General features: G+C 75.5%; 53 protein-coding genes (2 of these 53 running past the window's edge). 23 read left to right on the top strand and 30 right to left on the bottom strand.

Features of this window, described 5'->3' with window-relative positions:
• From ACQP6G_RS09440 to ACQP6G_RS09410, 7 genes are all read right to left on the bottom strand, one after another.
• Positions 1-75, bottom strand: the beginning of a protein-coding gene (locus ACQP6G_RS09440; protein ID WP_429764030.1) for a glutamate-5-semialdehyde dehydrogenase. 1,254 nt of this gene lie to the left of the window's left edge; only the first 75 of its 1,329 coding nucleotides appear in the window; its start codon is at positions 73-75; its stop codon lies off the left edge, out of view.
• Between the two features lie 43 nt (positions 76-118).
• The gene (locus ACQP6G_RS09435; protein ID WP_429764029.1) at positions 119-1,603 is read right to left on the bottom strand and encodes an alpha/beta hydrolase family protein; all 1,485 of its coding nucleotides are present in this window, start codon (positions 1,601-1,603) and stop codon (positions 119-121) included.
• A gap of 72 nt (positions 1,604-1,675) precedes the next feature.
• Positions 1,676-2,806, bottom strand: a complete 1,131-nt coding sequence (gene proB, locus ACQP6G_RS09430; RefSeq protein ID WP_429764028.1) for a glutamate 5-kinase — start codon at positions 2,804-2,806, stop codon at positions 1,676-1,678.
• Between the two features lie 25 nt (positions 2,807-2,831).
• A complete protein-coding gene (obgE, locus tag ACQP6G_RS09425; protein WP_429764027.1) occupies positions 2,832-4,349 on the bottom strand; it encodes a GTPase ObgE in 1,518 nt (505 codons plus the stop codon).
• Between the two features lie 92 nt (positions 4,350-4,441).
• Positions 4,442-4,699: a 50S ribosomal protein L27 gene (gene rpmA, locus ACQP6G_RS09420; protein ID WP_429764026.1), complete on the bottom strand. Its 258-nt coding sequence runs from the start codon at positions 4,697-4,699 to the stop codon at positions 4,442-4,444.
• An 84-nt stretch (positions 4,700-4,783) separates the two neighbouring features.
• Positions 4,784-5,092 carry a 50S ribosomal protein L21 gene (gene rplU, locus ACQP6G_RS09415; RefSeq protein ID WP_429764291.1) on the bottom strand — a complete coding sequence of 103 codons (309 nt, stop codon included), beginning with the start codon at positions 5,090-5,092 and terminating at the stop codon, positions 4,784-4,786.
• A gap of 234 nt (positions 5,093-5,326) precedes the next feature.
• Positions 5,327-5,536 carry a dodecin family protein gene (locus tag ACQP6G_RS09410; protein WP_429732001.1) on the bottom strand — a complete coding sequence of 70 codons (210 nt, stop codon included), beginning with the start codon at positions 5,534-5,536 and terminating at the stop codon, positions 5,327-5,329.
• 126 nt (positions 5,537-5,662) lie between these two features.
• Between ACQP6G_RS09410 and ACQP6G_RS09405 the strand changes: the two genes are divergently transcribed.
• The 3 genes from ACQP6G_RS09405 to ACQP6G_RS09395 all read left to right on the top strand — a co-directional run bounded on the left by ACQP6G_RS09405 (position 5,663) and on the right by ACQP6G_RS09395 (position 8,343).
• Entirely contained in the window at positions 5,663-6,280 is a 618-nt protein-coding gene (locus ACQP6G_RS09405) for a protein-L-isoaspartate O-methyltransferase family protein (RefSeq protein WP_429764025.1), read from the top strand.
• Between the two features lie 34 nt (positions 6,281-6,314).
• Complete coding sequence (locus ACQP6G_RS09400) at positions 6,315-7,163, top strand: inositol monophosphatase family protein (RefSeq protein WP_429764024.1); 849 nt, start codon at positions 6,315-6,317, stop codon at positions 7,161-7,163.
• 76 nt (positions 7,164-7,239) lie between these two features.
• The gene (locus ACQP6G_RS09395) at positions 7,240-8,343 is read left to right on the top strand and encodes a fatty acid desaturase family protein (protein WP_429764023.1); all 1,104 of its coding nucleotides are present in this window, start codon (positions 7,240-7,242) and stop codon (positions 8,341-8,343) included.
• A gap of 29 nt (positions 8,344-8,372) precedes the next feature.
• On the opposite strand, the gene ACQP6G_RS09390 is transcribed toward ACQP6G_RS09395, so the two are convergent.
• A complete protein-coding gene (locus ACQP6G_RS09390) occupies positions 8,373-8,951 on the bottom strand; it encodes a thymidine kinase (protein WP_429764022.1) in 579 nt (192 codons plus the stop codon).
• A 164-nt stretch (positions 8,952-9,115) separates the two neighbouring features.
• Positions 9,116-12,631 carry an Rne/Rng family ribonuclease gene (locus ACQP6G_RS09385; protein ID WP_429764021.1) on the bottom strand — a complete coding sequence of 1,172 codons (3,516 nt, stop codon included), beginning with the start codon at positions 12,629-12,631 and terminating at the stop codon, positions 9,116-9,118.
• A 459-nt stretch (positions 12,632-13,090) separates the two neighbouring features.
• On the opposite strand from ACQP6G_RS09385, the gene ACQP6G_RS09380 reads away from it, so the two are divergent.
• From ACQP6G_RS09380 to ACQP6G_RS09355, 6 genes are all read left to right on the top strand, one after another.
• Positions 13,091-14,590, top strand: a complete 1,500-nt coding sequence (locus ACQP6G_RS09380) for a cytochrome ubiquinol oxidase subunit I (protein WP_429764020.1) — start codon at positions 13,091-13,093, stop codon at positions 14,588-14,590.
• Between the two features lie 43 nt (positions 14,591-14,633).
• Complete coding sequence (cydB, locus tag ACQP6G_RS09375) at positions 14,634-15,683, top strand: cytochrome d ubiquinol oxidase subunit II (RefSeq protein ID WP_429764019.1); 1,050 nt, start codon at positions 14,634-14,636, stop codon at positions 15,681-15,683.
• 52 nt (positions 15,684-15,735) lie between these two features.
• A complete protein-coding gene (cydD, locus tag ACQP6G_RS09370) occupies positions 15,736-17,520 on the top strand; it encodes a thiol reductant ABC exporter subunit CydD (RefSeq protein ID WP_429764018.1) in 1,785 nt (594 codons plus the stop codon).
• Between the two features lie 44 nt (positions 17,521-17,564).
• Complete coding sequence (cydC, locus tag ACQP6G_RS09365; RefSeq protein ID WP_429764290.1) at positions 17,565-19,286, top strand: thiol reductant ABC exporter subunit CydC; 1,722 nt, start codon at positions 17,565-17,567, stop codon at positions 19,284-19,286.
• Between the two features lie 66 nt (positions 19,287-19,352).
• A complete protein-coding gene (locus ACQP6G_RS09360; RefSeq protein ID WP_429764017.1) occupies positions 19,353-20,276 on the top strand; it encodes an ABC transporter ATP-binding protein in 924 nt (307 codons plus the stop codon).
• On the top strand, positions 20,273-21,088 hold the full coding sequence (locus ACQP6G_RS09355; RefSeq protein WP_429764016.1) for an ABC transporter permease: 816 nt from the start codon (positions 20,273-20,275) through the stop codon (positions 21,086-21,088). Before ACQP6G_RS09360 ends, ACQP6G_RS09355 begins: the two co-directional genes overlap by 4 nt.
• Here the strand turns inward: ACQP6G_RS09355 and ACQP6G_RS09350 are convergent.
• From ACQP6G_RS09350 to gadC, 4 genes are read right to left on the bottom strand one after another with little or no spacing between them, the layout of a single operon-like run.
• On the bottom strand, positions 21,085-22,710 hold the full coding sequence (locus ACQP6G_RS09350; RefSeq protein ID WP_429764015.1) for a phytoene desaturase family protein: 1,626 nt from the start codon (positions 22,708-22,710) through the stop codon (positions 21,085-21,087). The genes ACQP6G_RS09355 and ACQP6G_RS09350 overlap by 4 nt on opposite strands.
• Positions 22,707-24,071 (bottom strand): dipeptidase, encoded by a 1,365-nt coding sequence (locus ACQP6G_RS09345; RefSeq protein WP_429764014.1) that lies wholly within the window; start codon positions 24,069-24,071, stop codon positions 22,707-22,709. The genes ACQP6G_RS09350 and ACQP6G_RS09345 overlap by 4 nt, the downstream gene beginning before the upstream one ends.
• Positions 24,068-24,583 carry a hypothetical protein gene (locus tag ACQP6G_RS09340; protein ID WP_429764013.1) on the bottom strand — a complete coding sequence of 172 codons (516 nt, stop codon included), beginning with the start codon at positions 24,581-24,583 and terminating at the stop codon, positions 24,068-24,070. Before ACQP6G_RS09340 ends, ACQP6G_RS09345 begins: the two co-directional genes overlap by 4 nt.
• Before the next feature lies 1 nt (position 24,584).
• Complete coding sequence (gene gadC / locus ACQP6G_RS09335; RefSeq protein WP_429764012.1) at positions 24,585-26,066, bottom strand: glutamate/gamma-aminobutyrate antiporter GadC; 1,482 nt, start codon at positions 26,064-26,066, stop codon at positions 24,585-24,587.
• Between the two features lie 126 nt (positions 26,067-26,192).
• On the opposite strand from gadC, the gene ACQP6G_RS09330 reads away from it, so the two are divergent.
• Entirely contained in the window at positions 26,193-27,131 is a 939-nt protein-coding gene (locus tag ACQP6G_RS09330) for an NAD(P)-dependent oxidoreductase (protein WP_429764011.1), read from the top strand.
• A gap of 22 nt (positions 27,132-27,153) precedes the next feature.
• On the opposite strand, the gene ACQP6G_RS09325 is transcribed toward ACQP6G_RS09330, so the two are convergent.
• Positions 27,154-27,918, bottom strand: coding sequence for a DUF3995 domain-containing protein (locus ACQP6G_RS09325; protein WP_429764010.1), 765 nt, complete (start codon positions 27,916-27,918; stop codon positions 27,154-27,156).
• A 60-nt stretch (positions 27,919-27,978) separates the two neighbouring features.
• Here ACQP6G_RS09325 and ACQP6G_RS09320 point away from each other — a divergent pair, with 60 nt between their 5' ends.
• Positions 27,979-28,539 (top strand): TetR/AcrR family transcriptional regulator, encoded by a 561-nt coding sequence (locus ACQP6G_RS09320; RefSeq protein WP_429764009.1) that lies wholly within the window; start codon positions 27,979-27,981, stop codon positions 28,537-28,539.
• Between the two features lie 21 nt (positions 28,540-28,560).
• Here the strand turns inward: ACQP6G_RS09320 and mutM are convergent, their stop codons facing one another.
• The 6 genes from mutM to coaD all read right to left on the bottom strand — a co-directional run bounded on the left by mutM (position 28,561) and on the right by coaD (position 32,287).
• On the bottom strand, positions 28,561-29,505 hold the full coding sequence (gene mutM, locus ACQP6G_RS09315; RefSeq protein ID WP_429764008.1) for a bifunctional DNA-formamidopyrimidine glycosylase/DNA-(apurinic or apyrimidinic site) lyase: 945 nt from the start codon (positions 29,503-29,505) through the stop codon (positions 28,561-28,563).
• A complete protein-coding gene (gene rnc / locus ACQP6G_RS09310) occupies positions 29,498-30,253 on the bottom strand; it encodes a ribonuclease III (RefSeq protein ID WP_429764007.1) in 756 nt (251 codons plus the stop codon). The genes mutM and rnc overlap by 8 nt, the downstream gene beginning before the upstream one ends.
• 1 nt (position 30,254) lies before the next feature.
• On the bottom strand, positions 30,255-30,449 hold the full coding sequence (gene rpmF / locus ACQP6G_RS09305; protein ID WP_079574722.1) for a 50S ribosomal protein L32: 195 nt from the start codon (positions 30,447-30,449) through the stop codon (positions 30,255-30,257).
• 2 nt (positions 30,450-30,451) lie between these two features.
• Positions 30,452-31,003, bottom strand: a complete 552-nt coding sequence (locus tag ACQP6G_RS09300) for a YceD family protein (RefSeq protein WP_429764006.1) — start codon at positions 31,001-31,003, stop codon at positions 30,452-30,454.
• A 182-nt stretch (positions 31,004-31,185) separates the two neighbouring features.
• The gene (locus tag ACQP6G_RS09295) at positions 31,186-31,755 is read right to left on the bottom strand and encodes a hypothetical protein (RefSeq protein WP_429764005.1); all 570 of its coding nucleotides are present in this window, start codon (positions 31,753-31,755) and stop codon (positions 31,186-31,188) included.
• A gap of 46 nt (positions 31,756-31,801) precedes the next feature.
• Entirely contained in the window at positions 31,802-32,287 is a 486-nt protein-coding gene (gene coaD, locus ACQP6G_RS09290) for a pantetheine-phosphate adenylyltransferase (RefSeq protein WP_429764004.1), read from the bottom strand.
• Between the two features lie 84 nt (positions 32,288-32,371).
• Here coaD and ACQP6G_RS09285 point away from each other — a divergent pair, with 84 nt between their 5' ends.
• Positions 32,372-33,187, top strand: coding sequence for a GNAT family N-acetyltransferase (locus tag ACQP6G_RS09285; RefSeq protein WP_429764003.1), 816 nt, complete (start codon positions 32,372-32,374; stop codon positions 33,185-33,187).
• On the opposite strand, the gene rsmD is transcribed toward ACQP6G_RS09285, so the two are convergent.
• The 3 genes from rsmD to ACQP6G_RS09270 are packed head-to-tail and all read right to left on the bottom strand — an operon-like array spanning position 33,121 to position 37,801.
• Positions 33,121-33,747, bottom strand: coding sequence for a 16S rRNA (guanine(966)-N(2))-methyltransferase RsmD (gene rsmD / locus ACQP6G_RS09280; RefSeq protein WP_429764002.1), 627 nt, complete (start codon positions 33,745-33,747; stop codon positions 33,121-33,123). The genes ACQP6G_RS09285 and rsmD overlap by 67 nt on opposite strands.
• A gap of 26 nt (positions 33,748-33,773) precedes the next feature.
• Positions 33,774-36,029 carry an ATP-dependent DNA helicase RecG gene (locus ACQP6G_RS09275; protein ID WP_429764001.1) on the bottom strand — a complete coding sequence of 752 codons (2,256 nt, stop codon included), beginning with the start codon at positions 36,027-36,029 and terminating at the stop codon, positions 33,774-33,776.
• The gene (locus ACQP6G_RS09270; protein WP_429764000.1) at positions 36,026-37,801 is read right to left on the bottom strand and encodes a DAK2 domain-containing protein; all 1,776 of its coding nucleotides are present in this window, start codon (positions 37,799-37,801) and stop codon (positions 36,026-36,028) included. Before ACQP6G_RS09270 ends, ACQP6G_RS09275 begins: the two co-directional genes overlap by 4 nt.
• 107 nt (positions 37,802-37,908) lie before the next feature.
• On the opposite strand from ACQP6G_RS09270, the gene rpmB reads away from it, so the two are divergent.
• Together rpmB and ACQP6G_RS09260 are read left to right on the top strand one after the other, a co-directional pair.
• Positions 37,909-38,100: a 50S ribosomal protein L28 gene (gene rpmB / locus ACQP6G_RS09265; RefSeq protein WP_069984843.1), complete on the top strand. Its 192-nt coding sequence runs from the start codon at positions 37,909-37,911 to the stop codon at positions 38,098-38,100.
• Between the two features lie 199 nt (positions 38,101-38,299).
• A complete protein-coding gene (locus ACQP6G_RS09260; protein WP_429763999.1) occupies positions 38,300-38,818 on the top strand; it encodes a GNAT family N-acetyltransferase in 519 nt (172 codons plus the stop codon).
• Positions 38,819-38,835: 17 nt separating this feature from the next.
• Here ACQP6G_RS09260 and ACQP6G_RS09255 read toward each other — a convergent pair whose 3' ends face one another.
• A complete protein-coding gene (locus tag ACQP6G_RS09255; protein WP_429763998.1) occupies positions 38,836-39,858 on the bottom strand; it encodes a thiamine-phosphate kinase in 1,023 nt (340 codons plus the stop codon).
• A 53-nt stretch (positions 39,859-39,911) separates the two neighbouring features.
• On the opposite strand from ACQP6G_RS09255, the gene ACQP6G_RS09250 reads away from it, so the two are divergent.
• A complete protein-coding gene (locus ACQP6G_RS09250) occupies positions 39,912-40,412 on the top strand; it encodes a DUF3515 family protein (protein ID WP_429763997.1) in 501 nt (166 codons plus the stop codon).
• Positions 40,413-40,458: 46 nt separating this feature from the next.
• Complete coding sequence (locus tag ACQP6G_RS09245; protein ID WP_429763996.1) at positions 40,459-40,872, top strand: VOC family protein; 414 nt, start codon at positions 40,459-40,461, stop codon at positions 40,870-40,872.
• 19 nt (positions 40,873-40,891) lie between these two features.
• Here ACQP6G_RS09245 and ACQP6G_RS09240 read toward each other — a convergent pair whose 3' ends face one another.
• Together ACQP6G_RS09240 and ACQP6G_RS09235 are read right to left on the bottom strand one after the other, a co-directional pair.
• Positions 40,892-42,073, bottom strand: a complete 1,182-nt coding sequence (locus ACQP6G_RS09240) for a D-alanine--D-alanine ligase family protein (protein ID WP_429763995.1) — start codon at positions 42,071-42,073, stop codon at positions 40,892-40,894.
• A gap of 43 nt (positions 42,074-42,116) precedes the next feature.
• Complete coding sequence (locus ACQP6G_RS09235; protein WP_429763994.1) at positions 42,117-43,721, bottom strand: AMP-binding protein; 1,605 nt, start codon at positions 43,719-43,721, stop codon at positions 42,117-42,119.
• Positions 43,722-43,814: 93 nt separating this feature from the next.
• On the opposite strand from ACQP6G_RS09235, the gene ACQP6G_RS09230 reads away from it, so the two are divergent.
• The 4 genes from ACQP6G_RS09230 (at position 43,815) to ACQP6G_RS09215 (ending at position 47,668) form a co-directional block, all read left to right on the top strand.
• Positions 43,815-43,955: a hypothetical protein gene (locus tag ACQP6G_RS09230; RefSeq protein WP_429763993.1), complete on the top strand. Its 141-nt coding sequence runs from the start codon at positions 43,815-43,817 to the stop codon at positions 43,953-43,955.
• Entirely contained in the window at positions 43,952-45,364 is a 1,413-nt protein-coding gene (locus tag ACQP6G_RS09225) for a hemolysin family protein (protein WP_429763992.1), read from the top strand. Before ACQP6G_RS09230 ends, ACQP6G_RS09225 begins: the two co-directional genes overlap by 4 nt.
• Positions 45,361-46,392 carry a CNNM domain-containing protein gene (locus tag ACQP6G_RS09220; protein WP_429763991.1) on the top strand — a complete coding sequence of 344 codons (1,032 nt, stop codon included), beginning with the start codon at positions 45,361-45,363 and terminating at the stop codon, positions 46,390-46,392. Before ACQP6G_RS09225 ends, ACQP6G_RS09220 begins: the two co-directional genes overlap by 4 nt.
• A 67-nt stretch (positions 46,393-46,459) precedes the next feature.
• Positions 46,460-47,668 carry an acyl-CoA dehydrogenase family protein gene (locus tag ACQP6G_RS09215; RefSeq protein WP_429763990.1) on the top strand — a complete coding sequence of 403 codons (1,209 nt, stop codon included), beginning with the start codon at positions 46,460-46,462 and terminating at the stop codon, positions 47,666-47,668.
• Positions 47,669-47,744: 76 nt separating this feature from the next.
• Here ACQP6G_RS09215 and ACQP6G_RS09210 read toward each other — a convergent pair whose 3' ends face one another.
• Positions 47,745-48,704 (bottom strand): aldo/keto reductase, encoded by a 960-nt coding sequence (locus tag ACQP6G_RS09210; RefSeq protein WP_429763989.1) that lies wholly within the window; start codon positions 48,702-48,704, stop codon positions 47,745-47,747.
• A 57-nt stretch (positions 48,705-48,761) separates the two neighbouring features.
• Between ACQP6G_RS09210 and ACQP6G_RS09205 the strand changes: the two genes are divergently transcribed.
• The 3 genes from ACQP6G_RS09205 to ACQP6G_RS09195 all read left to right on the top strand — a co-directional run bounded on the left by ACQP6G_RS09205 (position 48,762) and on the right by ACQP6G_RS09195 (position 53,049).
• Positions 48,762-50,195 (top strand): MFS transporter, encoded by a 1,434-nt coding sequence (locus ACQP6G_RS09205; protein ID WP_429763988.1) that lies wholly within the window; start codon positions 48,762-48,764, stop codon positions 50,193-50,195.
• A complete protein-coding gene (locus ACQP6G_RS09200) occupies positions 50,192-51,754 on the top strand; it encodes a pyridoxal phosphate-dependent decarboxylase family protein (protein ID WP_429763987.1) in 1,563 nt (520 codons plus the stop codon). The genes ACQP6G_RS09205 and ACQP6G_RS09200 overlap by 4 nt, the downstream gene beginning before the upstream one ends.
• 131 nt (positions 51,755-51,885) lie before the next feature.
• Positions 51,886-53,049 carry a trans-sulfuration enzyme family protein gene (locus tag ACQP6G_RS09195; protein WP_429763986.1) on the top strand — a complete coding sequence of 388 codons (1,164 nt, stop codon included), beginning with the start codon at positions 51,886-51,888 and terminating at the stop codon, positions 53,047-53,049.
• A gap of 4 nt (positions 53,050-53,053) precedes the next feature.
• On the opposite strand, the gene ACQP6G_RS09190 is transcribed toward ACQP6G_RS09195, so the two are convergent.
• The 3 genes in view from ACQP6G_RS09190 to ACQP6G_RS09180 are tightly spaced (at most 25 nt apart) and all read right to left on the bottom strand, a layout consistent with a single transcriptional unit that may run on beyond the window.
• Positions 53,054-53,770 carry an HAD-IA family hydrolase gene (locus ACQP6G_RS09190; RefSeq protein ID WP_429763985.1) on the bottom strand — a complete coding sequence of 239 codons (717 nt, stop codon included), beginning with the start codon at positions 53,768-53,770 and terminating at the stop codon, positions 53,054-53,056.
• Between the two features lie 25 nt (positions 53,771-53,795).
• Positions 53,796-54,845: an NAD(P)H-dependent glycerol-3-phosphate dehydrogenase gene (locus tag ACQP6G_RS09185; protein WP_429763984.1), complete on the bottom strand. Its 1,050-nt coding sequence runs from the start codon at positions 54,843-54,845 to the stop codon at positions 53,796-53,798.
• On the bottom strand, positions 54,842-55,502 hold the 3' portion of the coding sequence (locus tag ACQP6G_RS09180) for a lysophospholipid acyltransferase family protein (RefSeq protein ID WP_429763983.1). Its footprint extends 98 nt past the window's final position; only the last 661 of its 759 coding nucleotides appear in the window; the start codon falls outside the window, past its right edge; it ends in the stop codon at positions 54,842-54,844. The genes ACQP6G_RS09185 and ACQP6G_RS09180 overlap by 4 nt, the downstream gene beginning before the upstream one ends.

Raw genomic sequence — 55,502 nt, 5'->3', positions numbered from 1 at the left:
GGCCGCGACGTCGTCGCCGGCGCTGCCGGCACCCGCGCCGCCCGCCGCCAGGTCCTCCGTGAGGGTGGTGGTCATCCCCCGAGGGTACGACGGCGGCGCGCGCGGCGGCAGGCCCCTCTCACCAGGAGGGACGGGGCGCGGGCGGCGGCACGAACCGGGTGAACGCCGGGGCGTGGTCGAAGGTCTGCAGGGTGACGACCTCGAACGTGGCCCGGTAGTCCGGGCCCAGCGCGTCGGCCGCCCGGTTCAGCGTGCGGGGCGCGAGCGACGGCCAGCGGCCGGTGTCGATACGCCGCTCCAGCGTGCGCAGCGCCACGAGCTCCTCCCCCAGGCTCACGGACAGGTGCGCCCCCCGCTCGACGTACAGGCTGCGGAACCGTCCGGGGTCGCCCGCCTCGCGCACGCGGTACGCGAACGAGCGCTCGGCCGACGGCGGTGCCCCGCCGTCACCCGTCGTGTGCAGCGTGAGGACGGGCGACGGCGTCGTCCCCTCCGGACGGTGCGCGACCATCGCCGCCCGCGCCTCCGGGTCGGCCTCGATCGGCTCCGCGCCCTCCAGCGCCGCCAGGTCGTCCCGCAGGTCGAGCCCGGCCTTCGCGTAGGCGGTCACGACCTCCGCCGCGGCGCCCGACCGCGCGAGGCGGGCGCGCAGGTGGTCCAGGTCGGTGCTGCTCGGGTTGCCGCCCGTCGTCGCCTCGAGGTCGACCCGGCCCGTGGGCCCGAGGCCCAGCGTGTAGGCGCCGATCAGCCACTGGGCCTGGCCGCGGGCCCGCTCCTCGGGCGTGGCGGGCCGCGGGTCGTTCATCCCGTACCAGCCCGTCACCGTGTTGAGGGACGCGATGAGCGAGATGCGGGCCCGCCCCTGGGGCGTCTCCTGGGCCTCGACGAGCGCCGCCACCAGGGCGTCGCGGCTCGCCCCCGGGTCGTCGGCGTGGACGAGCTCGATCGGGTTGCCGTGGGCGTCGGTGCCGTCGGTGAGCAGCACCTGCGTCGCGAGGTTCATGTCGAGGATCGCGTCGAGCTGGCCCACCCAGTCCAGGACGCCGCCCACGGTGAGCACGCCGTCGATCCGCTCAGGCTCGGTCTCCGCGTGCTTGACGGCGGTCACCGCGCCCATCGACTGCCCGTAGGTCACGGTGCGGTCCGGCTCGGCGACGTGCTCCTCGAACCAGTCGAGCAGGCGCGACTGGTCGGCCACCGCCGTGGGGACGGTGAAGTCCAGGCCGCCGCCCTGGAAGAGCGAGCCCGCGACGGCGTACCCGTGGTCGGTGAGCACGCCCTCGCTGAGCTCCTGGTTGCCCAGAATGTGGGGTGCGGGGAAGCCGCCGAAGAACTCCGACGGGTAGTGGCCGTGGCTGAACAGCACGAGCGTGCCGTTCCAGTCGTCCGGGACGAGCACGCGGTAGCGGGCGCCCGCCAGCTCGCCGCAGTGCTCGGTCACCCCGGGCTCCGTGGGCCCGCACGCGGCGGTCGCGGACGGCGCGGTGGTCGACGCGGACGCCGTCGGCGCGACGACGAGCGCGGCGGCGGTGAGGGTCGCGGCGAGGACGCCGCCGGCGACGGTGCGGGCAGGGGTCGGGGTGGCGTGGTGCGGACGGCGCATGCCGGCCTCCGGGGTTCGGTGGCGCGCTCCGTGCGCGCCCGTGCCCCTACCGACGCCCGGGCGCCGGCGAACTCATCGCCGGTGCTCGAGCACCAGGTCGTCGCGGTGCACGACCTCGCGGTCGTACCCCTCCCCGAGCTCGGCCCGCAGGTCGAACGTCGATCGCCCGAGCAGGCCGGGGAGCTCGCCCGAGTCGAACGCGACGAGCCCGCGCGCCACGATCGCGCCGTCGGGCGCGACCAGCTCCACCGGGTCGCCCGCCTCGAACGCGCCCTCGACGCGCGTGATGCCCGCCGGCAGCAGCGAGGCGCGCCCGCCGAGCACGGCCCGCGCCGCGCCGTCGTCGAGGTGGAGGCGGCCGTGGGCCTGGGCGGCGTGCGCGATCCACAGCCGCCGCGCCGACGTGCGCCGACCCGTCACGGCGAAGAAGGTGCCGACGTCCTCCCCCGCCAGCGCGGCAGCGACGTTCCGCGCGCTGGTGAGCACGACCGGCACGCCGGCACCGGTCGCGATCCGGGCCGACTCCAGCTTGGTGACCATGCCGCCCGTGCCGACCGCGCTCCCCCGCGCGGTGACCTCGACCCCGGAGAGGTCCGCCAGGTCCGCCACGTGCGCGATGCGCCGGGCGCCGGGGCGCGACGGCGGCGCGTCGTGCAGGCCGTCGACGTCGGTGAGCAGCACCATGGCGTCGGCCCGCACGAGGTGCGAGACGAGGGCCGCGAGGCGGTCGTTGTCGCCGAAGGTGAGCTCGTCGGTGGTCACCGCGTCGTTCTCGTTGACGACCGGTACGACCCCGAGCGCGAGCAGGCGCTCGAGGGAGCGCTGCGCGTTGCGGTACCGGGACCGGCGCACCGTGTCCTCCGCGGTGAGCAGCACCTGCCCGATCTGCAGGCCGTGCGCCGCGAACGCCTCGGTGTACCGGGCCACCAGCTGCCCCTGGCCCAGCATGGCGGCGGCCTGCATGGTCGCGACGTCGCGGGGGCGTGCGCTCAGGCCGAGCGGCCCGATGCCTGCCGCGATCGCGCCGGAGGACACGAGGACGACCTGGGCGCCGCCCGCCACCCGCGCGGCCAGGACGTCGACGAGCGCCCGCAGCGCCGCCAGGTCCAGGTGCCCGTCCGGGCCGGTGAGCGACGACGAACCGATCTTGACGACGATCCGGTGTGCCGTGGGCAGGCTGGCGCGGGAGGTGGCGGCGTTCACCCGTGCATTCTCACCGGATCGGCGGTCAGGCGTCGTCGGGGTCCGTCCAGTGACCCGACTCGCGCTCGGTCCACAGCTCGCGACGCGCCTCCGTCTTGGCGTCCATGCGCTCGTGGTGCTCGCGGCGCTTCTCGCCGCGCGTCGGCCGCGCGCTCTCGTCGAGACGCAGGTCCGTGCCGCGCGCGCCCAGCAGCTCCGGGCCCGTGGTGAGCGTGGGCTCCCAGTCGAAGACGACGGCGTTGGTCGGGTCGCCGATGCGCACCTCGTCGCCCGCGACCGCGCCGGCCTTGAGGAGCTTGTCCTCGACGCCCAGCTTGGCGAGCCGGTCCGCGAGGAACCCGACGGCCTCGTCGTTGTTGAAGTCCGTCTGGCGCACCCAGCGCTCGGGCTTCGACCCGCGCACCTCGTAGTAGACGCCCTCGTGATCCTTCTTCGCGGTGACCGTGAAGCCCGCCTCGTCGACGGCGCGCGGGCGCAGCACGACGCGCGTCGGCTCCGGCGCCGGGGCCGCAGCACGGGCGCGCTCCACGAGCTCGCCCAGCGCGAAGGTGAGCGGCCGCAGGCCCTCGTGGCTAGCGGTCGAGACCTCGAACACCCGTAGGCCGCGCGCCTCGAGGTCGGGGCGCACCAGCTCGGCGAGCTCGCGCGCCTCGGGCACGTCGATCTTGTTGAGCACGACGAGACGGGGGCGCTCCGTGAGCGGCACGCGGCCGCCCTCGATGCCCAGGTCGCCGGCGTACGCGGCCAGCTCCGCCTCGATGACGTCCAGGTCGCTGAGCGGGTCGCGGCCGGGCTCGAGGGTGGCGCAGTCGAGCACGTGCACCAGCACGGCGGTGCGCTCGACATGGCGCAGGAACTCCAGCCCGAGGCCCTTGCCCTCGCTGGCGCCGGGGATGAGGCCGGGGACGTCGGCCACGGTGTAGCGGGTGTCGCCCGCCTGCACGACGCCGAGGTTGGGGATGAGCGTCGTGAACGGGTAGTCCGCGATCTTGGGGCGCGCGGCGGAGATCGCCGCGACCAGCGAGGACTTGCCGGCGCTCGGGTACCCGACGAGGGCGACGTCGGCGATCGACTTGAGCTCGAGGACGACCTCGTGCTCCTCGCCGGGCTCACCGAGGAGGGCGAAGCCCGGGGCCTTGCGCTTCGGGGAGGCCAGGGCGCGGTTGCCCAGCCCGCCGCGCCCACCCTGCGCGACGACGTACTCCGCGCCCGCGCCCACCAGGTCGGCGAGCACGTTCCCGTCGCGGTCCTTGACGACGGTGCCGTCGGGCACGCCGAGCACGAGGTCGCCGCCGTTGGCGCCGTCGCGGTCGTCGCCCATGCCCTGCGTGCCGTTGGTCGCGCGGCGGTGCGGCGAGTGGTGGTACTCGAGCAGCGTCGTCGTCTGCGGGTCCACGACGAGCTTCACGGTGCCGCCGTCGCCGCCGTTGCCGCCGTCGGGCCCCGCCAGGGGCTTGAACTTCTCGCGGCGGATCGACGCGACGCCGTGGCCGCCGTCACCGCCCACGGCGTGCAGCACCACGCGATCGACGAAGCTGGCCATGGTCAGATCCTCTCAGGCAAAGCGACGAGGGGCGCACCGCGACGGTGCGCCCCTCGTCGTGGACTCGGGTGAGTCGAAGCGTTCGGTGAGGCTCAGACCTCGGCCGCGACGATGTCGATGACCTTGCGGCCACGACGCGTCCCGAAGGCCACCGAGCCGGCGGTCAGCGCGAACAGCGTGTCGTCGCCGCCACGGCCGACGTTCTCGCCGGGGTGGAAGTGGGTGCCGCGCTGGCGGACGATGATCTCGCCGGCCTTGACGACCTGCCCGCCGTAGCGCTTGACGCCGAGACGCTGCGCGTTCGAGTCACGACCGTTGCGCGAGGAGCTCGCGCCCTTCTTGTGTGCCATCTGTCAGTCCTGCTTTCTGCGAAGAACGAGGGGATCAGTGCCGCGGGCCGTGCTGCGGGGTGTCGCGCTCGGCCCGGCGGTGAGTCACTTGATGCCGGTGACCTTGAGGCGGGTCAGCGACTGACGGTGACCCTGGCGCTTGCGGTAACCGGTCTTGTTCTTGTACTTGAGGATCGTGATCTTGGGGCCCTTCTCGTCCCGCACGACCTCGGCGGTGACCTTGACCTTCGCCAGCTTGGCGGCGTCGGTGGTCACCTTCTCCCCGTCCACCAGAAGCAGAGCGGGCAGCTCCACCGTGTCACCGGTCTGGGCCTTGAGACGGTCCATGACGACGATGTCCCCGACGGACACCTTCTCCTGACGGCCACCGGCCTTGACGATCGCGTACACCACGTTGCTGCTCATCTCTCCTGGTCTGGGCATGCCGCACGACGTTCTTCACCGACTTGGTCTGCAACTCGGCCCGCCGCGGCGGTCGAGTGCGGTGCGTCGTGAGCACACGGGACTGGCACACCGAAGGCGCGCCGACGTCCAAGACTACGTCACGGTGCCGATCGGTTCAAACGTCCTCCACCGTCGGCGGCCGTGATGTGCCCCACCTCGCGGGCCGGCTCGAGCGGGCGCCGGTCAGCCCTCGAGCACGAACGTCACCTGCAGGTCCACCTGCCACGCGACGATGGCGCCGTCCGACACCTCCACCTTCTGCTCCTTGACCCAGGCGCCGGTGATGTGGCGGACCGTCTGTCCGGCACGCTCGAGGCCGACGCGGATCGCGTCCTCGAAGCTCGTGTCCGACCGGGCCGTGATCTCCGTGACGCGCGCGACCGTGCCTGCCATGTCGTCCTCCGATCTCGGGCGGGCCGGCGTCCGTCGCCGCCCGTCCCTCCGATCGTCGACCCGGCCGGGCCCGCTCGCCCGGCGTCCCGCCCGGTGTTCGGACCGCTCCGGGGCGACGATGGAGGGATGACCGGGCGGACGAGACGACCGGCCCTGCCGACGGGGGCCGGGGGCGTCGACGACGCGGTGACGGCCGCGCTGCGCGACGTCGACCGGCGGGGCTTCCTGCCTCGCGCCGGCGCCCGCTGGGCCGAGGCGGACAGCCCCGTCGAGATCGGGCACGGCCAGACGTGCTCGCAGCCGTCGACCGTCGCGGCGATGCTCCGGCTCCTCGAGGTGCCGGTGGGCGCGGACGTGCTCGACGTCGGGTCCGGCTCCGGCTGGACGACGGCGCTGCTCGCCCGCCTCGTCGGGCCCACCGGGTCGGTGCTGGGCCTCGAGCGGCACGCGGACCTCGCCGCCTGGGGCGCGGCCAACGTGCGTCGCACCGGCATGCCCTGGGCCCGGGTGGCCCGGGCCGTCCCCGGCCGCCTGGGCGCCCCGCGCGTCGGCGGGTGGGAGCGGGTGCTGGTGTCCGCCGCGCCCACCCGGCTGCCCCCGGAGCTGGTCGACCAGGTCGCACCCGGCGGCCGGATGGTGATCCCCGTGCGGCACGTGATGGTGCTCGTGACCCGCGACGAGCGCGGAGAGGTCCGCACCTCCGAGCACGGGACGTACTCGTTCGTCCCGCTCGTGGAGGACTGAGCGTCCCCGGGACCGGCGTGCCAGGATGCCGGTCGTGACAGCCGCGCCCCGACGCTCTCCCGGCGTCTCATCGAGCGACGTCGAGGTGGCGGTCTCCGCCGCCCTGGCCGGTGCGGCGGTGGTCGCCGCCGCCTTCCGGCGCCCCGTGACGCGCCACGCGAAGGTCGGGCTGGACTTCGCCACCGACACGGACGTCGCCGCCGAGCGGGCGGTCCGCGACGTCCTCGCCGCGGCCCGGCCGGGCGACGCCGTCGTCGGCGAGGAGCTCGGCGCTTCGGGCGGCGACAGCGCCCGGCGGTGGTACGTCGACCCGCTGTGCGGCACGCTCAACTTCGCCGCCGGCGTCCCGTCGTTCGGCGTCAACGTCGCCCTCGCGGAGTGTCGTGGCGGTGTCGAGCGCGTGCTGGCGGCGGCCGTCGCCGACCCGCTCACCGGCGAGGTGGTGTGGACCGACGGCGTCCGCACCCACGTGCGGAGCGCGGCGGGCTCCCCCGACGTCGACGCCTCCCCCACTCCCGTGACCCGCCTCCTCAACGTGGACGTCGACAACGGCCGCGGGGCGCCCGCGCTCGTCGCCGACGCCGGGCTGCGCGAGACCTGGGCGGTCCGGGTCGCGTCCAGCTCGCTCGCGCTCGCCTGGGTGGCCGCGGGCCGGCACGCCGCCTACGTGACCGGGGCCGACGTCGACGGCAGCGTCCACTTCCTGCCCGGCGTCGCCGTGTGCGAGGCGGCCGGGTGCGTCGTCACCGACCTCGACGGCGGGCCCGTGCACGGCGGGCGCGGGATCCTCGCGGCCGCGGACGCCGCCACGGCGCGCGAGGTGCTCGACCGGCTCCGCGCTCTGGGGGGACAACCCCCTTGTCCCGAACCTACGGCCCCGTAGGCTCGGGACATCCGCGCGACCGAGCGACCGCTCACACCTCGGCTGGGAAGTCGACCCCGACCCCTGCGAGGCACGCATGCCCCCAGTCGTCCCGGCCGTCCTCGACAGCTCCGCCGCTCCGCGCGGCGGCGCCGCGGCGAAGTTCACCAGCACCTACGGCGCACTGTCCCGGGAGGTCCGCGACGCCGGGCTGCTGCGCCGGGCGTACGGCTACTACCTCGTCAACGGGGTTGTCCTCGTCCTGGCGCTCGGTGGCGTGGCGACCGGGTTCGTCCTGCTGGGCGACTCGTGGTTCCAGCTCCTGATCGCGGCCGCGCTGGGCGTCGTGCTCACGCAGCTGGCGTTCCTCACGCACGAGACGGCGCACCGGCAGGTCTTCGCGTCCGGGCCCCTCAACGACCGCGTCGGACGCATCCTGGCGAACGCCGTGGTCGGCATCAGCTACTCGTGGTGGATGACGAAGCACACCCGCCACCACGCCAACCCCAACCAGGTGGGCAAGGACCCCGACGTCGCGCCGGGCGTCATCTCCTTCACCGAGGAGGCGGCCTCGGACCACCACGGGTTCCTGGGCGCGATCACCCGGCGGCAGGGCTGGCTCTTCTTCCCGCTGCTCACCCTCGAGGGGATCAACCTGCACGTGACCGCCGTGCGGTCGCTGCTGACCGGCACGCCGGAGGACCGGGCCTCGCGACAGCGCGAGCTCGTGACGATCCTGGTGCGCCTGACCCTGTACGTCGCCGTCGTGCTCTGGTGGCTGCCCCTCGGCCTCGGGTTCGCGTTCCTCGGCGTGCAGCTCGCCGTGTTCGGCGTCTACATGGGCGCGACGTTCGCGCCCAACCACAAGGGCATGACCATGATCCCCGAGGGCAGCCGGATCGACTTCCTCTCCAAGCAGGTGCTCACCTCCCGCAACGTGCGCGGCGGCGCCTGGATGAGCATCCTCATGGGCGGCCTCAACCTCCAGGTCGAGCACCACCTGTTCCCGAGCATGCCCCGGCCGCACCTGGCGCGGGCACGCCTCCTCGTCCGTGCGCACTGCGCACGGCTCGGGCTGCCCTACACCGAGACCTCGCTGCTGCGCTCGTACGCGATCGTCGTGCGCTACCTCAACGAGGTCGGGCTCGCCGCCCGCGACCCGTTCGACTGCCCGATGCGGCAGCGGCTCGGGCGCCGCTGAACGTCCCGCGACGCGCCGCCGCTCCTGCGTCAGCCCGCGCGGTGCTGCCGGCAGCGCGCCTCGTACGACTCGGACCCGCCCACGTGGCCCGACGTCGGGGCCAGGGCGTCGTCGTCCGCCGGCGTCGCCTCGAGCCGGACGTGGAACGCCGCGTCACGGCCGCAGACCGCGCACACCGCGGTGAGCTTCGTGACCGACTCGGCGACCGCCATCAGCTCGGGCAGCGGCGCGAACGCGCGGCCGTCGAACGTCACGGACAGCCCGGCGACCACGACCACGAGCCCTGCGTCGGCCAGTGCCGTGACGACGTCCACGAGGTCGGGACCGAAGAACTGCGCCTCGTCGACGGCCACCAGCTCCGTGCCCTCCGCGACGAGGCCCGGGATCTCCTCGGCGTCCCGCACGCTGCGCGACGGCATCTCCAGCCCGGAGTGGGACGCCACCCGGCCGGGCCCGCTGCGCGTGTCGAGCGAGTGCGCGACGACGAGCACCCCGCGGCGCGCCACCTGCGCCCGGTGCACGCGGCGCACCAGCTCCTCCGTCTTGCCGGCGAACATCGGGCCGGCGATCACCTCGAGCCGCCCACCGCTGCGGTCGTCCCCCGTCATGGCCCGAGCATGACATGCCCCGACGACGCGGCGGGGCCCGACGACAGAGCCCGGGGGCGATGTCATGGACATCACCCCCGGGCCCGTCGCCTCGACCTCGCGCTCAGGTCACTCGGTGCCGGTCACTCGGTGCCGGTCACTCGGTGCCGGTCACTCGGTGCCGGTCACTCGGTGCCGGTCACTCCCGAGGCCGCAGTCTCCCCAGCACCCGACTGAGCAGGCTTCGGGGCTCCGGCTCCTTTGCGCGCGCGGCGCGGAGCCTTCTTCGCGGGCTTCGTGGCCGTCTCGGCCGCCGTCCCGGGCTCGGGCTCCGGCTTCCGCTCGGGCAGCTCGATGAGCGTCTCCGGCGCGACGGGCGTCACGGCCGAGGGCTCCACCGGCTCCGGCAGGGCCAGAGGCGCCGGGGCGGCCGGAGCCTCCGCGGCGCGCGCGTCCGCCGCCGGGGCGGCAGCCTGCGCACGGTCCTTCGCGCCGTCGCCGGCACCGTCCTTGGCGTCGTGCTCGTGCTCGTGGGCGTGCGCCGCCGCGGCCGCGATCGTGGCGAGCGTGGCCTTGACGGCCTCGCGCGCCTCCGAGCGGTCCTCGGGCAGGGTCGGCACCTCGGCCGCGGGCGCCGGGGCGGTCTCGGCCTGCTTGCCGCCGCGCTTGCGGCGCGACCGCTTCGACCCCTCGCCCTGGTCGCCGTCGTGGTGCTGGTGGGCGCCGTTCCTCTCGATCGGCTCGCTGTGCACGATGAACCCGCGGCCCTTGCAGTGCTCGCAGGTCTCGGAGAACGCCTCGACCAGGCCCTGGCCCACGCGCTTGCGCGTCATCTGGACGAGGCCGAGCGAGGTGACCTCGGCCACCTGGTGCTTGGTCCGGTCGCGGCCCAGGCACTCCACGAGGCGGCGCAGCACCAGGTCGCGGTTCGACTCGAGCACCATGTCGATGAAGTCGATGACGACGATGCCGCCGATGTCGCGCAGCCGCAGCTGGCGCACGATCTCCTCGGCCGCCTCGAGGTTGTTCCGCGTGACGGTCTCCTCGAGCGTGCCGCCCGCGCCGGTGAACTTGCCGGTGTTGACGTCGATGACCGTCATGGCCTCGGTGCGGTCGATGACCAGCGACCCGCCCGACGGCAGCCAGACCTTGCGGTCCATGCCCTTGGCCAGCTGCTCGTCCACGCGGTGCACGGCGAACACGTCCGTGTTCTCCGTCCACTTCGTCACGCGGTCGCGCAGGTCGGGGGCGAGCTCCTCGACGTACTGCGCGATCTCGTCCCACGCGCCCTGGCCCTCGATCTGCAGCGACGAGAAGTCGTCGTTGAAGATGTCGCGCACGACGCGGATCGCGAGGTCCGGCTCGCCCTGCAGCAGCGCCGGGGCGCTGGCGGACGACGACTTCTTCTGGATCGAGGCCCACTGCGACTCGAGGCGCTCGACGTCGGCGCGCAGCTCGGCCTCGCTCGCCCCCTCGGCGGCGGTCCGCACGATGACGCCCGCGCCCTCGGGCACGACGTCGCGCAGGATCTTCTTGAGCCGGCTGCGCTCCGTGTCGGGGAGCTTGCGGCTGATGCCGGTCATGCCCCCGCCCGGCACGAACACCAGGTAGCGACCGGCGAGCGTGACCTGCGAGGTCAGTCGGGCGCCCTTGTGCCCGATCGGGTCCTTGGTGACCTGCACGAGCACGGAGTCGCCCGACTTCAGGGCCTCCTCGATGCGGCGCGGCTGGCCCTCGAGCCCTGCGGCGTCCCAGTTCACCTCGCCGGCGTACAGGACCGCGTTGCGCCCCTTGCCGACGTCGACGAACGCGGCCTCCATGCTCGGCAGCACGTTCTGCACGCGGCCGAGGTAGACGTTGCCCACCATCGACGCCTGCGACTGCTGCGAGACGTAGTGCTCCACGAGCACGCCGTCCTCGAGCACGGCGATCTGCGTGCGGCCGTCGCGCTCGCGCACGACCATCGACCGGTTCACGGACTCGCGGCGCGCGAGGAACTCGGCCTCGGTGATGATCTGGCGGCGGCGCCCGGCGTCGCGGCCCTCGCGGCGGCGCTGACGCTTCGCCTCGAGTCGCGTCGAGCCCTTGAGGGCCGTGACCTCGTCGCGGTCGCGGGTGCGCGCCACGGCGGCCTCGGCACGCTCCTGGCGGGTGCCGCGCCGACGACGACGACGGCGACGGCTCGAGGCGGAGTCGCCGCCGTCGTCCTCGCCCTGCTCGTCGCCCTGCTCACCGGCGTGGTCCTCGCCGCGGTCGTCGCCCTGCTCGTCGGCGTCCTCCTCGGCGGGGCGCTCGTCCTCGCGGGCACCCTCGTCGGAGTCCTCGTCGAGGTCGCCGTCGGAGCCGGCCTCACCCTCGGGGCGGCGACCGCCGCGACGGCCACGCCCACCCCGGCGACGGCGCCGGCGCGGACGGATCTCGTCGTCCTCGCCCTCCTCGTCGCTCAGGTCCTCCGGGCCCAGGTCGACGAGCTCGACGCCCTCGGCCACGAGCTCGGACTCGATCGCGCCGACCTCCTCGACCGCGGCGGCCTCGTCCTCGCTGAGCTCGACGTCGGCGACCGCGGGCGCCTCGACCGGCGACTCGACCGGCGACTCGACAGGCTCCACGACCGGCGCCGCGTCGGCTGCGGGCTCCTCGACGGGGGCCTCCGGAGCCGCCGGCTCGGCGGGCTCCGCGACCTTCGCCGCACGGGTGCCGCGCGTGGCACGGCGCGAGCGGGTCCGCGTCGGCTCGCCCTTCGACGCCTCGACGGCGGGGGCCTTCTCGGGCGCGCTCGTCTGCGCCTCGGGCTCGGTCGCGGTCGCCGTCTCCTCGGCCGGGGCGTCGTGCGGGCGCGGCGGGCCGGCGGGAGCCTGGGCGCGGCGGGACCGGCGCGCGGTTGACAGGTCGGGGGCCTGGAACAGCACGGCGGTCGTCGCGAGCCGCGGGGTGGCCGACCCGCCGCCCCTCGCGGCCGGCGACCGCGGTGCGGCCTGCTCGGCGGACGCCTCCGCGGCGCTCTCGGCCGGCTTCGCCGAGGCCTTCTCGGTGGCCTTCTCGGCGGTCTTCTTCGCGGTCTTCTCGGTGGCCTTCTCGGTGGACTTCTCGGCGGACTTCTCCCCGGCCGAGGCCTTGCGCGTGGCGGTCTTCCGGGTCGTCTTCTTCGCCGGAGCCTTCGTCGCGGGGGCGGGCTCGGCGGCCTCGGCCTGCGCGACCTCCTCGGCCGTCTCGGCGGGAGCCTCCGCCTTCGGCGCGGCGGTCCGACGGGCACGGGTCCGGGCGGTGCCCGACGCGCCACGCCCCGTGGCGGGTGCAGCCTCGGCCTCGGCGGCGGGGGCGTCGCCGGCCGGCTCCGCCTCGACGGGCTTCGCGGCGGGCTCGGTCGCGGGCTCCGCGGCGGGCTGCGCGCCGGTGGCGCGGGTGGCGCGGCGCCGCGTGCGTGCCGGCTTCTCGGCCGCGGCGTCGGCCGCGCGGCCGGCGGGGCCCTCCGGCAGGACGATGTCGGCGAGGGACGCGCTGGCCCCGGCGGACGCGTCGGCCTGGGCGTCGGCGCGCTCCGGCAGCACGAGGTCGGAGAGAGACGACGGCGGCGCCACGTCGGGCGTGGCGGCGGGGGCGGCGGCCTGCTCGGCCTGCGGGCCCGTCGGGGCGGCAGCGGGCCGGGTGGCGCGACGACGGGCGGGCTTGCGGGCGGCGTCGGTCGGGTTGTCGGACGTCACGGAAGGCGCTCCAGCTCCGGCGGCCCCGCCCCCACACGTGCGGGCCACCGGTGGTCGTCGTCGGACAGGCGCGCTGCTCGGCGCGCCGGCCGACGGAAGTCTCGGTTCCGGCTGCGGCACCGCGCTCTTCGCGGACGCGCCGCCGGGCCTCGTGCCTGGCGGCGGCATCGCGTGCGGATCGCGAGTGCTGCGAGCTCGTGGGCCGCCCCGGGATGTGGGCCAGGACGGCTTCGGACCAGTATCGCATCCTGAGCGCCCCACCGCGTGACCCGCCGCCGCACGGCGCGGTCGGACACCGAGCAGGCGCCGCGCCGGCTTGACTTGTGAAGACCTTCACTACTTAGATCGTGAAAGTCTTCACGAACCCCGTCCCGTGACGACGACAGCACTGGTCGTGCGCCCGCACACCGGTGGTCCTACGGTCGAAGGACCGCTCCGACGAGTGAGCAAGGAGAACCCGTGGACGCCCTCGCACTGGCCCGCTGGCAGTTCGCCATCACGACCGTCTATCACTTCATCTTCGTCCCGCTGACCATCGGTCTCGCACCGCTGGTCGCCGGGATGCAGACGGCGTGGGTCGTCACCAAGAAGGAGCGCTGGCTCCGGCTGACCAAGTTCTTCGGCAAGCTCCTGCTGATCAACTTCGCGCTGGGCGTGGTCACCGGCATCTGGCAGGAGTTCCAGTTCGGGATGGCGTGGAGCGAGTACTCCCGCTTCGTGGGCGACGTCTTCGGCGCGCCGCTCGCGATGGAGGCGCTGGCCGCCTTCTTCGTCGAGTCGGTCTTCCTCGGCCTGTGGATCTTCGGCTGGGACCGCGTGTCGAAGAAGGTGCACCTCGCGGCGATCTGGCTGTTCGCGCTCGCGACGAACCTCTCGGCGTTCTTCATCCTCGCCGCGAACTCGTGGATGCAGCACCCGGTCGGCACGATCTTCAACGAGGAGACCGGCCGCGCCGAGATGGAGTCGATCGGCGCCGTGCTCAGCAACAACACGCTGTGGGCCGCCTTTCCCCACACCATTTCGGCCGCGTTCCTCACCGCCGGCACGTTCGTGTGCGGCGTCGCCACCTGGTGGATGGTGCGGCTCGTGCGCAGCAGGAAGCCGGAGAACGTCGAGAAGGCGCGCACCGTCTACCGGCCCGCGGTCCTGGTCGGCGTGTGGACCATGATCATCGCCGGCGCCGGCGTGATCTGGTCCGGCGACCTCCAGGGCAAGCTCATGTACGAGCAGCAGCCGGGCAAGATGTCGTCGGCCGAGGCCCTGTGCGAGGGCACCGAGGCCGCCGAGTTCTCCATCCTCGCCGTCGGCCCCCTGTACGCCGGGTGCGAGGACGTGGACCACCTCATCTCCGTGCCCGGCGTCACCAGCTTCCTGGGCACCGGCCACTTCTCCGGCCCCGAGTCCTACCTGCCCGGCGTCTACGACGTGCAGGAGCAGTACACCGAGCGGTACGGCGACGTCACCGCCTCGGGCGAGCCCGTCACCTACACCCCGCCGCTGGCCATCACCTACTGGTCGTTCCGGCTCATGATCGGCCTCGCGGTGTTCTCCCTGGCGCTCGCGCTGACGGCGCTGTGGGCCACCCGCAAGGGCAGGGTGAGCGACAGCGTCTGGCTGAGCAGGCTCGGCCTCCTCGCGATCCCGACACCGTTCCTCGCCTGCTCGTTCGGGTGGATCTTCACAGAGGTCGGCCGCCAACCCTGGGTGGTGGCGCCCAACCCGACGGGGATCGACCAGGTGCGGCTCCTCACCGAGCGCGGCGTGTCCACAGCGGTGCCGGCGGGGGTGATCCTCACGTCGATGATCGTGCTCACCCTCGTCTACGCGGTGCTCGCCGTCGTCTGGTACCGCCTCATGCACCGGTACGCGGTCGAGGGCGTCCCCGACGTCGTCCGCGACGAGTCGCCGGAGGCGCAGGACCCCGACGACGCCGACCGCCCGCTGTCCTTCGCCTACTGAGCGCCATCGCGTAGCTGGCATCGAGACCGAGACTGGGAGACCCATGGACCTCGCGATCCTCTGGTTCGTCATCATCGCCGTCCTGTGGACCGGCTACCTCGTGCTCGAGGGCTTCGACTTCGGCGTCGGCATGCTGCTGTCGATCCTGCCGCGCGGCGGCAAGGAGCAGCGCGACAAGGAGCGTCGGGTGCTGATCAACACGATCGGGCCGGTGTGGGACGGGAACGAGGTGTGGCTGCTCACCGCGGGCGGCGCCACGTTCGCCGCCTTCCCGGAGTGGTACGCCACGATGTTCTCCGGCTTCTACCTGCCGCTGCTGATCATCCTGCTGGGCCTCATCGCCCGCGGCGTCGCGTTCGAGTACCGCGGCAAGATCTCCGACACCCGCTGGGCGCGGCGCTGCGACGTCGCCATCCAGTTCGGGTCGTGGGTCCCCTCGATCATGTGGGGCGTGGCGTTCGGCAACCTCGTGCGCGGGCTGCTGCTGAACGAGTCCCACCAGTACGTGGGCGGGTTCTGGGCGCTGCTCAACCCGTTCGCCCTGCTCGGCGGCCTCACGACGCTGGTGCTCTTCCTCCTGCACGGCAGCGTCTTCGTGGCCCTCAAGACCGACGGCGACGTGCGCGAGCGCGCGGGCCGGCTCGCGGCGGCGCTGTCGGTCGTGGCGCTCGTCGTCGCGGGCGGCTGGGCGGTCTGGGCGCAGGTCGCCTACTCGGTCACCTGGACGTGGGCGGCCGTCGCGGTCGCGGCCCTCGCGCTGGTCGGCGTGGTCGTGGCCGCCCGGGCGCGGCGGGAGGGCTGGGCGTTCACGCTGTCGGCCGTCGCCATCGCGAGCGCCGTCGTGCTGATCTTCGGCTCCATGTACCCCGACGTCATCCCCGCCCTCGACGGCGGCGAGGCCCTCACGGTGGCGGAGGCGGCCTCGACGCCCTACACCCTCACCGTGATGTCGTGGGTCGCGGTGGTGCTCACGCCGCTCGTGATCGCCTACCAGGCGTGGACGTACTGGATCTTCCGCCGGCGCCTCTCCAGCAAGGACATCCCCGCCCCGGCCGGGCTGTCGTGGCAGAAGATCAAGGACGCGGCGTTCTGACGCGCGCCTTGTCGTCGATACTGACCGCTGTGCCGACCCCTGGCCTGATCCCGTGAAGCCCCTCGACCCCCGCCTGCTGCGGCGTGCGCGCGCGGCCCGGTGGTACGTCGCCCTGACCGCGGCCCTCGGCGTCGCCGCCGCCGGGGCCGTCGTGCTCCAGGCCTTCGCCATCGCGCACACCCTCGGGCCGGCGGTCACGGCGGGCAGCGCGGGCGCGCCGCTCGCCCTGGCCGACGTCGCGCCGTGGCTCGGGGCGCTCGTCGCCGCGATCGCCGCACGCGCCCTGATCGCCTGGGCGCAGGAGCGGTACGCGCAGAAGGCGGCGGCCGACGTCGTGGCCGAGCTGCGCGAGCAGGTCGTGGCGCACGCCGTGGCGCTGGGCCCGCGGCCGGCCGGGGACGGCAGCGAGGGCGAGGGACCCGCCGCCACGGCGACGCTCGCCACACGCGGCCTGGACGACCTGGGCCCGTACCTCGTGCGCTACCTGCCCCAGCTGCTGCTCACGGCGATCCTCACCCCGGTGCTCGTGCTGGTCGTGCTCGGCCTGGACTGGGTCTCCGCGCTGATCTGCGTCGTGACGCTGCCGCTCGTGCCGCTGTTCATGTGGCTGGTCGGCGTCATGACCGCGGGCGCCTCCGAGCGTCGGCTGCGCACCATCGAGCGGCTCGGGTCGCAGGTGCTCGACCTGCTGGCCGGGCTGCCGACCCTGCGGGCCTTCGGTCGCGAGATCGGGCCCGGCGCCCGCGTCCGCTCCCTCGGCGACGCGTCGCGGCGCGCCACGATGGGCACGCTGCGGATCGCGTTCCTGTCCGGGATGGTGCTGGAGCTGCTCACCACGCTGTCGGTCGCGATCGTCGCCGTCGGCGTCGGCCTGCGCCTCGTCGAGGGGATGATCGCCCTGGTGCCCGCCATCGCCGTGCTCGTGCTCGCGCCCGAGGTCTACCTGCCGCTGCGCCGCGTCGGCGCAGAGTTCCACGCGTCCACCGACGGCCTCGCCGCCGCCGAGCGGGCCTTCGCCCTCCTCGAGCGGCCGACCCCGACCGCGGGCACCACGCCCGCGCCGGCCCTCGCCGGCGCGACCCTCGTGCTCGACGGCGTCGGCGTGCGCGCCGGCGACCGCGGCGTCCTCGCCCCCGCCGGGCTCACGGCGCGGGTGCCGCTCGGCACCGGCCACCCCGGCGGCGGCAGGGTCGTCGCGCTGCGCGGCCCCAGCGGTGCGGGCAAGTCGACGGCGGCGCTCGTCCTCCTGGGGCTGCTGCGCCCCGACGAGGGCCGGGTGCTCGTCGAGCCCGTCGCGCAGGGCGTCGGCGGGGCTCCCGTCGACGTGGGCCCCGTCGACCTGGCCGACGTCGACCCGGCCACCTGGTGGCCCCAGGTCACGTGGGTGCCGCAGCGCCCCACCCTGGCCCCCGGCACGGTGCGCGACGCCGTGACGGACGGTCGCCCGGTGCCCGACGACGCCCGGGCCGCCGCCGCCCGCACCACCGGCCTGGACGACGTCGTCACGGCGCTGCCGCTGGGGTGGGACACCCCGGTCGGGCTCGGCGGCACCGGCCTCAGCGTCGGGCAGCGGCAGCGGGTCGCGCTCGCGGCCGCGCTGCTGGACGGGGAGGCCCCCGATGACGGCGCTCCCCCGCCCCTCGTGCTGCTCGACGAACCGACCGCGCACCTCGACGCCCGCGGCGAGCAGGTCGTGCTCGACACCGTGCGCGCCTGGCGTGACGCCGGGCGCACCGTCGTCGTCGTGGCGCACCGGGCGTCGCTGCTGGCGCTCGCGGACCAGGTGGTGGACGTCGCCGCGCGCGCCGTCGGGCAGGCCGAGGCGGTGGCGTCGTGAACGCCGCCACCCGCCCCGCCGGCCCGCTGCGCCGGGTGCTGCCCATGCTGGAGGTGCGCTGGGCCCGCGTGGCGCGCGCCGTCGCGCTCGGCACCCTGGCGCTCGGGTTCTCCGTGGGCCTGGCCGCCGCCGCGGCATGGCTCATCGCCCGCGCGTCGCAGATGCCGCCCGTGCTGCAGCTCTCGGTGGCCGTCGTGGCCGTGCGCGCCTTCGGCACCGGCCGCGGCGTGCTGCGCTACCTCGAGCGGCTCGCCTCCCACGACGTCGCGCTGCGCGGCATGGCCGCCCTGCGCGCCAACCTCTACGACGCGCTGGCCCGCGGGCCGGTGACGCGCGTGATCGCGCTGCGCCGCGGCGACCTCCTCGCCCGCGTGGGCGCCGACGTGGACGCGGTGGGCGACGTCGTCGTGCGGGCGCTGATCCCGGCCGGGGTGGCCGCGTGCGTGGGGCTCGGCTCCGTGGTCCTGGTGGGGGCGTTCCTGCCCGCCGCGGGCGCCACCCTGCTCGGGTGCCTGCTGCTCACGGGCGTGCTGGCGCCGTGGCTGGCGTCCCGCGCGGCGGCGTCGGTCGAGCGCCGGGGCGCCGCCGCCCGGGCCGAGGTGACAGGGCGCGCGCTCGAGCTGCTGGAGGACGGTCAGCAGTTGCGCGTCGCCGGCCGGCTCGACGACCGGCTCGCCGGCCTGCGCGCCGCGGACGCGCGGCTCACCCGCTCCACCGACGACGGCGCGCGCATCTCCGGCACGTCGGCCGCGATCGATGCCGGGGCGCAGACCCTCGCCGTGCTGTGCTCGCTGCTGCTCGGGCTCCCCGCCGTCGCGGCGGGCACGCTGACGCCCGTCGAGCTGGCGGTCGTCGTGCTCACGCCGCTCGCCGTCTTCGAGGCGACGTCGACGCTGCCCGCCGCCGCCGTCCAGCTGCGCCGGTCGCGGGAGGCCGCGCGCCGGCTGGTGGCCCTCCTGCCCGACCTGACGGACACCCAGCCCACCGGGGTACGCCGCACGTCTGACACGCTGCTGGAGCTCGACGCCGTCGACGCCGGCTGGGCGGACCGCACCGTGGTCGCGGGCGTCGACCTCGCGCTGCGGCCGGGCGGCGTCGTCGCGCTGGCGGGACCGTCCGGCGTGGGCAAGACGACGCTGCTGCTCACGGCAGCCGGGTTGCTGCCGTCGCGCTGCGGCGCCGTCCGGGCGGGCGACGGCGGCGCGCTGTTCGTCGCCGAGGACGGGCACCTGTTCGGCACCACCGTGCTGGAGAACCTCCGCGTCGCACGGCCCGACGTCACCGCGGACGACGCGCGCGACGCGCTCGCGGCCGTCGGCCTGGACGCCTGGCTCGCCGGGCTGCCCGACGGCCTGGACGCCATGCTCGGCCCGGACGGCGCCGACGTCTCCGGCGGCGAGCGCCGGCGGCTCCTGATCGCCCGGGCCCTGCTGGCGCCCGCCCGCGTGCTCCTCGTCGACGAGCCCGCGGAGCACCTCGACGACGCCACCGCCGACGCCCTCGTCGCCACCCTCGCGGCGCGCGCCCGCGACACCGGGCGCGCGGTCGTCGTGGCGTCGCACCGCCTCACGCCGCTCGCCGTCGCGGACGAGGTGCTGCTGCTCGGCACCGCCGACGGCGACGCCACGGGCAGCGCGGGCAGCCCGGGGGGCGCCCCGGCGCGGGTGGTCACGCGCGGCCCGCACGACACGCTGCTGTGCGAGGACGCGGGCTATGCCTGGGCCGTGAGCCAGGAGGGGGCGCTCGCGGGTCCTCCCGTCGGCTGACCCCGCCCGTCGCCGTCCACCCCAGGGATGACGCCCCGGGCCGCGGAGCGCGGCTAGCGTCCGATGGTGATCACCATCGAGTCCCTCACCAAGCGGTACGGCGGCTTCGCGGCCGTCGACGACGCGTCGTTCACGGCCGCCCCCGGGCGGGTGACGGGCTTCCTGGGGCCCAACGGCGCCGGCAAGTCCACGACGCTGCGCATCCTGGTCGGCCTCGCCGAGCCGACGTCGGGCAGCGCGCGCGTGCTCGGCCGCCGGTACGGCGACCTACCGAACCCGGGGCTCGAGGTCGGGGTGCTGCTGGACGCGTCGGCGCAGCACGGCGGCCGGACGGGCCGCGAGACCCTCGACCTCGCCCGGCGCACGATGGGTCTGCCCGCAGCCCGGGTGGACGCCATGCTCGACCTCGTGGGCCTCACCGGCACCGAGAGCCGGCGCCGGGTCCGCGACTACTCGCTCGGGATGCGCCAGCGCCTCGGGATCGCCACCGCCCTCCTGGGCGACCCGCGGGTGCTCGTGCTCGACGAGCCCGCGAACGGGCTCGACCCGGCCGGGATCCGCTGGATGCGCGACCTCCTGCGCGGCTTCGCCGACGACGGCGGCACGGTGCTGCTCTCCAGCCACCTGCTCGCCGAGATCGAGATGATCGCCGACGACATCGTCATGATCGGCCGGGGCCGCATCGTCGCCTCCGGGCCTACCCGCGACCTGCTCGCGGGGGTCGGCACCCTCGTGCGGTCCGACGACGCCGCGGCGCTCGGCGCAGCACTCTCGGCGGCGGGGTTCCAGGTCACACCCACCGCCGACGGGGCGGTCGCGACCGACGCCGACCTGGCGGCCGCGGGGCGCGTCGCCTTCGGCGCCGGCCTCGCCGTGACGGAGCTGCGGACCGCCGACGGCGCCGGCCTGGAGGAGATGTTCCTCGAGCTCACTGCCGCCGACCAGCGCGACCCCGCATCGACCGTCACCACGAACGGAGCCGCCGCATGACCGCCGTCGACACCACCGCCTCCGAGCGCCCCGCCCCGACCCTGGCCGGGAACCGCAGGCCCGCGCCCGTGCCGATGACCCGCCTTGTCGACGTCGAGGTGCGCAAGATGCTCGACACCCGCGCCGGCGCGTGGCTGCTGGTCTCCATCGCGCTCATCGCCGGTGCCGTGGTCGGTGCCGTGGCGGTGTGGGGGCGCGACGACGAGGTCGGCTTCGCCTCGTTCACGTCCATGATCGGGTTCCCGATGCAGCTCGTGCTGCCGATGGTGGCCGTCCTGGCCGTCACCAGCGAGTGGAACCAGCGCAGCGCCCTGACGACCTTCGCGCTGGTGCCCCGCCGCGGCCGGGTCGTCCTCGCGAAGGGGGTCGCGACCGTCGCGGTGGCGGTGGCCGCCGGCGTCGTGCAGCTCGCCGCCGCGGCCCTGGGCACCTTCGCCGCCTCCGCGTTCCGCGGTATCGACCCCGCCTGGGACCTGACGCTCGAGCAGGCGTCGCGGGCAGCGCTGCTCGACGTCGTGGCCCTCGCCGTGGGCTTCGGGTTCGCCGTGCTGATCCGGGCGTCCGCGCCGGCCCTGGTGGCCTACCTCGGGTTCGTCCTGATCCTGCCGTCCCTGTCCGGCATGATCGCCGGCCTCGCCCCGTGGTGGGCCGAGCACGGCTCCTGGCTCGACCTGAGCCTGGCGATGAGCGTGCTCGGCGCGCCGGCGGTCACCGACGAGCAGTGGGCCCAGCTCGGGACGGCGGGGCTCGTGTGGATCGGGCTGCCGCTCGCCGTCGGCATGCGGCGGCTGCTGCGGGTCGAGATCCGCTAGCCGCCCTGACCGGGGGCGCCGAGCACCGCCATCGCCGCGGCGCGGCCGGGAATGCCGCTCACTCCCCCGCCGCGCCGCGCGCCCGCGCCGGCCAGCAGTACGCGCGGGTGCGCGGTCTCCACGCCCCAGGAGCCCGGGCGGTCGAGGCCGGCCTCGTCGTCGTCCGGCGCCCACGGCCACGACAGGTCGCGGTGGAAGATGTGACCGCCCGGCAGGCCGACGTCCCCCTCCAGGTCCACGGGGCTGCGGGCCTCGAGGCAGGGACGCCCCTCGGCGTCGCGCAGCAGCACGTCCTCGATCGGCTCGGCAAGGACCGCGTCCAGCGACGCGAGCGTGGCCGCGAGCGCCCGCTCCCGGGTGGCGTCGTGGGTCGCGGCGTCGCCGCGGAACAGCCGCGCGGGCATGTGCAGGCCGAACAGGGTGAGCGTGTGGGCGCCCGACGCGCGCAGGTCCGGCCCGAGGATCGACGGGTCCGTCAGGGAGTGGCAGTAGGTCTCGCACGGCGGCAGGTCGGGGATCTGCCCCGACGCCGCCTGCGCGTGCGCGGTCCGGAGCTGCGCGGCCGACTCGTTGACGTGGAAGGTGCCCCCGAACGCGGCGGCCGGGTCGACGCCGTCGCGGAGCCGGGGCAGGCGGCGCAGCAGGAGGTTCACCTTGAGCTGGGCGCCCTCGGGCGGCGCGGACGTGGCGCGGCCCGACGGCGCCGCGCCGGCCGCGGCCAGCAGGCGATCGAGGGTGGCGGGCGCCGCGCCGCACAGCACCGTGCCCGCCGCGACCTCGTGGTCACGACCGTCCTCGTCGGTCCACGCGACCCGCGCCTCGCCGCCGCTGCCGGGGTCGACGGCGGACACCACGGCCCGCGTCATGACGGTGGCGCCGGCGGCGACGGCCGCGTCCCGCAGCGCCCCGGACACGGCGCCCATGCCGCCCACCGGCACGTCCCAGTCCCCGGTGCCGCCGCCGATCACGTGGTAGACGTAGCAGCGGTTCTGCGCCAGCGAGCCCTCGTCGAGGTCGGCGAACGTGCCGATCAGCCCGTCGGTGGCGACGACGCCCCGCACGACGTCGGAGGCGAACCGCTCGCGCAACGCCTCCCCCAGCGGCCGCTCGACGAGGTCGCGCCAGGTCGCGGCGTCGTCCACGAGGGCGCGGGCCTCGGCCCGCGACGGCAGCGGCTCGGTGAGCGTCGGGAAGAGCCGGCTCGCCAGGCGGCCGGTGGCGGCGTACCAGCGCTGCCACGCCGCGTGGTCGTCCGCCGCGCCGACGGCCGCGAACGAGCCCCGCGTGGCGGCGTCGTCCCCGGTGTCGACGAGCAGGCCGGCGTCCCCCACGGGCGTGTACGACGAGTACCGGCGGCGCCGGAGGGTCACCGGCAGAGCCAGCTCCTCGACGATCCGGCGCGGCAGGAGCGACACGAGGTAGGAGTAGCGCGACAGCCGCGCGTCCACGCCCGGGAACACCCGCGCCGACACCGCCGCGCCGCCCACGTGGTCGAGGCGTTCGAGCACCAGCACGCTGCGCCCCGCCCGCGCCAGGTACGCGGCCGCCGTGAGCCCGTTGTGCCCGCCGCCCACCACGACGGCGTCGTAGCGGGCGGCCGCCGGGCGGTGCTCCGCCGTCATGCGCCGAGGCGGGCCAGGAACAGCGCCTCCCCCACCGCCAGGTTCTCGATCTCGCTCGGGTGGACGCTCTCGTTCGGCGCGTGGATGAGGCAGGCCGGCTCCTCGACGCCGAGCAGCACGATCGCCGCGTCGGGGTACTGGCCCGCGAGGATGTTGCACAACGGGATGGACCCGCCCTGCCCGGCGGTCACGGTGGCGCGGCCGTAGGCGTCCGCGAGCGCCGTGGAGAGGGTCTCGAAGACGTGCCCCTCGGTGCGGGCGGCGAACGGCTGGCCCGGCGTGTCCCTCTCCACGGTGACGCGCACGCCCCACGGCGCGTGCGCCTCGAGGTGCGCGACGAGCTTGTCCTGCAGGTCGCGGGCGTCCGCGCCGGGCGGCACGCGCAGGTTGAGGCGGGCCGCGGCGCGCGGCTGGATCGCCGCGGCCGACCCGACGACGGACGGCGCGTCGATGCCGAGGATCGTCACGACCGGGCGGGCCCACAGCATGTCGGCCACGGCGCCGTCGCCGAGCAGCCGCGTGCCCGGCAGCGCGCCCGCGTCGGCACGGAACTGGTCGGCGTCGTACCCGACGCCCGGCCACGCTCCCGAGGCCTCCACGCCGTCGATCGTCGTGTTCCCCTCGGCGTCGCGCAGCGAGGCCAGGAGCGCGACCAGCGCCGCGAGGGCGTCGGGCGCGGCGCCGCCGAACATGCCCGAGTGGATCTCGCCCTCGAGCGCCTCCACGCGCACGACGACGCTCGTCGCGCCGCGCAGCGACACGGTGAGCGTGGGCAGGCCGAGCGTCGCGTTGCCGGTGTCCTGGATGAGCATCGCGTCGGCGGCCAGAGCGCCCGGGTTCGCCTCCACCCAGCCGTCGAGGCCGCCGGTGCCCTGCTCCTCCGAGCCCTCGATCACGATGCGCACGCCCACCGGCAGGTCGTCGCCCACCAGCGACCGCAGCGCCCGCAGCGCCGTGAGGTGCGTGACGATGTTGCCCTTGCAGTCCGCCGCGCCGCGGCCGTAGAGCCGGCCGTCACGCTCCGTGAGCTCGAACGGCGGCGTGGTCCAGGCGGCGTCGTCGAGCGGCGGCTGCACGTCGTAGTGGGCGTACAGCAGCACGGTCGGGGCGCCGGGCGGGCCGGGCCGGTACCCGACGACGACGTCCGAGCCGTCGGGGGTGCGCTCGCGACGCGCGTCGTCGATGCCCTCGGCGCGGAACGCTTCGACCACCCACCGGGCCGCGCGCTCGCACTCCTCGCGCGGGAAGAGCCGCTCGTCCGCGACGGACGGGATGGCGACCAGGGTGCGCAGGTCGTCGAGCGCCCGCGGCAGCAGAGGCGCGACGGCGGCGCGCACGGCCTCGACGTCGGTGGCGGTCATGAGGTCTCCTCGGTGCTGGCATCGGTGCTGGGATCGCTGGTGGGCTGGGTGGTGGTGTCGTCCAGGTTCAGCGAGTCGACGTAGGCGTCGAACTCGTCGAGCTGGTCGGGGCAGTAGGTCTCGATCACGAGGCGGTCGCCCTCGAGGCGGCGCTCGTCGAGCACGGAGGGCCGCAGGCCCGGGCCGGCGGCGCCGTTCGCCGAGCCCAGGTTCGCCGTGGCGTCCACGAGCGCGGCGGGATCGGTGCAGAACCCGCCGCCGTCGGACCCGAGCACCCGGGCGATGGTCTCCTCCGAGAAGGCCGTGATGCCGATGTCGGCGAACGCGGCGTGCAGGGTCGCGGCCTTCTGCTCCGCCTCGCGCTCGTCCTGCCGGTCCTGGTGGCCGGCGAACTGGATCATCATGATCGCGCCGAGCAGGAGCAGCAGGACCGCGGCCGCCGTGTAGGTGATCCAGCGTCGCTGACCGCCGGTCCCGCGCCCGGCCTCGTGCGACGGCGTCGTGGTGGTCATCTCACGCCTCCGGCTCGTTGGTCGCGGCCACCTCTGGCGCGGGCTGCCGCCACGACGGCTTCCGCAGCCGGAGGAAGAGCCACGGGATGAGCAGGCCGATGATGCCGAGCCCGCCGCCGACGATGAGGATGTAGGTCCACACGGAACCGCTGGAGAACTGCGCGGGCGGCACGAACCCGATGATCATCGCGGCCACCGAGGCGAGGAACCCCACCACGCACAGGACCCCGAGCGCGGGGGCGCGATAGCCGCGCGGGTGGTCGGGCGCCGTGCGGCGCAGCCGCATCGCGGCGACGAACAGCAGCAGGTACATGATCAGGTACACCTGCGTGGTGATGACCGACAGGATCCAGTACGCGCTGGAGACGTCGGGGATGAACGCGTACAGCAGCGCGATGACCGTGGTGAACACGCCCTGGGCGACGAGGATGTTCTGCTGCACGCCGTTCTTGTTGAGCCGCTGCAGGAAGGGCGGCATGTAGCCCTCCTCGCGCGCCACCGTCAGCAGGCCCTTCGACGGCCCGGCGAGCCAGGTGAGCATGCCGCCGATCGACGCCGCGATGAGCATGAGGCCGAGGATCGGCGTCAGCCACGACACCCCGAAGTTGGCGAAGAACGCGTCGAACGCCTGCATGACGCCCGCGGTGAGGGAGAGCTGGTCGGCCGGGATCACCCAGCTGATCGCGACCGCCGGGAGGATGAAGATCACCAGCACCAGCCCGATCGCCAGGAACATCGCGCGCGGGAACTCCTTGCCCGGGTTGCGCAGCGTGTTCACGTGCACGGAGTTCATCTCCATGCCGGCGTACGACAGGAAGTTGTTGACGATGAGCACGAGGGAGGCGATGCCCGTCCACTGCGGCAGCAGGTGGGACGCGTCCATCGGGGCCGCCGACTGGTTGCCCTGCCCGAGGAACACGATGCCCAGGACGACGAGGATCGCCGCCGGGATCAGCGTGCCGATGATCAGCCCGGCGCTGGACAGGCCCGCCACCGTCTTCGTGCCCTGCGACGACACCCACACGCCGGCCCAGTAGATGACGACGATGACGATGGCCACGTACACGCCGTTGGACGCCAGGGCCGGGTTGATGACGTAGGCGAACGTGCTGGCCACGTACCCCAGCAGGCTCGGGTAGTAGAAGATCGTCATCGCGAACTGGCACCACACGGCCAGGAAGCCGAGCGGCTTGGACAGGCCCTCCGCCACCCACCGGTACACGCCCCCCGACCAGCCGGACGCCAGCTCCGCCGAGACGAGCGACGTCGGCAGCAGGAAGACCAGCGCCGGCACCACGTACAGGAACACGGCCGCGAGCCCGTAGACCGCCATCGTCGGCGCGGCCCGGAGGCTCGCCACGGACGACGTGATCATGAACGCGAGCGTGATCCACGTGACGTAGTTGCGCGGCGTGCGCGCCGTCATCGCCTGCCGCACCTGCTCGCGGTTCGGCGGCGCCGTCCCCGTCCCCGACGTCGTCATGCCGACCTCCTCGACACTCTGCCCATCCGGCGGACGCCGGCCTCTCGCACGATATGAGCGCAGGTCACGGGGCGCACGGCGAACGGCACCGAACCACCCGCCGGCGGGCTGCTAACGTCGCGAGGCGTGAAGCTCCTCGTGCCCGGCAACGTGCCCTTCGACCTGACGATCGACGTCCCCGGCGTGGAGGTGGCGCGCTACGTGATGCGCGACCCGGTGCCGGAGGAGCACACCGACGCCGACGCCCTGGTCACCTGGTCCAGCCCGCAGCGGGTCATGGAGGACGCCGCGCGCCGGATGCCGCACCTGCGCTGGGTGCAGACCCTCAACGCCGGCCCCGACCAGGCGCTCGCCGCCGGTTTCGCGCCCGACGTCGTCATCTCCTCGGGGCGTTCCCTGCACGACGCGACCGTCGCCGAGCACACCCTCGCGCTCGTCCTCGCCTCCGTGCGGCGCCTCGACCGCACGCTCGAGGCCCAGCACGAGCGCCGCTGGGACCGAGACCTCGGCAAGGAGCAGGCGAACCACGAGTCGCAGTTCACGCTGCACGGCGCCCGGGTCACGATCTGGGGCTTCGGCTCCATCGCCGCCGTCCTCGCCCCGCTGCTGGCGGCGCTCGGCGCGCGCGTGACCGGGGTCGCGTCGTCGGCGGGCGAGCGGTACGGCTTCCCCGTGGTGGCGTCGATCGACGAGGTCGCGCCCACGACCGACGTGCTCGTCTCGCTGCTCCCCGCGACCGAGGCGACGCACCACGCGGCGGGCGCCCGCGTGCTCGGCCTGCTGCCCGCGCACGCGCGGTTCGTCAACGCCGGCCGCGGGGCCACCGTCGACGAGGAAGCGCTGGTCGCAGCCCTCCGCGACGGCACGATCGCCGGCGCCGCGCTCGACGTCACCGAGACCGAGCCGCTGCCCGAGGACTCGCCGCTGTGGGACGCCCCGCACCTCATCCTCACGCCGCACGTCGCGGGCGGGCGGCCGCAGGGCGCGGCCGGCTTCGTCGCCGAGCAGGTACGGGCCTGGCAGGCCGACGGCGCCGCCGGGCTGCGCAACGTCGTCGCGCGCTGACGCCCCACCGATCCGCCGGGGATCAGGCGCCCAGCGCCAGCCCCGCCGCGGCGCCGGCGGCCAGCAGCCCGACGGCCGGCGTCCACCACCGGTCGTCGGCCCGGGCGAACCGGGTGCCCCGCACCCGCTTCGAGACACCCACGTAGCGCCCGTCCCCCACGACGCGGGCCAGCAGGACGACCAGGGCCGCGACGCCGAGCCCACGCCACCAGCCCCCGTCGGCACCGACGGCGAGGGCGAGGATCACCGCCGCGTAGGAGACGAGCGCCACGACGACGGCCAGCGTCGCGACCGGCCCCGGCCGGACCACGGGTTCGCGGGTGCCGCGGCGCTGCGGCAGCACCCGGCCCGCCCCGGCCGTCGCGCCCGACGCCCAGGCGGCGTGGAAGCCGGCGGCGACGAGCGCGGCGAGGACGGCGGCCCCGGCTCCCGCCCACAACGCTGCCTCGGGGATCGCCCCGCCGGCCCCGAGGGCGAGCAGTCCCGCCGCGGCGAAGATCGGCCAGGCGAGGTGCCCGGGCACGAAGGCGAAGATCAGGGTTCCGGTGGCCAGGCACAGCACGCCGACGGTGACCGGCACGGACCAGCCGAGCAGCATCGCGGCGAGCGCGTACCAGGCGAGCGACAGCGCGTGCCAGACGGCGCGGATCAGCCGGCCGTCCCAGGGATGCGCGAGCCGGGTGCGCCAGCCGGGCGAGGCGAGGAGCGGGCGGACGATCACGTGCTCCCCGAGCACGGCGTGCAGCGTGGCGACGACGGCGAGCAGGACGGCGGCGGCGATCGACATCGGATCCTCCATACGGTGGCGTACGGTCACGATAACCGTACGGTGGCGTATGGTCAACGGATGGGTTCGCTCTCCGCCGCCGACTGGGTCCGCGCCGCCGCCGGGAGGCTCGCAGCGGACGGCGTCGACGCCGTCCGCGTCGAGCCCCTCGCGCGCGAGCTCGGCGTCTCCAAGGGCAGCTTCTACTGGCACTTCGCCGACCGGGCCGCCCTGCTCGACGCCCTGCTCGAGCACTGGCGCAGCGTCGGCACCGCCGGCGTGATCACCCGGGTGGAGGAGGCCTCCGACGACCCGGCCGACCGGCTGCTCGGGCTCCTGCGCCTGGCCTTCGAGCACGCGGGCGGCGGGCCCGGCGCGGTCCTCGACGGCCGGTTCGACGGCGCCGTCCGCGCCTGGGCCGCCCACGACACCCGCGCCCGCGACGCGGTGCACGCCGTCGACGGGGCACGGACCGCCTACCTGGAACGCCTCCTCACCGGAGCCGGCGCCCCGGACGCCCCGGCGCGCGCCGCGATCCTCTACCGCGCCCTGCTCGGCGAGTACGCCATGCGCAACGTGGGGGCCGGCGCGCTCGACCGGCGTGCGGTCGACGACCTGGCCGCCTGGGCCCTGGGCCGGTGAACCGGCGGCGTCAGGAGCGCGTCACCAGCGGCCGTTGCGCGGCCGCGGCTGGCAGACCGGGCAGGTGTACGACGAGCGGTTCATGAACGCGTCCCGCCGGATCGGAGCCCCGCAGCGCGGGCAGGGCTCGCCCTCGCGGCCGTAGGCGGCGAGGCCGCGCGCAAAGTAGCCGGACTCGCCGTTGACGTTCACGTAGAGCGCGTCGAAGCTCGTCCCGCCCTGCGCCAGGGACTCGGCCATGACCTCGGCGGCGGCGTCGAGCGCGCGGCGCACCTCCACCGGCCGCAGCCGGTCGGTCGCGCGAGCGAAGTGCAGGCGGGCGCGCCACAGGGCCTCGTCGGCGTAGATGTTGCCCACGCCGGACAGCAGCGTCTGATCGAGCAGCGCCCGCTTGATCCCCGTGCGCCGCCGCCGGATCGCGGCGACCACCGCGTCGGCGTCGAACGCGGGGTCGAGAGGGTCCCGGCCGATGTGCGCCACCGGCTCCGGCACGGCCGGCAGGTCGCTGCCGAGGCCGCCGGGGGCGCCGTCGGACGTCGGCTCCAGGTCCACGACGGACAGGTGACCGAACGTGCGCTGGTCGACGAAGTCGAGGTACTCCGCGCCGCTCGGGGCACCGGTCAGGTGGAGGCGGGCACGCAGGTGCGGGTGCGCCCAGTCGCCCGCGACGGCGGGGTCGCGCACGAGCAGCTGCCCGGACATACCGAGGTGCGCGAGCAACGCGGCCGCGGGGGCGGCGTCGGCGGTCCCCGGCGCGTCGCTCTCGAGGGGCAGCCAGAGGAACTTGCCGCGCCGCACCGCGGCGGCCAGGCGCCGGCCGCGCAGCTGGTCGGCGAACCCCGCGGGGCCGCCGTCGTGCCGCCGCACGGAGTAGTCGCGGAACACCTCGACGTCGCGCACGACGGCGCCCACGACGAACCGGTCGAGGCCGTCGCGGACGGTCTCGACCTCGGGGAGCTCAGGCACCGGCGGCGTCGCCCGTCACGCCCGACGCCGGCTCGACGCCCGGCACGGGGACCTGCTGCAGGGCGCGGTACGCCTCCTCGGCGGCGGCCTGCTCGGCGTGCTTCTTCGCGGAACCGGTACCGAGGCCCAGCACCGGGCCGGCGGTCACCTGGGCGTGGAAGACGCGCGCGTGCTCGGGGCCCTCGCCGGTGACCTCGTACACGGGGGCGCCGAAGCCGCGCACGGCGGCCGCCTCCTGCAGCGACGTCTTCCAGTCGAGCCCCGCGCCGAGCCCGGCGGCGGCGTCCAGCGTCGTGTCCACGAGGCGGTGCACCAGCTCGCGCGCCGGCTCCAGGCCGTGCGACAGGTAGGTGGCGCCGATCAGCGCCTCCACGGTGTCGGACAGGATCGAGTCCTTGTCGAAACCGCGGGTGCGGAGCTCGCCCTTGCCGAGCAGCACGTAGCCGCCGAGGTCGAGGCGGCGGGCGATCGCCGCGAGCGCGCGCTGCGACACCGTCGCCGCGCGCATCTTCGCCAGCTCGCCCTCGGACTGGTCGGGGTGACGCCGGTAGAGCGCCTCGGTCACGACCAGCCCCAGCACGGTGTCGCCCAGGAACTCGAGCCGCTCGTTGGTCGGGATGCCCCCGGCCTCGTGCGCGAACGACCGGTGCGTCAGGGCAAGCACGAGAAGCTCGGGATCCAGGTGGACCCCGAGCTTCTCGAGAAGAGCGGTCGGCTCCGGCCGGGGCCGGTTGCCGGATGCAGGCATGTCAGCCCGCGTGCTCGGTGCGCAGCGCCTCGGCGTACTGGCGGCCCTTGTAGGCACCGCAGGTGGGGCACGCGGCGTGGGACAGCTTCTGCCCCTTGCAGCTCGGGCACGTCGTGAGAACCGCCGCGGTGGTCTTCCACTGCGAACGGCGCGCACGGGTGTTGCTGCGCGACATCTTGCGCTTCGGAACAGCCACGGCTAGCTCTCTTTCGTCTCGTCGGACACGCTCGAATCCTCGAGCATGGTCTGCAGCGCCGACCACCGGGGGTCGACGAGGTCGTGATGGTGGTCCGGGTCGTCCGCCAGCCGCGCCCCGCAGACGGAGCACAGGCCGGGGCAGTCCGGACGGCACAGCGGTTGAAATGGTAGTGCAGTCACGAGGGAATCCCGAACCGCCGGCTCGATGTCGGCCTGGTCGTCGACCAGGACCGGCTCGTCCTCGGCGTCCTCGTCCCCGGACTCCTCCGCCGCCTGCGCCCTCTCGGGGTAGGCGAAGAGCTCCTGCACGCGCACCGTCACCTGCTGGGAGACCGGGTCGAGGCAGCGCACGCACTCCCCCACCGCCGTGCCGCGCACGACGCCGGACACCAGCACCCCCTCCATGACCGACTCCAGGCGGAGGCCCAGGGTGAGGTCGTCGCCCTCGGGCACGCCGATGACGGCGGTCCCCATGTCCGCGGGGGCGGGCACGACGCGCGCGACCTCCTCCATCGAACCGGGTCGCCGAGACAGCTCGTGCGTGTCGAGCACGAGCGGCGAGGGCTTCGCGGTGGCGATGGCAGGCTCCGATGAACAGGGGTGGACCCGACGGGCGGGAAGGGGGTGGGGCCCGGACTCGGGCCAGCGACCTAGTCTAGGCCATCCTGGCGCCGCGGCGCAGCACGCCCGGGAGTGACGCGCCTCTCACGCCTGGCGACGACCGACGGCGCAGGTCAGGAGCGCCGCTCCTGCGGCCAGCGCGGGTCGGCGACGGCGTCCCACCGCACCCGTGGCGCCCCCTGCTCGAGGCGCTCGGCCAGCTTCTCCCGACCGGCCCGCACCTGGTTCGTCAGGGCCTCGAGGTCCTGCTGGAAGTCCGCCAGGCGCCCGTCGCAGTACGAGTCGGCGTCGGTGCGCAGCGCCGCCGCGCGCGTCTCCGCCTCCGCGACCACCTCCGCAGCCCGCGACTGCGCCTGCACGACGACCTGCTCGGACTGCACCAGCTCGATCGCGCGGGCGCGGGCGGCGGCCACGATCTCCTCCGCCTGGCGGTGCGCGTCGTCCAGGGTGTCGCGGGCGGCCGCGAGCACCTCGTCGGCGCGGGCCACCTGCGTGGGCAGCGCGTCGCGCAGCTCGTCCACGAGCGCGAGCGCCTGGTCGCGGTCCACCTTCACGTTGGTCGACAGCGGCACGGAGCGCGCGTTCTCGACCAGCGCGGCCAGGTCCTCCAGGATGTCCAGCAGCCCGCCGGCCGGGTTGTCCCCCTGGCCGGTCCCGGTCGTGGTCTCGGTCGTCTCGCTCATCCCCTGCTCCTTGCCCTGCTGCTCGGTCCAGCTCATCGGCCCTGCGTCATCTGCGGAGGGCGGCTCGCACCGCGTCCGCGACGCCGTCCGGCACCAGGTCGTCGATCGGTCCCCCGTACCGGGCCACGTCCTTGACCAGCGACGACGCGACGTGCGCGTACCGCTGCTCCCCCGGCACGAAGACGGTCTCGATCCCGGTCAGGTGTCGGTTCATGAGGGCCATCGGCAGCTCGGAGTCGAAGTCCGCGCCGCCGCGCAGGCCCTTGACCACCGCGACCGCCCCGCGCTCCCGGCAGAAGTCCACCAGCAGCCCGGGCACCACCTCGACCCGCACGTCGGCGGTCTCCGGGTCGGCCGCGAGCGCCGCCCGGGCCAGCTCCACCCGCTCCTCGGGGCCGAGCAGCGCGTTCTTGGCGGCGTTGCGGGCCACCCCGACCACCACGACGTCGAACATCCGGCGCGTGCGCCGCACGATGTCGAGGTGGCCGAGCGTGATCGGGTCGAACGACCCGGGGCAGACGGCGATGCTCACGCCGTCACGCTAGTACAGCGGTGTCGCGATCCCCGGGAGCCCGGTCGGGGTGCCGTCACCCCGCGACGGGGACACCCTGGGGGCATGACCGACGACGCCACGCCCCACCCGTCGCCCGCGGAGCCGACCGTGGTGCCCCTGACCGGTGCCGCCCAGGTCGACTCGCTGTGGCGGGACGTCCTGGCGCCGTCCTTCCCGCCCGACGAGCTCACGTCGCCCGACGACCTGCGGGCCGGCCTCGCCTCCGGCGAGCTCACGGCCTACGGCGTGGAGCGGGACGGGCGGGTGGTCGCCGGGATCGTGGCCTCGTGGTCGCGGGCCACGCAGGTGCTGCTCGTGGACTACCTCGCGCTGGCGCCCGGGCACCGTGGCGGCGGGGTCGGCGGTCGACTGCTGGACCGGTCGCTCGCCGGGTGGCGCGAGGAGCTGCACCCGGTGATCGTGCTGGCGGAGGTCGAGCACCCCGGCCACCACCCCGTCCACCCGACCCATGGCGACCCGGCGGCCCGCCTGCGCTTCTACGCGCGGCACGGGGCGCGTGCGCTCGCCCTGCCCTACTTCCAGCCGGGCATCGGGGGCCCGGGGTCGCCGCGGGTCCCCGCGATGCTGCTGGTGGCGCTCGGGACGGAGCCGGGCGCGGGCTCGGTGCCGGCCGCCGCCGTGCGCGGCTTCCTCCTCGAGCACCTCCGGGAGTGCGAGGGCACCGTGCCCGGCGACCCCGCGGTCCGGCGGCTGCTCGACGCGGCGGCCGGGGAGTCCGTGGCGCTCGTCGACCCGGCCCACGCCGAGGCGCTGGCCGCCGTACCCGTCGCCGTCCTCGAGGGGGCGGAGCGCTACGCCCCGCCGGCCCCCGGGGCGTCCGGCGCGGCGGCCCCGGCGGGGTCGGCAGGCTCGGCGTAGTGCACCGCCGTCTCGCCGTAGTCCTTGCGGGCGAACGCCTCCATGCCCGCGGGCCAGACCGGCTCGGGGCTGCGGGTGGACCGCTCCACCACGACGACGGCGCCCGCGGCCAGCACCCCGGGCGCGGCCAGATGTGCCAGGACCGTCGCGAGCGCGTCCTCGGCCAGGTCGTAGGGCGGGTCGAGGAAGACGACGTCGTACCCGGACGCCCCGGCCGTCCCGGCGGACGGTGAGGCACCCGCCGCGAACCGCTCCGCGGAGTCGGCGACGACGCGCACCTCGCGCTGCAGGCCCAGGGTCGCCACGTTGCGGCGGGCGACGTCCGCCGCCCGCCGGTTCGCGTCCACCAGCACGACCGCGGCGGCGCCGCGGCTCGCGGCCTCGAGGCCGAGCGCTCCGGAGCCCGCGTACAGGTCGAGCACCCGCGCGCCGTCCAGCACGTCGAGGTGGTCCAGCCGGGAGAAGATCGCCTCGCGGACCCGGTCGCTGGTGGGTCGCGTGCCCTTCGGCGGCACCTGCAGCGAGCGCCCGCCGAACCGGCCGGCCACGATCCTCGTCATGGCGCCGAGCCTAACCAGTCGACGGGTCACGCCCTCTCGAGGAACTCCTCCTGCTCGTCGTCCAGCTGGGCGGCGATCGCCGCGCGCAGCTCCGGGTGGGAGCCGAGCTCGAGGTCCGCGTCGACGACGGCGGTGGCCTCGCGCCGCGCGTCGGCGATGAGGTCGGCGTCCTGCACGACGCGCAGCAGCCGCAGCGAGCTGGACCGGCCGGACTGGGAGGCCCCGAGCACGTCGCCCTCGGAGCGCAGCTCGAGGTCCAGGGTCGCGAGCCGGAAGCCGTCGGTCGTCTCTGCGAGCGCCTCGACCCGGGTCGCGGCGGGCGTGCCGGGCTGCGCCGTCGAGACCAGGAGGCACAGCCCGGGTGCCGCGCCGCGCCCGACGCGGCCGCGCAGCTGGTGCAGCTGGGACAGCCCGAACCGGTCGGCGTCGAAGACGACCATCACCGTGGCCTCGGGTACGTCCACGCCCACCTCGATCACGGTGGTGGAGACCAGCACCTGCAGCTCGCCGGCCGCGAACCGCGCCATCGCGGACTCCTTGTCCGCGGGCGCCATCTGACCGTGCAGCACGCCGACGTCGAGCCCCGCGAGCGCCGGCGTCTCGCGCAGCATGTCCGCCACCTCGAGCACGGCGCGCAGGGGCGGGCGCTCGTCCCCCGCGCCGTCGCCGTCCACGAGCTCGAGCAGGTCCGGGACGTCGTCGAAGTCCTTCGCCGCGGCCCCGCCCCCGGCGGGCAGGTCGTCGTCAGGGTGGATCCGCGGGCACACGACGTAGGCGCGGTGACCCTTGTCGACCTCCTCGCGCACGCGCGACCAGGTGCGCTCCATCCACCGCGGGTTGCCGGCGGGGACCACGTGCGACGTGATGCCGGCCCGGCCGGCCGGCACCTGCGTGAGCGACGACGTCTCGAGGTCGCCGAACACCGTCATCGCGACCGTCCGGGGGATGGGCGTGGCCGTCATGACGAGCACGTGCGGAGCCACCCGTCCCTTCGCGCGCAGCGCGTCCCGCTGCTCGACGCCGAACCGGTGCTGCTCGTCGACGACGACGAGGCCCAGGTCCGCGAACTGCACCTGGTCGCCCAGCAGGGCGTGCGTGCCCACGACGATCCCCGCCTCGCCGCCGGCCGCCTGCAGCAGCGCCTCCTTGCGCGCGGCCGCGCCGAGCGAGCCGGTGAGCAGCGCCACCCGGGTACCGTGCGCGGCCCCGCCCAGCAGTCCGCCCTCGGCCAGCGGCCCGAGCAGCGACCGCAGCGTGCGGGCGTGCTGCGCCGCGAGCACCTCCGTGGGCGCCAGCAGCGCGGCCTGCCCGCCGGCGTCGACCACCTGCAGCATCGCCCGCAGCGCCACGACCGTCTTGCCGGACCCCACCTCGCCCTGCAGCAGCCGCTGCATGGGGCGTGCCTGCGCGAGCTCGTGCGCCAGGTCCTCGCCCACCGAGGCCTGCCCCTCCGTCAGCGTGAAGGGCAGGCCCGCGTCGAAGTCGGCGAGCAGGCTCGGCTCCCCCGGGCCGCGGAGGGGGCGGGCGGTGGCCTCCTGCTCGGCGGCGTGCGCCCGGCGCTGCGCGAGCGCCGCCTGCAGCACGAAGGCCTCCTCGAAGCGGAAGCGGTGGCGCGCCTGCTGCCACGCGCGCTGGTCGACGGGGTGGTGGATCGCGCGCAGGGCGTCGAGCCGGCCCGGCAGCCCGTGGAGGGCGCGGACCTCGTCGGGCACCGGGTCCTCGACGTCCGCCTCGGTGAGCGGGTCGAGGACCGTGCGCACGGCCCGCTGGATGCGCCAGGAGGGCACGGACGACGACGCGGGGTAGATGGGGATGGGGCGGCTCGCCTCGAACATCGCCTCCTCGGCGTCGTCCGCGTCGACGCCCACGAGGACGTAGTCCGGGTGGGTGAGCTGGCGGGTGCCGCGGTACTCGCTCACCACCCCCGTGAACAGCCCCACGCGCCCCGGTCGCAGCTTGTCCTCGTGCGGCCGCAACGCGCCGGCACGCTTGGCGAAGAACGTCAGCGCCAGCTCGTGCCGGCCGTCCGTGACGACCGCCGACAGCATCGCGCCCGCGCGCGAGCGCATGGTCCGGACGGTCGCCCGCGCGACCCGCGCCATCACGGTGACGTGCTCGCCGAGCGCCAGCCTGTCCATGTCCGTGAGCGTGCCGGGGTCGCCGTACCGGCGCGGGTAGTGCCGCAGCAGGTCCCCGACGGTGACGAGCCCCAGCTTGGCGAGCGGGCCCGCGCTGCGGGCCCCCAGCACCTTGGTCAGCGCCTCGCCCTCGCGCCCGGTCATGCGCGGCCCTCCGCCGCGTCGGCGTGGAGCGGCTCGACGCCGATCGCCACGTGGTCCCCGGGGCGGCCGGTGCGCATGACGACGACGTCCGCGCCGTCGGACACGGCCGCGGCCCTCGACGCGAGCACCTCGACCGTGGCGTCGGGGACGTCGTCGTCCGGCAGCAGGGTGACGATCGCGGTCGGGGAACCCGCCACGAGCCGCTTGACGACCGCGCCGACAGTGACGGCCGGGCCGCCGCCGACGCGCAGCCCGGCGACCACCGCGCCGACGGCGTCGGGGACGCCCGCGTCCTCCTCCCGGGGGTCGTCGAGCGTCGCCGCCAGCGCGGACATCCCCGCCACGAGGTGCACGTCCCCGGGCGCGACGACCCGCACGATCTCGGGCGCCGCCTCGGGTTCGTCCGCGGCCTCCGCCCCGGGACCCGCGGGGTCGGGCTGCAGCGCCTCGGGCGCGAGGACCAGCACCCGCGGGGCACCCGCCCCGACGGCCGCGGCGACGAGGTCCGCCGCGGTCGGGGGGACGTCGAGGTCCAGGACCACGACGGCGCCGCCGCGCGCGAGCTCCGCGGCCAGCGCCGGCGCGGCCGTCGTGACCACCACCGCCCACCGGTCGGGCGGGACCGCGAGGTGGCGCACCGACACCCGCGACACGGCGCCCCGCGACGCCCAGCGCCGTGCCACGCCGAGCGCGGCGTCGAGGTCCGCGGTGTGCACGTGGGCCTGCCAGAGCGAGCGGTCGGCGTCACCCGCGCCCGCGCCGTCCTCGGCGCCGCCGCCCACGACGACGACCGAGCTCCCGACGTCGTCCAGGTCGGCGCGCAGCGCGTCGGCCACCGCGCCGGGGCTGAAGTCGGCAGCGGACGCCGACCGTTCCAGCACGAACATGAGCTCGACGTCGTCCGTCGCGACGCCGCCGTGCTCGTGCCGGCCGGCGTCACGGACGCCACCGGACGCCGCGCCCTGGTCGGGCGACGACGCGTCGTCGCCCCCCGCGGCGGGCGCGGGAGCGGCATGACCGACATGGCCGCGCAGGTCGATGTCCAGCAGCACGGGGCCGATGCTGCCGGACGCCCCCGACACTCCCTCGGCGGCCGCCCGCTGCGCCGCCGCCAGCGACAGCAGCACGAGCACCAGCCCGCAGGCGCCGGCGTCGAGCACGCCCGCCGCACGCAGGGGCTCCAGCGCCCCCACGCTGCGCAGCGCCGCCTCCCGCGCGCCGCGGCACGCCGCGTCGGTCGTGGACAGTCGTGCGGCCGCCCCGGGGGGACCGACCATCCCTCCCGCCTCGGCGTGCCGGGCCGCCGCCGCGGCGGACTCCGCCGCCGTGAGGATCGTGCCCGGTGCCGGGTGCGCGACGGCGCGGCGCGCGGTCCGGGCCGCGGTGTCGAGCGCGATCGCGAGGCTGTCGCCCCGCGTGGCCGCGACCGTGAGGCCGCGGAGCCACTCGCTGAGGATCACCCCGGAGTTCCCCCGGGCCCCGAGCAGCGCGGCCCGGGCGGCCAGCCGCAGGAGCCGCGCACCACCCGCGTCGGCCGGCGCCACGCGGACGGCCGCCGCGGCGTCGCGGATCGTGAGGTACATGTTGGTGCCGGTGTCGCCGTCGGCCACCGGGAAGACGTTCACGCGGTCGATCTCGGCGCGGGCCTCCGCCAGGGCGCGGGCGGCGGTGCTCACCCAGGCACGGACGACGGCGGCGTCGAGGAGCTCGGGCTGCTGCACGCCCCCCACGGTAGCGGTGAGGGACCCCACGTTGAGGGGCACTCCCGACATCGGCTATCCTCGTGTGGTTGCCCGGCTTGTTCCGGGCTCCCCCAACCACCAAGCTTCACGTCCTGCTGCCCTGGCGCGGGTCGTGTCACGACGATTCAGGAGAGACCGTGGCTGCCAACTGCGACGTCTGCGGCAAGGGCCCGGGCTTCGGGCACAGCATCTCGCACTCCCACATCCGCACGAAGCGCCGCTGGAACCCGAACATCCAGCGCGTCCGTGCCGTGGTCGCGGGCACCCCCAAGCGTGTGAACGTCTGCACCTCCTGCCTCAAGGCGGGCAAGGTCACGCGCCAGGCCTGAGCCTGCGCACCGGGCACGCCCGGTGCATCGACGCTTCCACGAGACGCCCGTCGGGATCTTCCCGACGGGCGTCTCGTCGTCCCCTCGCACACCCCCCGCGTCCCGGCGCGCTCGTCGCCCGTGGACACCGGCAAAGAATTCGTGAAGGATTCACCAAACGGCCTTGGCCGAAGCGGCGGCGGCGTGGCACTCTGAGCAGATGATCGTGCAGACCGACAGCGACGTGGAGATCCGGCCCGCCGCCGTGACCGACGCCGGGCGGATCGCCCAGGTGCACCTCACCTCGTGGAAGGGCGCCTACGCCAGCGTGCTGCCGGCCGAGTACCTCGACTCCCTCGACGCGGCCGAGCGCGCCGCCCAGTGGCAGCAGATCCTCGACGAGGGCACCCGCACGACCCTCGTCGCCGAGGGCGACGGGCGCCTGCTGGGCTTCGCGAGCTACGGACCGTCGCGCGACGAGGACGCCGAGGACGGCGACCTCGAGCTCTACGCGATCTACCTCGACCCCGAGTCCTGGGGCCGCGGTGTGGCCCGCGACCTCATGCGCACCGTCCTGTCCGACGTCCCCGACGGCACGCCGATGTCGCTGTGGGTGCTCGCGCAGAACGAGCGCGCCCGGCACTTCTACCGCCGCCACGGCTTCCAGGCGGACGGCGTCGAGCGCATGGACGACATCGGCGACACCCCCGTCACCGAGGTGCGCTACCGCCGCGGCTGAGCGTCGTCGCCCGCGGCTCAGCCGCCGAAGTGGTCCCAGCCGCCGCGCGCGGCAGGCTCCGTGCCGTCGACGGTGACGATGGCGGGCCCCGGTCGCACGCTCCCCACCCGCCGGAACCCCGCCGGCAGCGCGACGCCGGGCGGGAACGCGGCGAGCAGGCCATGGTCCTCTCCCCCGGTGAGAGCCCACCCCAGCGCGGCGTCCCGGGCGGCCTCCGGCCCGAGCCCCAGCGCCCGGGCGGCGGGCAGCAGCCGCTCGACGTCGCCCGCCAGCGCGCCCGCCTCGACGTCCACGCCGACACCGCTCGCGCGAGCCAGCCGGCCCGCGTCGCGCAGCGGTCCGTCGGAGACGTCGAGCATCGCGGTGGCCCCGCCCCGGGCCGCCGCCGGGCCGGCGGCGAGCGGCGCCTGCGGGCGCAGGTAGCCGGCCACGCAGGCCCCGACCCCCGCCGCGTCGTCGACGGTCGTCGCGTCCGCCGGGGTCGCCGCGCCGGCGTCGAGCAGCGCGAGGCCCGCCGCCGAGAGCCCACGGTGCCCCGCGTAGGCCAGGACGTCGCCCGGCCGCGCGCCGGCGCGCGTCACGGGGGCACGGCCCTCCAGGTCGCCGTGCGCGGTGACCGCCACGACCACGGTCTCGCCTCCCGACAGGTCCCCGCCCACGACGCCCGCGCCGACCGGCGCGGACACGTCAGCGAGGCCGCGGGCCAGCCCGGTCACCCAGTCGACCGGCAGGTCCCCCGGGACCACGAGCGACACGACCACGGAGGTCGGGCGCGCGCCCATCGCCGCGACGTCCGCGAGGTTGGCCGTCGCGGCCCGCGCCCCGACGTCGTACCCGCCCGACCAGCGCCGGCGGAAGTGCCGGTCCTCGACGAGCACGTCCGTCGTGACGACGAACCGCGCGTCCGGGGCCGCCACCACCGCCGCGTCGTCCCCCGGGCCGAGCAGGGTCGCCGACGCCAGGGGCAGCAGCGGGAAGATCCGCGCGAGCAGGTCCTCCTCGGACAGGTCGCGCACGAGGGGGCGGGTGGCGTCGGTCACGGGGACGACTGTAGGCGGTCGTCGGGCACGTCCCGCCCGGTAGCGTGGTCGCCGTGCCCCGTGTGCTCCGTCGTGCTCGTGCCCTGATGCCGTCCCGTGCCGCCCGCGCCGCCGCGCTGGGCGTCCTCGTCCTCCCGCTGGCGGCCTGCGCCACCACGATCGGCGCGACGCCCGCCGAGGACGCCGCGAACCCGGACTGCGCGCCCGTCATGCTCGCGCTGCCCGACGTGCTCGCGGGCGACCTCGACAAGGCGAAGACCAACGCCCAGGCCACCGCCGCCTGGGGCGAGCCCGGGGCCGCCGTGACCCTGCGCTGCGGCGTCACCCCGCCCGGGCCGTCGCCCGACTGCCAGCGGGTCGAGTCGCCCGCGGGCGCCGTCGACTGGATCGTCGAGGCCGGGAAGGACGGCACGTGGCGGTTCACCACCTACGGCCGCGAGCCCGCCGTCGAGGTCGTCGTGCCGCCGTCGGTCACCGAGAGCCACTCGACGTCGTTCATCGGCGACCTCGCCCAGGCCGTGAGCAACGTGCCGCCGACCGCGCAGTGCACCTGATGCGACTGCCGAGGCGCGCGTCGGCCGCCCGTGGCACGGTGTCCGGATGGACCAACGCCTGAGCCTCGTGACCCTCGTCGTCGCCGACCTCGCCGCCACCCGGCGGTTCTACGTGGACGGCCTGGGCTGGGAACCGCTCCTCGAGGCCCCCGGCGAGGTGCTGATGATCCAGGTCGGCCAGCACGTCGTGCTGTCGATGTGGGACGAGGAGCACGCCACCGAGGAGATCGGGCCGGTCGTGCGCGGCGGCACCGCGCCGCTGACCCTCGCGCACAACGTCGGGGCCCCTGCCGGCGTGGACGCCGTCCTCGAGCAGGCGCGCCGGGCCGGGGCTCCGACCGTCCGCGACGGCGTACGGCGCGAGTGGGGCGGCTACTCCGGCTACTTCACCGACCCCGACGGGTTCCTGTGGGAGGTCGCGCACGCGCCGGGCCCGCTCGGCGAGCTGGTGGTGCCCTGACCCTCCGGGCGTGGCGCGGTCAGCGCAGGCCGGTCGGCCGCTCCAGGGCGAGCTGGATGAGCTCGTCGACGAGCTCGGGATAGCTCACGCCCGAGGCCTCCCACATGCGCGGGTACATCGAGAACGGCGTGAACCCCGGCATGGTGTTGATCTCGTTGACGATCACGCGCTCGTCGGGGGTGACGAAGACGTCGACCCGGGACAGCCCCTCGGCCTCCACGGCCTCGAAGGTGCGCACCGCGACCTCGCGGATCTCGTCGATGACGGGCTGCGGCAGCGCGGCCGGGCAGCGCAGGTCGACGTGCGCCTCGTCGAGGTACTTCGCCTCGAAGTCGTAGAACGCGTGGCTGTCGTGGTCGACGACGATCTCGCCCGGCAGCGACGCGCGCGCCCGGGCGCCGTCGTGCCCGCCGAGCACCGCGCACTCGATCTCGCGACCCTCGATCCCTGCCTCGACGACCACCTTGGGGTCGTGCTCGCGCGCGGCCTCGACGGCGGCGGGCAGGTCGGCCAGGTCGTCCACGCGCGTGATGCCGAGCGACGACCCCGCGCGGGCGGGCTTGACGAACAGCGGCAGCCCCAGCGGCTCGACGGCGGCGACGCACGCGGCGCGGTCCCGCTCCCAGTCCCTCGGCCGGATCACGACGTACGGGCCGACCGTGAGGCCCTGGCCGGCGAGCACGAGCTTCATGAAGTGCTTGTCCATGCCGACCGCCGAGGCCAGCACGCCCGCGCCGACGTAGTGCACGTCCGACAGCTCCAGCAGGCCCTGCACCGTGCCGTCCTCGCCGAACGGGCCGTGCAGCAGCGGGAAGACGACGTCGACCTCGCCGAGCAGCGCGGGCACCTGACCCGGCTCCAGCACGCGCAGGATGCGCTCTCCCTGGGTGAGCGACAGCACGACCTCGGCGCCGGAGTCGGCCGTCACCTCCGGGAGGCGGCCGTCGGTGATCTGCCAGCGCTCCGGGTCGTCGGCGGCGATCACCCAGCGGCCCGCGCGCGTGATGCCCACGGGCACGACGTCGTAGCGGTCGCGGTCGATCGCGCGCAGCACGCCGGCCGCGGTGGACGCGGAGATGGCGTGCTCGCCCGAGCGCCCGCCGAACAGCACGGCGACGCGGGTCTTGCGCGGGGTGCCGTCACCCGCGGTCGGGACGGCAGGGACGGGGCTCGTCGTGGGAGCGGCGGTGGCGTCGGACATCGCCGCCCAACCTACCGGACCCGGGCCCGCCGTCCCGACCGCCTCAGCGGGCGCGGAGCTCCTTGCGCAGGATCTTCCCCGCGGCGGACTTCGGGACCGCGTCGACGAACTCCACGACCCGCACCTTCTTGTACGGCGCGACCTGTGCCGCAACGAAGTCCTGCACGTCCGCGGCAGTCAACGCGCTGCCCTCGGCCCGCACGACGAAGGCCTTCGGCACCTCCCCCGACTCCGGGTCGGGCACGCCGATCACGGCCGCGTCCGCGATCTCGGGGTGCGTGAGCAGCAGCGCCTCCAGCTCCGCCGGCGCCACCTGGTAGCCCTTGTGCTTGATGAGCTCCTTGAGCCGGTCGACGACGGTGAACGCGCCGTCGGAGTCGACCGTCACGATGTCGCCGGTGTGCAGGAAGCCGTCCGGCTCGAGGGTGTCGCGGGTGGCCTGCTCGTCCGCGAGGTACCCGACCATGACGTTCGGACCGGCGCACAGCAGCTCACCGGGCGCGCTCACGCCCTCGGCCGGCTGCGCGATCGCCTCCCCCGTGGCCGGGTCGACGACCCGGGCGAGCATGTTCGGCACCAGCAGGCCGACGGTGCCCGGGGAGATGTCGGTCCGGTCGACGGGCACGACGTGCGAGACCGGCGACATCTCCGACATCCCGTACCCCTGCAGCACCCGGGCGCCCGGCAGGCGTCGGGCCACGGCCTCGGCCAGGTGCTCGTCGAACGGCGCCGCCCCCGACATGAGCATCCGCACGCTCGACAGGTCACGACCGGCGGCCGCGGGGTGCTTGGCGAGCGCCAGCGCGATGGGCGGCGCGACGAACAGCACGGTGGCCCGGTGCTGCTCGACGACGCGCAGGTACTCGGCGAGGTCGAACCGCGGCTGCGTGACGAGCGTCGACCGCTGGTAGATCGCGCCGTTCATCAGCACCGTCATGCCGTAGATGTGGAAGAACGGGAGCACCGCGGGGATGACGTCGTCGCGCGTGAGGGGCAGGTACGCCTCCGTCTGCACCACGTTCGCCACGAGGTTGCGGTGGGTGAGCATCACGCCCTTCGGCAGCCCGGTCGTGCCGGACGAGTACGGCAGGACGGCGAGGTGCGTGCGGGGGTCGAACGCGACGTCGGGCGCGGCGTGGCCGCCCGCGAGGAGCTCGCCGAGCGACGGGTGGCCGTCCGCGCCGTCGAGCACGACCACGTCGGCGGTCGCCATCCCGACGGCGTCGGCACCCGCCTCGGCCGCCGGCAGCAGCGCGGAGACCGTCACGAGCGCCTTCGCCCCCGACGACCCCAGCTGCTTGGCGACCTCGCGCCCGGACGCGAGCGCGTTGATCGTCGTCACGGTGATCCCGGCCCGCAGCAGGCCGTGGAACACGGCGACGAACGCGGGCACGTTGGGGCTGTGCAGGGCCACCACGTCCCCGACGCCCAGGCCGCGGGCGGCGAACGCCCCGGCGACGGCGTCCACGCGGTCGCGCAGCTCGCCGTACGTGGTCGTGGCACCGCTCGGACCGTCGACCAGGGCGACACGACCCCGGTCAGCGTCGTCCAACGAGGCGAAGAGGAACTCGTGGAGGGTGACGTCGGGGATCTCGACGTCGGCGTGCGGGCTGCGGATGACGGAGCGGTCGGTGCTGGTCTCGGACATGGCGGTCCCTTCGTGCGGCACGGTCCTCGTCGACCGTGTGCACGGGAGCGTAGCGCCGGGAACCGATGGCACGGGAGCGACGTTGGGGCGATCGTGGACATCACGAACGACGCGAACGCCATCGCGGCGCCCGCGGCCGAGGACCAGGCCGCGCCCGCCGACGATCCCAGTCATAGTCCGGGCTCCTCGCAGCCCCCGACTCCGCTCGACCCTGAGGCGGTGCACCACCGGTGACCGCCGTCCTCTCCCTCCTCCTCGGCATCCTGGTGATCCTCGTGATCACGGCGGCGACGGCCTACTTCGTCGCCCAGGAGTTCGCCTACATGACCGTGGACCGCTCCCGGCTCGCCGCCCGCGCGGAGGCCGGTGACGCGACCGCGAAGCGGGCCCTCGCCGTCACGCGCCGCACGTCCTTCGTGCTCTCGGGCGCCCAGCTCGGCATCACCGTGACCGGCCTGCTGGTCGGCTACGTGGCCGAGCCCCTGGTGGGCGACGCGCTGGGCACCCTGCTCGGCGGCGTCGGCGTCCCGACCGGGGTCGGCGTGGCCGTCGGCACCGTCGCGGCCCTCGTCGTCTCGACGCTGGTGCAGATGCTCTTCGGCGAGCTGTTCCCGAAGAACCTCGCCATCGCCCGCCCCGAGCCCACGGCCCTGCGCCTGGCCGGCTCGACGACGGCGTACCTCACGGTGCTCGGCTGGCTCATCGCCGTCTTCGACAAGGCGTCGAACGCCCTGCTGCGGCTGCTGCGCATCGAGCCCGTGCACGACGTCGAGCACTCCGCCACCGCCCGCGACCTCGAGCACATCGTCGCGGACTCCCGCGAGAGCGGCGACCTGCCCGACGACCTGTCGGTGCTGCTGGACCGCATCCTCGACTTCCCGCAGCACGACGTCGAGCACGCCATGATCCCGCGCTCGCGCGTCGGCACCGTCGACCCCGCCCTCACGGTGGGCGAGCTGCGCACGCTCATGGCCGGCGGCCACTCCCGCTACCCCGTGGTGGACGCCGAGGACCGTGCGCTCGGCGTCGTCCAGCTCACCGACCTGCTGCGGACCGGCCTCGGCGACGCCGCGCCCGTCACCGAGCTCATGCGACCGGTCACGGTGCTGCCCACCCTCATGGCGCTGCCGGACGCCCTCACCGAGCTGACGCGCACCCGCAACCAGCTCGCCGTCGTCGTCGACGAGTACGGCGGCTTCGCGGGCGTGCTCACCCTCGAGGATCTCGCGGAGGAGCTGGTCGGCGAGATCACCGACGAGCACGACCCGGCCCTGCCGGTCACCGTCTCGCCCGAGGACGACGGCGCCTGGGTGATGGGCGGCGACGTCCACCTGGACGAGGCGGAGCGCGCCATCGGGCACGACCTGCCGCGCGGCGACCACGAGACGGTCGCCGGGCTGCTCATCGCGCAGACCGGCGCGCTGCCCCGCGCGGGCGACGCGGTGACGGTCGAGCTGCCGCCGGACCCGGCGGACCTCGTGCACGACGAGCCCCGCCGTCGCTGGCTGGAGGTCGACGTGATCTCGGTCGAGCGCCACGTGCCCCACCTGGTGCGCGTGCGCCTGTTCGAGGGCACCGCGAAGGGCACGGTCGAGCCCGTCCCGGACGCCACGCCCGCCCCCGCGAAGGAGGACGACCGATGAGCAACCCCTGGGTCGTCGTCGCGGCGACCGTCGTCATCATCGCGCTGAGCGCGTTCTTCGTGGCGGTGGAGTTCGCCCTGCTGGGGGCGCGCCGCCACCGGCTGGAGGACGCCGCTCCGCGCAGCCGGTCCGCGCGGGCCGCGCTGCGCAGCTCGTCCGAGCTCACGCTGCTGCTCGCCGGGTCCCAGCTCGGCATCACGGCGTGCACCCTGGCGCTCGGCGCCGTGACCAAGCCCGCCGTGCACCACTGGCTCACGCCGCTCTTCGCCGGGTGGGGGGCGCCGTACTGGGTGGCCGACGTCGCGGGCTTCGTGCTCGCGCTGATCATCGTCACCTTCCTGCACCTCGTGGTGGGCGAGATGGCGCCCAAGTCGTGGGCCATCGCGCACCCCGAGGCGTCCGCCACGCTGCTCGCCCTGCCGATGCGGGCGTTCATGTGGCTCACCCGGCCGGTGCTGCGCTGGCTCAACGCGCTGGCCAACCGGTGCCTGCGGGCCGTCGGCGTGGAGCCGGTGGACCACATCGAGGCGGGTCACGACCCGACCACGCTGCGTCACCTCGTGGAGCACTCGGCGAACGTCGGCGCCCTCGACGCCGCGTACTCCTCGCAGATAGCGGGCGCTCTGGAGCTGGAGACCCTCACGGTCGACACGCTCGTGGCCGCGGGCGCGCGGCCCACCGCGGTGCCGGCGGACGCGACGGCGGCCGACGTGCGGGCGGTGTCCGTGACCTCCGGCCACCTGCGCATCCTGCTGCGCGACGGCGGTGTCGACGGCGAGGTGACCGGCGTCGTGCACGTGCGCGACACCCTGCTGCTCGACGACGCCGCCCCCGTGGCACCCGTGGCGCGCGCGCCGTTCGTGCTCGACGCGGCGACCACCGTGCACGCGGCGATCTCGCTGCTGCGCGAGGCGGGAGAGCAGCTCGCGCTGGTGCGGCGCGACGGGCGCATGCTGGGCGTCGTCACGCTGGCGGACGTGCTGTACCGCCTGCTGCCGCAGGCGCAGGAGGCGACGGCGGACGTCTGACCCGTCGTCAGGCCCGCCGCCGTCGAAGCCCGGGCGGCCGGGCCAGGGCGCGGCGTACGGTGAGGTCATGCCTGTGACCTCGCCGGACGCCGCGCCGTCGTCCTTCCCCTCGCCGCTCTCCGCCCCTCGCCAGATCCTCACCGACGAGCTGCTGGAGACGATCCGCGGCCGCGCGGCGGCGTACGACCGCGAGAACGCATTCTTCGCCGACGACCTCGCCGACCTGAAGGCCGCCGGGTACCTGCAGGCGATGGTGCCCCAGCACCTGGGCGGCGCCGGGCTGACCCTGCGGGAGGCCGCGCGCGAGCAGGCGCGGCTCGCCGGCGCCGCCCCCGCCACGGCCCTCGCGGTGAACATGCACCACGTGTGGGTCGGCGTGGCCCGGTTCCTGCACGAGCGCGGCGACCACTCGCTGGACTGGCTGCTCGAGGAGACGGCGCACGGCGAGGTCTTCGGCTTCGGCTACTCCGAGGCGGGCAACGACCTGGTGCTGCTCGGCTCGCGCACCGAGGCGCGCCCGGACGGCGAGGGCGGGTACTCCTTCCACGGCACGAAGATCTTCACGTCCAACTCCCCCGGCTGGACCCGCCTGGGCGTCATGGGGCTGGACGACGCGACCGACCCCGACGACCCGCGCGTCGTGCACGCGTTCGTCACCCGCGACGGCGGCGGCTTCGAGATCAAGGACGACTGGGACACGCTCGGCATGCGGGCGTCGCAGTCCTGCACCACGGTGCTCGACGGCGCGCTCGCGCCCGCCGACCGCGTGCTGCGCCGCATCGCGCCCGGCCCCAGCCTCGACCCGTACGTGCTGGGCATCTTCACCAGCTTCGAGATCCTGCTCGCGAGCGTGTACCTGGGCATCGCGGACCGCGCGCTGACGCTCGCCGTCGAGACGGTCGGGAAGCGGCGCTCGATGAAGACCGGCAAGGCCTACTCGCAGGACCCGGACATCCGCTGGCGCATCGGCACGGCCGCCCTCGCGCTCGACGGCCTGTGGCCGCAGCTCGACCTGGTGGCCGGGGAGGTCGACGCCCAGGTCGACAAGGGTGCCGGCTTCTTCCGCTCGACGGCGGGGCTCAAGGTCCGCGTGACGGAGACGGCCCGGCAGGTCGTGGATGAGGCGATCCGCTGCTCCGGCGGCTCCACGTACTTCAACCGCTCCGAGCTGGGGCGGCTCTACCGCGACGTGCTGGCCGGCATCTTCCACCCCAGCGACGACGAGTCCGCGCACTCCACCGTCGCGCAGGCGGTGCTCGGCCCCCTCGAGGACTGAGCGAGGACCGACCCGCCTCCCGAGCTGTCAGAGCCACGTGGAGGTTGGCGTCACCGTGGCCCTGACAGCTCCGGGTTCAGGACGAGGCGCCGTCCAGCCGGGCGAGCTCGTCGGGGGTGAGCTCCAGCGTCATCGAGCGCAGCAGGGCGCCGAGCTGGCCCGTGTGCCGGGCGCTGGCGATGGGAGCGACGACGGTCGGCTGCGCGCGCAGCCAGGCCAGCGCGACGGACGCGACGGGCACGTCGTGGGCGGCCGCGACGTCGTCGAGCGCGGCCAGCACGCGCCGCCCGCGGTCGTCGAGGTAGCGCGCCGCGCCCTGCGCACGCGGGCTGTCGGGCGCCTCGCCGTCACGGTAGGTCCCGGCGAGGAAGCCGGAGGCGAGCGCGTAGTACGGCAGCACCCCGAGCCCGTGCCGCTCGGCGGGCCGCCGCAGCCCGTCCTCGAACCCGCGCTCCACGAGGTTGTAGTGCGGCTGCAGGGCCACGGGACGGTGCAGCCCGCCGGCGTCGACGGCGGCGAACCACTCGTCGATCCGCTCCGGCGTGTAGTTCGAGACGCCGATCTCGCGCACGAGGCCGTCGTCGACGAGGGCCGAGAACGCCGCGGCGGTCTCCGAAAGAGGGGTGTCGGCGTCGTCGAAGTGCGCGTAGTACAGGTCGATGCGGTCGGTGCCGAGGCGCTTCAGCGACGCCTCCGCGGCGGCGCGCACGTTCGACGCCGAGAGCCCGCGGAACTGCGGGTGCGCGGCGACCTTGGTCGCGACCAGCAGGTCGTCGCGGCGACCCGTGCGCGCCAGCCAGCGCCCGATCGTCTCCTCGCTCTCGCCCCCGGAGTTGCCCGGCACCCACGCGGAGTAGCCGTCGGCGGTGTCGACCATGCGGCCGCCGGCGTCGGCGAACGCGTCGAGGACGGCGAAGGACGCCGCGTCGTCCGCCGTCCAGCCGAACACGTTGCCGCCGAGCACCAGGGGCGCCGCGTCGAGGTCGAGGGAGCCGAGCGCGGGGCCGGCCGGGGCAGAGTTCGTCGCCTGGGTCACAGCACGCACAAGCACGGTGGCGCCCGCGGCATTCCCGGACCGCTACGATCCCGCGTCATGACGCTGCGCAGGGGCACGGTCGCCCGGTACGCCGTCGGGTCCGTCGGCACCGGCGGGTTCGCGACGCTCCCCGGCCTGGTGCTGGTCTTCTACCTCACCGACACGCTCGGCGTCGCCGCGGGGCTCGCGGGCCTCCTGGTCACCGCCGCGAAGGTGTGGGACGTCGTCATCGACCCGCTCATCGGCGCCGCCAGCGACCGCGAGCGCGCCCGCACCGGGCGTCGTCGCCGCCTCATGGTGGTGGGCGGCCTCGCCCTGCCGGTGTTCTTCACCCTGACGTTCGCCGTCCCCGCCTCCCTCGCCCCGGCGGGCGCCGCGACCTGGGTGCTCCTCGCGTTCCTCGCGGCGGCGACGGCGTTCAGCCTGTTCCAGGTGCCGTACATCGCCCTGCCTGCCGAGCTGGCCGGCACCTACGACGCCCGGACCCGCCTGCTCACCGCGCGGGTGGTGGTGCTCACCGCCGCGATCCTGCTGTTCGGCGGCGGCGGGCCCGCGCTGCGCGGGCTCGGGGGCGACGACGAGAGGCTCGGGTACCTGCTCATGGCGGTGGCCGCGTCGCTGGTACTCGGGGCGGCGCTGCTGCTCGCGTCGACGGCCGAGCGCTCGGCGGGGCCGCCCGCCCCGCCCCGGCCGGTACGAGCGCGGGCGCGGCTCGCCGCGCACTACCGCGAGGGACTCGGGCTGCTGCGCTCGAGCCGTCCGTTCCGCACGCTGCTCGGCACCTTCGTGCTGCAGGCGCTCGCCACCGGCGCCATGCTCGCGGGCGCCCAGTACGTCGCCACCTGGGTGCTGCACGACACCGCCGCCGTGACGTTCCTGTTCGTCGCGCTGGTGGGGCCGGCGCTCGTCGTGACGCCGGCGTGGGGCGTGCTCGCCCGGCGCGTCGGGAAGGAGCGTGCGTTCCGGCTGGCGTCGGTGCTGTTCGCCGTGGCGGCGCTCGCGCTGCTGCCCCTCGCCTGGTCGCCCGGCGCCTGGGTGTACGGGCCCGTGGCCCTGGCCGGCGCGGCGTACGCGGGCATGCAGTCGCTGCCGATGGCGATGCTCCCCGACGTCATCGCGCACGACGCCCGCACGACGCGCACCGACCGCGCCGGCGCGTTCGGCGGCGTCTGGACCGCGGGCGAGACCACCGGCATGGCGCTCGGTACCACCCTGCTGACCGTGGTGCTCGCCGTGACCGGCTACGTGGAGTCCACGGGCGGGCAGACCGTCGTCCAGCCCGCCGCCGCCGTGCTCGGCGTCGTCGCGTCGTTCAGCCTCCTGCCCGCGCTGCTCGTGGCCGCGAGCCTCCTGCCCCTCGGCCGGTACCCGCTGCGCCGCCGCGACGTCGACGCGCCCGACGCCGCCCCCGACGTCGCCCCCTACTCCTCCGCGGACCCCGGCCCCACCCGGGCCGACACTCCCGCTCCCCGACCCCAGGAGGCCCCGTGAACCGCCCTGCCCTGCCCGACGGCGCGCTCGACCTGGCCCAGGACCCTGCCGCCGTGCTCGCCGCGCTGGCCACCCTGCGCCACCGCGACGCCCCCACCCACGGCGGCCGGGTGCTCAGCTACGTATACGACCCCGGCGTCCCCGAGCTGGACGCGCTCGCCGGCGACGCCGCGCGCGCGATGCAGCCCGTCAACGGGCTCGACCCGACGACGTTCGGCTCGGTGGCCGCCCTGGAGCGCGACGTCGTGGCCTTCGCCCGCGACCTGCTCGGCGGCGATGCCGACACCGTCGGCACCGTGACCAGCGGCGGCACGGAGAGCTGCCTGCTCGCGGTGCAGTCCGCGCGGGACATGTGGCTCACCGCCCGTGGGCTGCGGCCGGGCGAGGCGCGACCCCGGCTGGTCGCGCCCGTCACGGTGCACGCCGCGTTCCAGAAGGCCGCGCACCTGTACGGGCTGGAGCTCGACCTCGTGCCCGTCGCCGCCGACGGCCCGGCGGCGGGAGCCGTGGACGCCGCGGCCCTCGGCGCGCGCCTGGCCGCCGGCCCGGAGGGAGCCGCCGACGTCGCCCTCGTCGTCGTCTCAGCGCCGTCGTACCCGCACGCCGCCGCCGACCCGGTGGCCGACGTCGCGGCCCTCGCCTCCGCGGCGGGCGTGCCCGTGCACGTGGACGCGTGCATCGGCGGGTTCGCCCTGCCGTTCTGGCCCGGCCTGCCCGCCTGGGACCTGCGCGTGCCGGGCGTCACCAGCGTGAGCGCCGACCTGCACAAGTACGCCTTCGCCCCCAAGGGCGCGTCCGTGCTGCTGCACCGGGACCGCGACCGGCAGCGCGCGCAGTACTTCGCCACCACCCGCTGGCCCGGGTACCCCGTGGTGAACCCGACGCTGCTCGGCTCCCGCTCCGGCGGCCCGCTCGCCGCCGCGTGGGCGATCCTGCAGGCCCTCGGCGCGGACGGGCTCGCGACGCTCGCCGGCCGCGCCCGGCGTGCCACCCTCGCGCTGCGCGACGCCGTCGACGGACCGGCCGGGATCGACGGGCTGCGCGTCGTCGGTTCCCCCGTCGGGCCGCTGCTCGCCGTCGCCGCCGACGACGCCGTGCCGGCGGAGCGCCGCGTGGACCCGCACCTGTGGGCGGACGCCGTCTCCACCCGGGGCTGGACCCTCCAGGCCCAGCCCGGGCTGGGGCAGGGCGACGGCACCCGACTGCCGCACACCACGCACCTCACCGTCACCCCGGTCACCGACGGGGTGCTCGGCGAGCTCGTGCCCGTGCTGCGCGCGGCGGCCGACGACGTCCGCGGCCTGCCACGGCCCGACGCCGGCGCGCTGCTCGGCTCCCTCCCGCCCCTCGCCCCCGCCGCACCTCTCGACTCCGCGACGGCGGCGGCCCTGCTCGACGCGGTCGGCCTGGGGACGGTCGGCGACGACCCGGACGCCGCTCCCGGCGTCGGTCCGATGGCACCGCTGCTGGCACTCGTGGAGGCGCTGCCCGCGCCGCTCGTCGAACGCCTGCTGGTCGAGCTGCTGGCCCGCCTCGTCGAGCCGCGCGCCGCCGTCTGACCCGAGGTGTCAGAGCCACGTCGGCATGGATCCCGCCGCGGCTCTGACGGTTCGTGCTGCCCAGGACGTGTCAGAGCCAGGTCGATGGGACGGCGCGTCGCCGGTCGGGTGCGCCGTCGTACCCTGCGGCCATGACGCACGACCCGCACGGACCGCATGTGCCGCTCTCCCCCGCCACCCTCGCCGTGACGGCGGGCCGCCCGCCCCGGGTCCAGGGCGGTCCCGTGAACCCGCCGGTCGTGCTCAGCTCGACCTACGTCAACCAGGGCGTGACCGGCCCCGGCGAGCTGCTGTACACGCGGATGGACACCGAGACGTGGCACCCGTTCGAGGAGGCGCTGGCGGCGCTGGAGGGCGCCCGGCACGGCGTGGTCTTCGGCTCGGGCATGGCGGCCGTGATCGCGGCCGTCGGCGACGTGCCCCACGGCGGCGCGGTCGTGGTGCCGCGGCACGCGTACCAGGTGTCGCTGGGCTACCTCGACGACCTCGCCGCCCGGCACGGGGTCGACGTGCGCCGGGTCGACATCTCCGACACCGCGCAGGTGGTCGCGGCGCTCGACGGCGCCGACGTGCTGCTCGCCGAGTCGCCCACCAACCCCATGCTGGAGGTCGCGGACCTGCCCGCGATCCTCACGGCGGCGCGCGAGCGCGGCGTGCGCAGCGTCGTCGACAACACGTTCGCGACGCCGCTCGGCCAGCGCCCGCTCGACCTCGGCGCGGACGTCGTCGTGCACTCGGTGACCAAGTACCTGGCCGGGCACTCCGACGTCGTGCTGGGCGCCGCCGTCGCCCGCGACGACGAGATCGTCGCCGGGCTGCGGGCGTACCGCACGCTGCACGGCGCCATCCCCGGCCCGATGGAGGTGTGGCTGGCACTGCGCGGCCTGCGCACGCTGCACCTGCGGGTGGAGCGGGCGAACGCGTCGGCGGCCGAGCTCGCCCGCCGCCTCGCCGGGCACCCGGGCGTGGCCGAGGTGCGGCACCCGTCGCTGCCCGGCGACCCCGGGCACGAGCGTGCCGCCGGCCTCATGAACGGCTTCGGCGCGATCCTCGGCGTCCGTCCGCACGGCGGTCCCGCCGCCGCCGACGCCGTCGTCGCCGCCGTGCGCCTCTGGGTGCCCGCCACGTCCCTCGGCGGCGTCGAGTCCACGCTCGAGCGTCGCCGGCGGTTCGCCACCGAGTCGCGCACCGTGCCCGAAGACCTGCTGCGCCTGTCCGTGGGCGTCGAGGACGTCGAGGACCTCTGGGCGGACCTCGACCAGGCGCTGCGCTCGGGGGCCGGCCCCGCCACCTGACGCGTCAGCCCACCGTCCGCAGCTCCCCGTCGAGCAGGCGGCCGTGCAGGTCCGCCAGGTCGGCGGCGTGCAGGTCGAACGCGTCGTCGTCCCGCGGGGCGTCGCCCTGGGGCCGCGGCACGTAGGCGGTGCGCATCCCCGCGGCGGCGGCCGCGCGCAGGTCCCAGGCGTGGGCGGCGACCATGACGGGCGGGCCGGCGCTCGCCTCGCCCGTCGCACCGCCCGTCGCCGCCGCGACCGCCGCGACGTAGAGCGCAGGATCCGGTTTGTAGGTGCCGACGTCCTCCGCCGACAGCACCTGGTGCCATGCCAGGCCGGCGTCCCCGCGCAGCGCGGCGAGCGTGCGACGGTCCGCGTTGGACAGGCCGAGCACGGTGAAGTCCCGCGCCAGCGCCGCCACGCCCGCCACGGAGTCCGGCCAGGGGCGCAGCCGCTCGGCGGCGGTCGCGAGGCGGTCGACGGCGGACGCCGGCAGCGCGCCCTCGGCCGCCAGCCCTGCGAGGACCTCGCGGTCCAGGACGCCGCTCGGCGCGAAGCCACGACGCCCCGCGACCACGTCCCGCTCCCGGTCGGCGACCCGGCCGAGCCACGTCGTGACGACGCGGCGCGCGGTCCCCGCGTCCAGCCCCGCGCCCTGCACCGCGGACTCGAGGCTCCCCGCCTGGTCGACCAGCGTGCCGAGGACGTCGAACACCAGGACGGGCCGGGGCGCGGGAGTCATGGCGCCACCGTACGGCGGGCGACGATCAGCCGTCGACGCCCTCGGACTTCTGCGGGCGCGCGAGCAGTCCGCGGGCCATCTCCTCCACCGGGAGGCCCTCGTACAGCACCGCGACGACCCCGGCGGTGATCGGCATGTCGACCCCGTGCTTGGCGGCGAGGTCGAGCACGGAGCGGCAGGACTTGGCGCCCTCCGCCGTCGTACCGGTGGCGACCACCGCCTCCTCCAGCGACATCCCCTCGCCGATGTGGCGGCCGAGGGTGTTGTTCCGCGACAGCGGAGACGTGCAGGTCGCCACGAGGTCGCCCATCCCCGCGAGCCCGGAGAAGGTCGCGGCGTCGGCACCGAGCTCGAGGCCGAGGCGCGTGATCTCGACCAGGCCGCGCGTGATGACGGTCGCGGCGGTGTTCGACCCGAAGCCGCGGCCCTGCGCCATGCCGACGGCCAGCGCGATGACGTTCTTCACCGCCCCGCACAGCTCCACGCCGACCACGTCGTCGTTGGTGTAGGGGCGGAAGTAGGAGTTCGAGCAGGCGTCGGCGACGAACCTCGCCGCCGACTCGTCCTGGCAGGCCACCACGGTCGCCGTGGGCTGGCGGCGGGCGATCTCGGCCGCGAGGTTCGGGCCCGAGACGACGGCCACGCGCGACAGCGGCACGTCGAGCGCCTCGACGATGACCTGGCTCATGCGCTCGTCCGTGCCGAGCTCGACCCCCTTCATCAGGGAGACGATGACGGCATCGGGCTCGACGAGGTCCCGCAGGCCGGCGAGCGTGGCGCGCGACACCTGCGACGGCACGGCGACGACGACGATCTGCGCGCCGGCCAGCGCCGCGGCGGCGTCGGTGGTGCCCGTCATCGCGGGCAGCTCGATGCCGGGCAGGTACTTGCTGTTGGTGCGCCGGGTCGTGACCTCGGCCGCGACGGCCGGGTCCCGACCCCACAGGCGGACGTCGCAGCCCGCGTCGGCGAGGACCATCGCGAAGGTCGTCCCCCAGGACCCGGAGCCCAGGACGGCGACACGGGTCGGCGCCGACGGGTTCCCGGACGTGGGTGCGGTGGTCGGGTTCGTCATGGGCGCTCCACGGGCGGGTAGACGGTCTGCTTGCGTTCGTACTCGGGGTGCTTGCGAAGGTCGAAGCGGGCGGACGGGGCCGCCTCACCCCGGATCCCGGCGAGCTGCACGGTGATCGCGTCCATGACGCGGTTGGTGGCCTCGCGCAGGGTCTGCGTGTCGATCGGCCGGTCGTACAGGTCCGACAGGTCGACGGGCGGGCCGGCGACGATCGTCACGGGCTTGCGCGGGAAGGGCCGCAGCAGGCGGCCGTACCGCGGCAGGATCTTGTGGGCGCCCCACTGGGCGACGGGCACGACCGGCAGCCGGCTGACGAGCGCCAGCCGCGCCAGGCCGGTCTTGCCCTCCATCGGCCACAGGTCGGGGTCCCGCGTGAGCGTGCCCTCCGGCAGGATCGCCACGCAGGCGCCGCTGCCGAGCTGGTTGCCCGCGTCCTCGAGCGACCGGGCGGCCGCGGACGTGCCGCGGTCCACCGGGATCATCCGAGTCGCGCGCAGCACCGACCCGACCACCGGCGCGGTGAACAGGCCGCGCTTCGCCAGGATCCGCGGCTCGAACCCCTTGTCGAAGAGGTAGTGCGCCAGGGTCAGGGCGTCGTACTCGGTGACGTGGTTGGCGGCGGCGATGAACCCGCCCTCACGGGGCAGGTTCTCCTCG

This window comes from Isoptericola nanjingensis, from assembly GCF_050311635.1.
GTDB classification, from domain to species: domain Bacteria; phylum Actinomycetota; class Actinomycetes; order Actinomycetales; family Cellulomonadaceae; genus Isoptericola; species Isoptericola nanjingensis.
Note: the sequence above shows the minus strand (reverse complement) of the source record. Positions and strands in the feature narration are given on the sequence as shown.

Coding starts and splice junctions, on each gene's coding strand:
- ACQP6G_RS09340 (WP_429764013.1), bottom strand. CDS start 24,583: ATGACCACCACGACGCCGTCGCACGAGGCCGGGCGCGGGACCGGCGGT.
- ACQP6G_RS09405 (WP_429764025.1), top strand. CDS start 5,663: ATGACCGGGCGGACGAGACGACCGGCCCTGCCGACGGGGGCCGGGGGC.
- ACQP6G_RS09350 (WP_429764015.1), bottom strand. CDS start 22,710: ATGACGGCGGAGCACCGCCCGGCGGCCGCCCGCTACGACGCCGTCGTG.
- ACQP6G_RS09270 (WP_429764000.1), bottom strand. CDS start 37,801: ATGTCGGGAGTGCCCCTCAACGTGGGGTCCCTCACCGCTACCGTGGGG.
- ACQP6G_RS09205 (WP_429763988.1), top strand. CDS start 48,762: ATGACGCTGCGCAGGGGCACGGTCGCCCGGTACGCCGTCGGGTCCGTC.
- ACQP6G_RS09260 (WP_429763999.1), top strand. CDS start 38,300: ATGATCGTGCAGACCGACAGCGACGTGGAGATCCGGCCCGCCGCCGTG.
- ACQP6G_RS09195 (WP_429763986.1), top strand. CDS start 51,886: ATGACGCACGACCCGCACGGACCGCATGTGCCGCTCTCCCCCGCCACC.
- rnc (WP_429764007.1), bottom strand. CDS start 30,253: ATGCCTGCATCCGGCAACCGGCCCCGGCCGGAGCCGACCGCTCTTCTC.
- ACQP6G_RS09345 (WP_429764014.1), bottom strand. CDS start 24,071: ATGACCGCCACCGACGTCGAGGCCGTGCGCGCCGCCGTCGCGCCTCTG.
- ACQP6G_RS09410 (WP_429732001.1), bottom strand. CDS start 5,536: ATGGCAGGCACGGTCGCGCGCGTCACGGAGATCACGGCCCGGTCGGAC.
- ACQP6G_RS09240 (WP_429763995.1), bottom strand. CDS start 42,073: ATGTCCGACGCCACCGCCGCTCCCACGACGAGCCCCGTCCCTGCCGTC.
- ACQP6G_RS09215 (WP_429763990.1), top strand. CDS start 46,460: ATGCCTGTGACCTCGCCGGACGCCGCGCCGTCGTCCTTCCCCTCGCCG.
- ACQP6G_RS09395 (WP_429764023.1), top strand. CDS start 7,240: ATGCCCCCAGTCGTCCCGGCCGTCCTCGACAGCTCCGCCGCTCCGCGC.
- ACQP6G_RS09295 (WP_429764005.1), bottom strand. CDS start 31,755: ATGAGCGAGACGACCGAGACCACGACCGGGACCGGCCAGGGGGACAAC.
- ACQP6G_RS09275 (WP_429764001.1), bottom strand. CDS start 36,029: ATGACCGGGCGCGAGGGCGAGGCGCTGACCAAGGTGCTGGGGGCCCGC.
- ACQP6G_RS09185 (WP_429763984.1), bottom strand. CDS start 54,845: ATGACGAACCCGACCACCGCACCCACGTCCGGGAACCCGTCGGCGCCG.
- cydB (WP_429764019.1), top strand. CDS start 14,634: ATGGACCTCGCGATCCTCTGGTTCGTCATCATCGCCGTCCTGTGGACC.
- ACQP6G_RS09435 (WP_429764029.1), bottom strand. CDS start 1,603: ATGCGCCGTCCGCACCACGCCACCCCGACCCCTGCCCGCACCGTCGCC.
- ACQP6G_RS09325 (WP_429764010.1), bottom strand. CDS start 27,918: ATGTCGATCGCCGCCGCCGTCCTGCTCGCCGTCGTCGCCACGCTGCAC.
- cydC (WP_429764290.1), top strand. CDS start 17,565: ATGCTGGAGGTGCGCTGGGCCCGCGTGGCGCGCGCCGTCGCGCTCGGC.
- gadC (WP_429764012.1), bottom strand. CDS start 26,066: ATGACGACGTCGGGGACGGGGACGGCGCCGCCGAACCGCGAGCAGGTG.
- rpmA (WP_429764026.1), bottom strand. CDS start 4,699: ATGGCACACAAGAAGGGCGCGAGCTCCTCGCGCAACGGTCGTGACTCG.
- ACQP6G_RS09220 (WP_429763991.1), top strand. CDS start 45,361: ATGAGCAACCCCTGGGTCGTCGTCGCGGCGACCGTCGTCATCATCGCG.
- rsmD (WP_429764002.1), bottom strand. CDS start 33,747: ATGACGAGGATCGTGGCCGGCCGGTTCGGCGGGCGCTCGCTGCAGGTG.
- ACQP6G_RS09285 (WP_429764003.1), top strand. CDS start 32,372: ATGACCGACGACGCCACGCCCCACCCGTCGCCCGCGGAGCCGACCGTG.
- ACQP6G_RS09320 (WP_429764009.1), top strand. CDS start 27,979: ATGGGTTCGCTCTCCGCCGCCGACTGGGTCCGCGCCGCCGCCGGGAGG.
- ACQP6G_RS09245 (WP_429763996.1), top strand. CDS start 40,459: ATGGACCAACGCCTGAGCCTCGTGACCCTCGTCGTCGCCGACCTCGCC.
- ACQP6G_RS09390 (WP_429764022.1), bottom strand. CDS start 8,951: ATGACGGGGGACGACCGCAGCGGTGGGCGGCTCGAGGTGATCGCCGGC.
- obgE (WP_429764027.1), bottom strand. CDS start 4,349: ATGGCCAGCTTCGTCGATCGCGTGGTGCTGCACGCCGTGGGCGGTGAC.
- ACQP6G_RS09355 (WP_429764016.1), top strand. CDS start 20,273: ATGACCGCCGTCGACACCACCGCCTCCGAGCGCCCCGCCCCGACCCTG.
- ACQP6G_RS09235 (WP_429763994.1), bottom strand. CDS start 43,721: ATGTCCGAGACCAGCACCGACCGCTCCGTCATCCGCAGCCCGCACGCC.
- ACQP6G_RS09190 (WP_429763985.1), bottom strand. CDS start 53,770: ATGACTCCCGCGCCCCGGCCCGTCCTGGTGTTCGACGTCCTCGGCACG.